We start from the raw sequence: 57,671 nt of genomic DNA, 5'->3' as shown, positions 1-57,671 counted from the left end.
TTCGGCAGTCATGTCACCGCGAACACCCCGGAGGATCTGAAGAAAATCCTCGGCGGTGCGGCGTATCTGTTCACCGGCTTGTCACGCTTCAATGAGCTGCATACTGCGTACGGTGAATTGCAGGGGCCGGACTTTCACTGGCGCGGCGATCTGCTGGCACTGGGCATCGGCAATGGTCGGCAGGCCGGAGGCGGGCGGGAATTGTGCCCGCAGGCACTGGTTGATGACGGTTTGCTGGATATCAGCATCCTGCCGGCACCGCAGGAGGTGGTCAGTACTTTGAAAAACCTGCTGACCGAAGGCTTTGGCATCGACAGCATGTTTGTTCGGGCGCGCCTGCCCTGGGTCGAGATCAAGGTTTCGGAAGGGCTGTACATCAACCTTGATGGTGAACCACTGGAAGGGGACAGCCTGCGTTTCTCGGTTCGCCCGGCGGCGTTACTCGTGCATCTGCCTGAGAATTCGCCGTTGTTACGCGACAGTGAAGTGCCTAGTCATCGAGGCTGATGATTTGTTCACGCACGGCAAACAACACCAGGCCGGCCACATCGTAGATCTGCAAGCGCTTCATGATCTGCGAGCGGTGGGTTTCGACGGTCTTGACGCTCAACCCCAGGCCGTTGGCGATCTCTCGGGTGGATTTTCCGCGAACGATCAACCGCAGGATTTCCAGTTGACGTGCCGTCAGGTTGTGCGAGTCGGCAGGTTCGGGTGGGTGCTTCTGGTTTCGGGTCAGTGCCTGAGTGATCACAGTGTGGGCAATGGCCGGGCTCAGATAGCGCTCGTTGTTGCGCAAGGCTTCCAGCGCGTGCTCGAGTTCGGTCGCCGTGGTGTCCTTGAGCAGGTAGCCATGGGCTCCGGACTCCAGCGCCTGCATGATCAGGGCTGGGTCGGTGTGCATCGAGAGGATCAGGACCTTGCTCTGCGGGCGCACCCGCTTGAGTTGCTGCAAGGCTTCGAGGCCGCCGGTCTGGCGCATCGAAATATCCAGCAGGATAATGTCCGGGGACAGATGCCCAACCATTTCGAGCAGCTGCGAGCCGTCACTGGCCTCACCGATGACGGCATAGCCGGGCAGATCCATTACCAGGGCGCGCACGCCAGCCCTGATCAGCGAGTGGTCATCCACCAGTAGTAAATTACAAGTCAATGCATAACCTTATTCGAACTGGCCCGTTCGAGCGCACGGGGCGCCCAGGGAAAAAGAGCTTCGATTTGAGTGCCTTTGCCCGGCTCGCTGGTAACGGTCAGTGTGCCGCCCAGTTGATCGATCCGTTCCGACATCCCGGCCATACCGCGCTGCCCTTCACGACCAGGGTCTGTTGCGGGCGCGAAACCCTGACCATCATCGCTGATCTGCAACTTCAGGCCTTGGGGCAGGCGCTGCAGGCATACGAGCAGGTTCTTGGCCTGGGCATGTCGCAGGATGTTGGTGACCGCTTCCTGGGTAATACGGAAAGCCGCCACGGCCATTTCCTCCGGTATGCCGGTCAGGCGCTGCTGGCATTCCAGGCTCCAGTGCACCGGGGTGTTGGCCAGGGTCTTGAGCAGGTGTGCCCGCAGACTGGCTTCCAGCCCAAGGCTGGTCAACTGCCGGGGATTGAGAATGGCGGATACGTCACGAACTTTGGCCAGGGTTTCTTCCAGCGTGTCGCAGAGGACCGCGCATTGTCCCTGGAGCTCTTCGGGCATCCGGCGTTTGAGCCAGTCGCTTTGCAGTTTGGCGGCGGTCAGCAATTGACCGATGTCGTCATGCAGTTCGCGGCTCAGCCGGTGACGCTCGTTTTCCTGGACCTGCAACAGCCGGTCCGCCAGTTCCTGAGGCTGGAATTTGATCGATTTGCGCGAGAGGCAGTACTGCACGGCAACACTGGTCAGCGCCGCAACGTTGAGCACCAGCAATGACAGGGGCAACGGAATGGACAAGCCATGGACCAGCAAGCTGCCGAGGGTCGAGCAGGCGCATAGCAACAGCGTGAATGTGCGTGCATTTGCTCGGGAGGGTGGCCACGTGGCGATTGACTTGAGGCTGGCGTGCATAGCAGATGGAGCCAATGGATGTTCGCTGCGGGCTGACCGGTCATGCTGGCTGACAGGCCCCTGTTTTTTTATGTGGAGCGCCGACGAGTTCAGCTGCGAACTGCAGCGACCTGTATTCGGCTGCGATCACACTGCCATTAATTGGCGTCAACTAACAGGCGGCATAGTAGCACTTAAGATACCGTTGGTCGCGTCCGTATGTATGTCCGAAAAGTCAGGAATCCAGTCGTTTTGACGATGCTTCCATAATGGAACAAGTGGGTTGTTACCGTCGAAAAATGCCGGTTGTTTAAATGTGTCGCTTATAGCTACGAAATATTCATTTGCGACATGTGCGCACTCAAGTTACAGCGCGGTATTGATAACCAAAACACGCCATGCGGCATGGTTTGGCAAGTTCAGGCCTGTCGCTCTGAATAGGATACGAGGGTGAAGGGCCTGGAGTTGACAGGTGGTTGAAACCGGCTTTGCCCGACCTGAAAGGCAAAGGCTTCGATCAGGGTGACCTGCTCGCTGTCGTCGAGACTGAGCTGTCCGGTGGTCTGGTCGATGAGCTCGAGTTGCCAGGCAACCAGGGTCAGGCAGTCTTTCAGGGCACTCAGCGCCTCGTCGTGCAGACTCATGGTGTTCTGTGCGTGGTTCAGCAGGCCATGAATATGCAGAGAAAATTCAGACACGGCCGCCAACGCCAGGGCATCAGCCTTGTTGGCCAGCTTGAGCAGCGTGCTGAGCAAACAGTCGATGGCGTCCTTGTCATTGCTGATCAACTGCAGATGACTCAGGCATTCCTCGGTTTTAGCCAGGAGTGTTTCAGCCTCGACAAGAAACCCCGTGAGCCGCTGGGCCCACTCTTTACGATCGTTCGGCATACTTATCTCCACAACGTCATGTCAAATGAGGGGATATCGTGTGTGTCGACGAGGGCGGTCGGAACTCCGGCATTACCGAGTCGTCGGATGAACGAATTGCGGCTGGCCCGGAAGCAGGCTGGGGAACACGAGAGGGTGGTTGGCCACTGACTTGCGATCGCACACAAAAGCCTGACTCCGTTCATGCAATGAGAATGGCGTCACATTAATGGCTATCGGATATTGCGAATATCAGGTTGCGCCTGATTATTGATAGGGGAATCCCTTACGCAGGGGAACCTTTCGCACAAACAATGGTCGCGGGGTTGCAGAAGTGCAGCAGATGTAATCACCGCGCCAGTAAAGCATGATGTTAATGTGACATCAATGGCCGGGCATGGCATTTTAGAGAGGGTCAAGCTTCGGCAAAAACAGCCGATAACCTTCCTTGAGTGAATTCATCCGAACAAGACCTGGAGTCATTGATGGCCGGCATTCTCGACACGGTAGACCAACGCACGCAACTGGTGGGTGAGAATCGCCTGGAAATTCTCATGTTCCGGCTCGCCGGACGGCAATTGTTCGCGATCAACGTCTTTAAAGTACAGGAAGTCCTGCAGCTGCCAAAGTTGACGCTGATGCCGCAGCGGCATCCTTTTGTGTGCGGCGTGGTCAACCTGCGTGGCCAGACCCTGCCGGTGATCGACCTTTCCCAGGCCATTGGCATGCGCCCGTTGGTGCCGGGACCTGGCAGCACGATTATCGTCACCGAATACAACCGTTCGGTTCAGGCCTTCCTGGTCGGTGGCGTGGACCGGATCGTCAACATGAACTGGGAAGCCATCCTGCCGCCCCCGAGCAGCGCCGGTCGCCAGCACTACCTGACGGCCATCAGCAAGGTTGATGATCAACTGGTGGAAATCATCGACGTCGAAAAGGTTCTGGCCGAAATCGTCCCGTACAACGCCAAAGTCTCCCGCGACAAGCTCGAAGATCCGGTGCTGGAACGTGCCCGTGGCCGTGAGGTGCTGCTGGTGGATGACTCGAACGTGGCCCTGGCGCAATTGCGCGATACCCTGGGACAGCTGGGCGTGAAGATGCATATTGCCAGCGACGGGTTGAAGGCCTTGAACATGCTCAAGGCCTGGGCTGATACCGGCGTGGACATGACCGAAAAACTGCTGATGGTCTTCACCGATGCGGAAATGCCGGAAATGGATGGCTATCGCCTGACCACCGAGATCCGTAACGACCCACGCCTGCGTGGCTTGTACGTGGTGCTGCACACCTCGCTGTCCGGCAGCTTCAACGACTCGATGGTGAAAAAGGTCGGCTGCGACAATTTCCTCTCCAAATTCCAGCCGGACAAACTCGTCGACGTGGTGCGTCAGCGTTTGATGCTCGACGAAGTACCGGCCTGATCAGGCCATGGTCAACCTGTAGGATGTAGGAGCGAGCTCGCTCGCGATGGTCTTGAACGATAACGCGTAAACCGGAGCCCAGCGGCGTCCTTGGGTTTTTCGCGAGCGAGCGAGCTCCTGCAGGGTTTTTGCACTTTGATTCGCTGACCAAGCTCGTATAGGGTGGCATTTTTGCCCACAGGGAGCTGGTCATGTTGCGTCTGAGCGCGCTTTATCGTTATCCGTTGAAATCCGGCAAGGGCGAGGACTTGCAGCAAGTCGGCCTCGACAAGCTGGGGCTGGACGGCGATCGCCGCTGGATGCTGGTGGATGAGGCCAGCGGTCGTTTCCTGACCCAGCGTGCGGTGGCGCAGATGAGCCAGTTGTCGGCGTTGTGGAATGCCAAGGGTGGCCTGACCCTGAATGCTCCCGGCCATTCGCCGATCGACATTGCCTTGCCCGGTAGCGATGCACAACTGCGTGGCGTGACCATCTGGCGCGATACCTTGCGCGTCCCCGATGCAGGCGATGAAGCAGGGGCCTGGGTCAGCCAGTTCATCGGCAAACCGACACGCCTGGTGCAAGTGCCACTGGATCGGGCGCGGATGACGGAAGCTGGCTACGGCAAGGATGACGACCAGGTGGCGTTCGCCGATGGCTATCCGCTGTTACTGATTGGTCAGGCCTCTCTCGAGGACTTGTCGCAACGGGTCGGGCGCCCGTTGGAGATGCTGCGTTTCCGGCCGAACCTGGTGATCGAAGGCAGTGCAGCGTTCGCCGAGGACGGCTGGAAGCGTATCCGTATCGGCGAGGTCGAGTTCCGCGTGGTCAAGTCCTGTTCACGCTGCATCCTGACCACCATTGACCCGCAAACCGGGGAGCGCAGCGATGATCGCGAACCCTTGGCCACCTTGCAGAAGTATCGCTCGCAGGCAGACGGTGCAATGTTCGGCCAGAATCTGGTCAACGACGGCAACGGACGACTCGAAGTCGGCATGCCGGTGGAGATCCTCGAGTAATTTTGCGCAGAATAAAAAATGCCCGTGTCGAAAAACACGGGCATTTTTTATTGCAGTGAAGCCTGCGGGTTTTAGCCGCGGTATTCGCACAGGTAGGCGGTGTCGACGGCGACTTTCAGCTGGAACTTGCTGTTGGCCGGCACGTTGAACTGGCTGCCGGCGGCGAAGGTTTCCCAGTCGCTGCTGTCGGGCAGTTTGACGGTCAATGCGCCGCTGACCACGTGCATGATTTCACGCTGGCTGGTGCCGAATTCGTACTCGCCCGGAGCCATGACGCCGATGGTCGCTGGACCTTCTGCGGTGCCAAAGGCGATCGACTTGACGGTGCCGTCGAAGTACTCGTTGACTTTAAACATGGGCGATTCCTCGAAAAGGGCTAAAAAGGGCCGGCCAGTATGCACAAGGCCCTTGGCGTCGTCACCTGTCTAAAGCGGCAGAACCAGCGGCAGCAGGCGTGCGGTATTGCGCGCATCTTCCAGCGCCCGGTGTTGTTGGCCGTTGAACTGCAAGCCGGCCAGTTGCAACGCGCCGTTTAATCCCAACGGACGTTCCAGGCGCCTGGCCTTGGCAAAACGCTGTTTGAGGTTCATGTGCGGCACGTTGGCCAGCATGCTGGCGAGTCCCAGTTGCTGCCAATCCTGAAGCAGTTGTTTGCGATCGTAATCGCCCCAACTGGCCCAGCCCTCAAGTCGCGTGTGGTGTTGGCCGAGCCAGCGTTCGAACGCCGGCCAGACTTCGCCCAGCGGTTGCGCGGCATCGATGTTGGCTTGGGTGATGTGCGTCAGCTCGCGGCAAAACGGCGTCAGCAACGGCCGCCGCACAGGGCGGACGAAGCGCTGGAACTGGTCAAGTTCACGCCCCTTGCGGTCCACCAGAGTGGCGCCGATTTCAATGATTTCCATATCTGTTACGGGCCATCCACCCTCATCGGTGGTGGCCTCCAGATCAATGACCAGCCAATGAGGCATTGCAGGGTTCCTGGTATCCGCGTCCTGATAGCTTTGAGCGTAGCCAACCCCGGCGGTTCCGCCTAGCGCCTTATTCGACCTCCAATAGAATCTGCCGGTTTTTCACCTGATCCCCGACTTTGACTTGCAAGCGCTTGAGAACACCGTCGATGCCCGATTTCAATGGGTGCTCCATTTTCATCGCCTCCAGTACCACCAGCAGTTGGCCCTTGGTCACCTGGCTGCCTTCGTTGACCAGGACGTCGACAATCGCCCCGTCCATCGGTGCCTTGAGGGTGCCGGAGCTGACACTGGCCTGGCCGGTAACCTGCGCCTGGGTGCGATCCACGAACTGCAGACTGCCCGGTCGGGTAAACAGCCAGAGACGCCCGGCCTCCAGGCGATAAGCGTGGCGTTGGCGAACGCCTTCGATTTCCAGGATGGCCCAGCGTCCGTCGCTGTGGATGATCTTCAGTTCGAGGCTGCGCTCGGCGACCTGAATGCGCAACGGCTCGCCCGGGATCGCCTGCAACGCTACCGGCCAGTCCTGATCCTCAAGGCCGATGCGATAGTGCAGCGGCACGCTGGCGTTGTTGCGCCAACCGCCAAGCGAGGCCAGGTGAGCCTGCGCCGCAGCCTGATAGAACAGGGCGGCGGCGATGGCCAAGTGGTGCGCGCCAGGGGTTTCGGGATGCAGGCAGGCGTGATCGGTGAAGTGCTGCGCGATGAACCCGGTACTGAAATCACCGCTGGCGAACTGCGGATGTTCCAGCAGGCTGGCAAGCAGGCGTTGATTGCTTTTCAGCCCCAGCAGCACGCTGTCCTGGACCGCCCGCAGCAATTTGCGACGGGCTTCTTCGCGGGTGGCACCGTGGGCGATGAGCTTGCCGAGCATCGGGTCGTAGAAAGGGCTGATGACCTGGCCTTCGATCAGGCCGTGGTCGATCCGCACGCCGTCCTGCAATGCCGGTTCCCAGGCCACGACGCGCCCGGTTTGCGGCAGGAAACCCTGGGCCGGGTCTTCGGCATACAGGCGCACTTCCATGGCGTGGCCCGTGAGTTGCACCTGTTCCTGGCGCAAGGGTAGCGGTTGCCCTTCGGCGATGCTCAACTGCCAGGCCACCAGATCCAGCCCGGTGATCAGTTCGGTCACCGGGTGCTCCACCTGCAGTCGGGTGTTCATCTCCAGGAAGTAGAACTGCCCGCGCGCATCCAGCAGAAACTCCACGGTGCCCGCGCCGACGTACTTTACCGCTCGCCCGGCCTTGAGCGCCGCTTCGCCCATGGCCTGGCGCAGCTCGGCGGTCATCACCGGGCAGGGCGCTTCCTCGATGACTTTCTGATGCCGGCGCTGCACTGAACAATCGCGCTCGCCGAGGTAAATCAGGTTGCCATGCCGGTCACCGAACAGCTGGACCTCGACGTGACGGGGTTCGACCAGTGCCTGTTCGAGGATCAGTTCACCGCTGCCAAAACCGTTCAGGGCTTCGGAGCGCGCGGTGCGAATCTGTTCCAGCAAGTTGCTGGCGTCGTACACCAGGCGCATACCGCGTCCCCCGCCGCCGGCGCTGGCCTTGATCATCAACGGATAGCCGATGCGCTCGGCTTCACGGCCCAGGGTGGCATCGTCCTGCCCGGCGCCTTGATAGCCGTTGATGCACGGTACACCGGCTTCGATCATGGCGATTTTCGACAGGCGCTTGCTGCCCATCAGTTCAATGGCCTCGGGGCTGGGGCCGATGAAGGTGATGCCAGCGTCCCTGCACGCGAGGGCAAACCCGGCGTTTTCCGAGAGGAAACCGTAGCCCGGATGGATCGCATCCGCGCCCGTGCGCCGGGCTGCGTCGAGGATGGCCTGGATGTTCAGGTAAGACTGTTGCACCGGGGCCGGACCGATGTTGACCGCCTCGTCGGCTATCCGCACGTGCAGTGCATCGGCGTCAGCGTCGCTGAACACGGCGACCGTGCGATAGCCCTGCGCCTGGGCCGTGCGCTGGATGCGGCAGGCGATTTCACCGCGGTTGGCGATGAGGATTTTTTTGAGTCCGGGCATAGGGGCGTCTCTCAGGTTGTGCGGTGAAAGTGCTGGCCTCTTCGCGAGCAGGCTCGCTCCCACAGGGGGAATGCATTGCAAATGTGGGAGCGAGCCTGCTCGCGAAGCTTTTAAATGGCCCACCCCGGTTTGCGTTTTTGCACGAAGGCCATCGTTCCCTCGATGCCTTCGGCTCCGGTCACCGCTTCGCTGAACCATTCGGCAGCCTGATCCAGCAGGGCATCTGAGGGCTGACCCGCACTTGCCAGCAAGAGTTTCTTGGTCGCCGCATTCGCCCCCGGCGCGCAACACAACACATGGGCCAACACCTCATCGAGACGTTCGGCCAGGGCCTGCGGATCATGTTCGACAAAATGCACCAGGCCCATGCGCCGTGCCTGGTGGCCATCAAAACGCGCCGCCGTCAGGGCCAGGCGCCGGGTCTGGGTCAAGCCGATGCGTTGCACCACGAACGGTACGATCTGGGCCGGCAACAGGCCGAGGCTGGTTTCCGGCAGACCGAATTGCGCTTGGTGATCGGCCAGGGCGATATCGCTGACACAGGCCAGGCCGAGACCGCCGCCGAGCACCGCGCCCTGCAGCACGGTAATCACCACTTGCGGAGCGTGTTGCACTTCTTGCAATAGCGCGCCGAACACCCGGTTCAGATCCCGGTGCGCAGTTGGGCCTTGAGCGCGGGCGTTGGCCATGTCCTTGATGTCACCGCCGGCACAGAAGTGCCCGCCGACACCGCCGATCACCAGGGCGCGAACCCCTGGTTTATCGCGTACCGCGGCCAGCACCGAGCGCAGCTCGGCGACCATTTGCAAGCTCATCGCATTGCGGCTTTCGGGGCGGTTGAGGGTGATGTGCAACACGCCGTTGTGCAGCTCCAGCAGCAAAGTCTGGCAAACCGGCAGGCTGTTCATTTCTTTTTCCCCGGCAGAATGCCCATGAGTTTGCAGATGATTCCCAGCATGATTTCGTCGGCGCCGCCGCCGATCGACACCAGCCGTACATCGCGGTAAGCCCGGGCTACCGGGTTGTCCCACATGAAGCCCATGCCGCCCCAGTATTGCAGGCAACTGTCACTGACTTCGCGGCCCAGCCGCCCGGCCTTGAGCTTGGCCATGGAGGCCAGGCGCGTGACGTCCTGGCCTTTGATGTATTGCTCGGTGGCCTGATAGACCAGCGCCCGCAGGCATTCGATTTCGGTTTGCAGTTCCGCCAGGCGGAAGTGGATCACCTGATTGTCGATCAGCGCATTGCCGAAGGTTTTGCGCTCCTTGCAGTATTCGATGGTGCTGTCGACGCAATACTCCAGGCCCTTGATCATGTTGGCCGCGCCGAACAGGCGTTCCTCCTGGAACTGCAGCATCTGCATCATGAACCCCGCGCCTTCATGGCCGATGCGGTTGCGCTGCGGTACGCGCACGTTGTCGAAAAACACCTGGGCGGTTTCCGAGCTGCGCATGCCGAGCTTGTCCAGGTGCGAACTCAAGCTGATGCCCGGTGTGTTCATCGGCACCATGATCAGCGACTTGTTGATGTGCGGTTTGTCGTCCGAGGTGTTGGCCAGCAGGCAGATGAAGTCGGCGCTCGGCGAGTTGGTGATCCACATTTTGCTGCCGTTGATCACGTAATCGTCGCCGTCTTTGCGCGCCGTGGTTTTCAGCCCGGCGACGTCAGAGCCGGCGCCGACTTCGGAGACGCCGATGCAGCCGACCTGCTCACCGCTGATGGCCGGGCGCAGGAATTCCTCGCGCAGTTCATCGGAACCGAACCGGGCCAGCGCAGGCGTGCACATGTCGGTCTGCACGCCGATGGACATCGGAATGCCGCCGCAATGGATGGTGCCGAACTCTTCGGCGGCGACGATCGAGTAGCTGTAGTCGAGCCCCATGCCGCCGAATTTTTCCGGTTTCGAAATACCCAGCAATCCGAGGTCGCCGGCCTTGCGGAAGATCTCGTGGATGGGGAAGCGCCCGGCCTTTTCCCATTCCTCGACATGCGGGTTGATCTCGTGTTCGACGAACTGGCGAACGGTGCGGCGCAGTGCTTCGTGTTCCTGGGTGAAGATCATTTTTATTGTTCTCCTGATAGTCGGCTTAGAACCGCGCCACACCGAAACTGTTGGCTTGCAATGGCCGCACCTCGGCCTCGTGACAGATATCCAGCAAGTAACCCAGCAAGGTCCGGGTATCGCGCGGGTCGATCAAACCATCGTCCCAGAGGTTGGCGCTGCCATAGAGCGCCGTGGACTGGCTGTCGAGTTTCTGCGCGGTGACCTGTTCGAGCATGTCGAGCATCTTCGGATCGGGCACCAGGCCGTCCTTGGCCTGTTTGGCCTCGGTGACGATGCGCAGCACCTTGCCCGCTTGCGCGCCGCCCATCACGGCGGTACGGCTGTTGGGCCAGGCGAAGATGAAACGCGGGTCGAGACCGCGACCGCACATCGCATAGTTGCCCGCGCCGTATGAGCCGCCAACCACGATGGTCAGCTTCGGCACCCGGGCGTTGGCCACCGCCTGAATCATCTTCGCGCCGTGCTTGATCACGCCTTGCTGTTCCGATTCGGTGCCGACCATGAACCCGGTGGTGTTGTGGAAAAACAGTAGCGGCGTCTGGCTCTGGTCGCACAGCTGGATGAACTGGGCGGCCTTGCTCGCGCCTTTTGGCGTGATCGGGCCGTTGTTGCCGATGAAGCCACAGGCGCGGCCCTGAATTTTCAGATGACCGCACAGAGTCTGCTGATCGAATTCGCCCTTGAATTCAAGAAAGCTCGAAGCGTCGGCGAGGCGGGCGATGATTTCGCGCGCGTCGTAGGGTTTTTTCGGATCATCCGGGATCAGGCCCAGCAGTTCGTCGATGGGGTAGAGCGGCTCCTCCCAGCGACGTTCGGGTAGTGGAGGCAACTGCTCGTTCCACGGCAGCAGGCTGATAATCTCGCGTACCTGTCGCACGCCATCGGCGTCGTTTTCAGCCAGGTATTCGGCGGTGCCGGCGGTTTGTGCGTGCATCTCGGCACCGCCCAATTCTTCATCGGTGGCGACTTCGCCGGTGGCGGCTTTGAGCAGTGGCGGGCCGGCGAGAAACAGCTTGGCCTTGCCGCGCACCACCACCACGTAATCCGACAGCCCCGGCTGATAGGCGCCACCCGCCGTGGCCGAGCCGTGGACCACGGTGACCTGCGGCAACCCCATGGCCGACATCCGCGCCTGATTGGCAAAGCTGCGCGCGCCTTCGACGAAAATTTCCGCCGCGTAATTGAGGTTGGCGCCGCCGCTTTCGGCGAGGGTGATCACTGGCAGTTTGTTTTCCATGGCGATCTGTTGCAGGCGCAGGGATTTCTTCAAGCCACTGGGGGAGATGGTCCCGCCCCTGATCGCGCTGTTGTTCGCCACCACCAGCACGCGCACGCCGGACACGTAGCCGATACCGGCGATCAAGCCGCCACCGGCGGAGCTGCCATCCTTATCGTCGTGCAGCTTGTAGCCGGCCAGGCTCGCCAGTTCGAGAAACGGTGCGCCGGGGTCCAGCAGCAGGTTGAGGCGTTCCCGGGGCAGCAACTGGCCGCGTTTTTCGAACTTCGGCCTGGCTTCGGCAGCCTTGTTCAGCAGGTTCTGTTCGAGCACGCGAACTTGCTCGATGGCGCTCAGCATCGCCGCACGGTTCTGGGCGAACGACTCGCTGTGGGGGTCGAGTTGCGACTGAATCACCGGCATGGGTTATTCCTTGTCCTTCAATACGTCTGGTATGTAGGCGCGGTGGAAACCGTTGTACGACTCGCTGTTGGTCGCCTTGTGGATCGGCCAGGCGCGGCCGCCGAGGCTGGCGGCGCCGTCGATGCGCAAGGTGCTGCCGCTGACAAACGCCGCTGCCGGGCTGAGCAGGAAAACTATCGCCGCGCTGACTTCCGATTCGGTGCCGATGCGCTTGAGCGGCACGTGTTCGCGCAGGGTCGGGATCACGGCCTTGAAGGCGCCTTCGTAGGTGTCCATGCCGCTGGAGGCAATCCAGCCCGGCGCCACGGCATTGACCCGCACCCCGGCATGCCCCCATTCGTACGCGGCGGTCTTGGTCAGGTTGTCCATGCCCGAACGCGCCGCGCCGGAGTGGCCCATACCGGGCATGCCGCCCCACATGTCGGCGAGCATGTTGACGATGGCCCCGCCGTGCTTGCTCATGGACTGGTTGAACACTTCCCGGGCCATCAGGAAGCCGCCCACCAGATTGGTACGCATCACGGTTTCGAAACCCTTCTGATTGATCGAGGCCAGGGGCGAGGGGTACTGCCCGCCAGCATTGTTGACCAGGCCGTGGATCGGACCGTGCTTGCGGATAAGCTCGCTGACCAGATGCGTCACCGCTTCTTCCTCGCGGATATCACAGGTGCTCCAGTCGGCCTTGCCGCCGTCGTCGGCGATCTCCGCCGCAACGGTTTTCAGCTTGTCGGCATTGCGCCCGACCAGCAGCACATGGGCGCCGAGGGCCGCCAGTTCGTGGGCAGTACAGCGGCCGATGCCACTGCCGCCACCGGTGACGATGATGTTTTGGCCAGCAAACAAATCGGCTTTGAAAATCGAATCGTAGGCCATGGCGGCAATCCTCTAATTGAACTGGTCGGCGATGCGCTGCGGCACCGGGATCTGGATTTCCAGCAGTTGCTGGGCGAAGGCTTTGCCTTGCGGATCGATTCGCAGGCTGGCGACACCGCCGCCGCCGAGGGCGTTTTCCAGCAGGAAATTCAGGCTGTGGCTGGCAGGCAAGTACCAGCGCTCAACCCGTCCGTGGATTGGATCGAGGACGTGGCCCATCCAGTCGACGATCACTTCCGGGGTCAGGGCTTCGGCGATCCATGGCAGGAATTCGGGCTCGCGGGCCATGACGCCGATATTGCTGTGGTTGCCCTTGTCGCCAGAGCGGGCGACCGCCAGTTTGACCAGGGCTACACTGGCGTCGGCCAGGCCATCCGGTTTCGGTGGCGCGAGCAGGGCTGGCAGGTCCAGCGGGTCGAGCACATCGAGGGCGGGCAGGGCACACGGGTGGCGCTGGCCCATGAAATCAATGTCCAGCGTGCAGGCGGTTTTGTCGATCAGGAACGAGAACAGCCGGATCAGCGGATACACCGTCGGCCGGCCACCGACAATGCCGGTCAGCCCCGGCGCCATGCTGGTGGCGGCCTGGGCGATTTCCCGGGAGAACACGACCAATGCCTGCTTGTCCGGATGGCGCACCGCGAGTTTGATCACCACTTCGCGGCTGTCCTGACGCTGGCCGTGGGGGCCGTAGGTGGCCTCGCTGCCCAGCAACTCGATACTCACGTCGCTGTACGGTGCCCAGCCGCGCTGGCGGAACATTTCCGAGGTCTTGTTGATGATCGCATCGCCGACACGCCGCGCCTTGTCGACGGCATCGATGCCGGCGATCAGGCAACTGGCGGTGCAGCGAAAACCATCGGGGTACGTGGCGCTGACTTTGTATTGAGCGGTCGGCGGCAAGCCTTTGGCGCCGTGCACCTGCACCGCGTTCTTGCCTTGTTGCAGCAGTTTGACCTGAGTGAAATCGCACACCACGTCGGGCAGCAGATACGCGCGCGGGTCACCGATTTCGTACAGCATCTGTTCGCCCACCGTCAGCGGCGTGACCAGCCCGCCGGTACCTTCGGGTTTGCTGACGATGAACTGGCTGTCGGCGCTGACTTCGACGATGGGAAAACCGATGTGTTCGTAGTCGGGCACGTCGCGCCAATCGGTGAAGTTGCCGCCCGTGCACTGGGCGCCGCATTCGATGATGTGCCCGGCCAGTGCCGCCTGGGCGAGCTTGTCGTAGTCGTGCCACGACCAGCCGAACTCATGCACCAGCGCGGCGCTGACCACCGCACTGTCGACCACGCGCCCGGTGATCACGATGTCCGCCCCCAGGCGCAGGGCTTCGACGATGCCGGGTGCGCCGAGGTAGGCATTGGTCGAGACGCACATCGATGGCAGGGGCGCGCCGCTGAACATTTCATGAATGTCCAGGTTGCCCGGCTTTTTGAATTGCGGCTGCAGGTCATCACCCAGCAGCACGGCGATCTTCAGCGCCACCCCGGCCTTGTCGCAGGCCGCTTGCAGGGCGGCGGCGCAGGCTTGGGGGTTGACCCCGCCGGCATTACTGATGACCCGGATGTTTTGCTGCGCGAGTTGCCCCAGCAAGGGCGCGAGCACTTCGATGAAGTCGCCCGCATAGCCGGCCTGGGGGTCTTTCATCCGCGCGCCGGCCATGATCGACAGGGTGATTTCGGCCAGGTAATCGAAGACCAGATAGTCCAGATGCCCGTGTTCCACCAGTTGCGCGGCAGCGGTCGAGGTATCGCCCCAGAAGGCGCTGGCACAACCGATGCGAATTGTTTCAGGCGCAGTCCATTCCATAGCCACCTCCAACCGAAGTGCGTCGACATTACCAAGCAAGCGCTTGGTTTGTAAATGACTTGATTATCTTCTGCCCAAGCGCTTGCTTGGTTGCATCCATGCGCTTAAATTGCCCGCGCAACCCCGTTGTTTTCGGGGGGATCGGCGTTATTGATTGAACGACTGTAGGAGAGAACGGGTGGACGAGCAAAAAGCCCTGAGGGTGATGCGCCAATTGGTGGACGACGGCCAATTGACCGACCCGGACAGCGCCCGTGGCAAATTGCTGCAAGTGGCGGCCCACCTGTTCCGCAATAAAGGCTATGAGCGCACGACCGTGCGCGACCTGGCCGGCGCCGTGGGCATTCAGTCCGGGAGCATTTTCCATCACTTCAAGAGCAAGGACGAAATCCTGCGCGCCGTGATGGAAGAAACCATTCGCTACAACACCGCGTTGATGCGTGCGGCCATCGCCGAGGCCGGCGATGTGCGCGAGCGGGTGCTAGCGCTGATCCGCTGTGAATTGCAGTCGATCATGGGTGGCAGCGGCGAGGCCATGGCGGTGCTGGTCTACGAATGGCGCTCGCTGTCCGAAGAGGGCCAGGCCAGGGTCCTGGCGCTGCGCGATATCTATGAAGACATCTGGCTGCAAGTACTGGGCGAAGCCAAGGCCGCCGGGTTTATCCGCGGCGATGTGTTCATCACTCGGCGGTTCCTGACCGGCGCATTGTCCTGGACCACCACCTGGTTTCGCGCCGGGGGCAGCATGACCCTCGATCAGTTGGCCGATGAGGCGTTGATTCTGGTGCTGGAAGACCGGTAATAAAGTTGTGTTGGCCAACTTTAAACTGGCTAACTGGACGAAACCGCCTAGCTTGAATGCATTGGTACCGTTTTATTAGGGGAGTGGGGACGTTTTGATGGGTTCGCCAATTCGATCTGCCTCGCGGCTTTTGCTGACGATGCTTGCGGCGTCAACGATGATGCCGTCCCAGGCTGCGCAACTGGTGCGCATCGGTGCCGCGCACTTTCCGCCGTACACCGTGCGCCCGGAATCCGGGGCCGATACCGGGTTGCTGCCGCAACTGGTCGAGGCGATGAACGCATCGCAAAGCGACTACCAGTTTGTCCTGGTACCCACGTCCGTTCCCCGGCGTTTTGGTGACTTCGAGCAGGGCCGGATCGACATGGCCATCTTTGAAAATCCCGCCTGGGGTTGGGAAAAGTTCCCCCACACGGCCGTCGACATGGGGCTGGAGGACGCCGAAATTTTTGTCGCGCAACGCCTGCCCGATCGACAGCAAAGCTATTTTGCCGACCTGAGCGGCAAGCGCCTGGCGCTGTTCAGCGGCTATCACTACGAGTTCGCCAATTTCAATGCCGACCCCCTGTACCTCGCGAAAAACTACAACGCCACGCTGACCTATTCCCATGACAGCAATCTGCTGATGGTATTGCGCGGCCGGGCCGACATCGCCCTGGTCACGCGTTCGTACCTGAGCGACTACTTCCTGCGCAATGAAAAAGTCGCCGGCGAGTTGCTGGCGTCCCAACGCATCGATCAGGTCTATCACCATTACGCCATCCTGCGCCCGACGGCTCCCATCAGCGGCGAGGCATTCGCCAAGGTGCTGCAAGGCTTGCGGGACAACGGCCAGATGTTGAAGATTTTCGATCCGTACAAGATTGCGCTTGTGCCGGTCCCGCACAACGAACCGGCATCACAAGTCGCCAAATGATGGTCTTTGGCTAAATTTCCCGCCCTGGCTCACGTCACTTCGTTGAACTGTCGACGATTATCGTGAGCCCGACCCATGCCCAATCTCAATGACCTGACTGCCCTGTGTCTGCCGACAGGCAGTCGTCTTGCCGCCGATGAAACCGATTGCCGCCTGAGCCTCAGCCTGGAAGGGCAACCGTTGCTTGCCCTGCGGCTGAATCGTGGCCTCGAGTTGCTCGTGCAACTGGAGCAGCGTTTCAGTCGCCCTGAAGGACAGGCATTGTGGGCGGCCTGTTACTGGCTGTTCGCTCGCAACCCCGACTGTCAGCGCCTGATCTGGCAACTGCAAGAGGTGCCGGACGAAGCCGTGTTCAGCGGTCTGCTGATTCCGACTCCCGTCAACGGCCAGTATCACTGCGAGCGCACCTTGTTCTGGCAGTTGCCGCAGCCTTGGCTGGGGCGTTCCCTGACCGGCAGCTACCCGCAGCAAATGCTCATCACCGACGGCAAGCGTCATCCACGGCGGCCGGTCAAACCCCGCGGTGAAGTGTATCAACGCTTCGATGCGCGGCTGGGTGCCCGGGTTTCCCTGCGCACGCTGGACATCGAGCAAGACCTGGCACGCTTCAACCGCTGGCAGAACAGCCCGCGTGTCGCGAGTTTCTGGCAGGAGGAGGGCAGCCTCGAACAGCACCGCCAATACCTGAGCAAACTCGAAGCCGACCCGCACACGCTGACGCTGATCGGTTGTTTCGACGATCAGCCCTTCGCTTATTTCGAAGCCTACTGGGCCAGGGAAGATCGCATCGCGCCGTTCTACGAGGCCGGCGATTACGACCGTGGCATCCACATGCTGGTGGGCGAAGAAAATCACCGCGGTCCGCACAAGGTGGCGAGTTGGTTATCGGCACTGGTGCATTATCTGTTTCTCGATGACCCGCGCACGCAGCGCGTGGTTGCCGAGCCTCGTGCCGATAACGCGAAGATGATCGGATACATGCAAGAGCAGCGCTTTCACTGCGAGAAAGAGTTCGACTTTCCGCACAAGCGCGCGGCCCTGATGGTGTTGGGGCGGGAGCGGTTTTTTGATCGGTGCGCACTGGCCTGAGGCTTGAGGCTAAATATCTTCGGCGCTCTTGAGTGCCCCATCGCGAGCAGGCTCGCTCCTACATTTTCCTGTGTGCGCTGAACCTGTGGGAGCGAGCTTGCTCGCGATGGGCGCGATGCAGATTTCAGAACTTAGTGGCGAGCAGCCATATCGCCACGCTTGCCCGACACCTTGCGGCAGTGCACCAGCGCATCACGGATCATGAAGTTCACCAGGGTCGGCGAGACGCCGAGTTCCTTGGCGATGTCTTTTTGCGGTACGCCGTGCAGGCGGTACATCTCGAAGGCGTAGCGGGTGCGGCTCGGCAACTCGGTCAACGCATCGGCGATGTGCTCCAGTGTCGAGAAATTGATGTGCGACGTTTCCGGTGACGCACCCTGGATCACTACATTCAGCCCTTCCTCTTCAGGGCCGGAATACTTCTGCTCCAGCGCCTGTTTGCGGTAGTGGTCGATCGCCAGGTTGCGCACGATCTGGAACAGGTAGCTGAGCTGAGCCTTGATCGAACTGGTGATGGGCGGGGCCGATTGCAGCCGGAAGAATGCATCCTGCACAACATCTTCGGCACGTGAGCGGCAACCGGTAATTCGGGCTGCGATCTTCACCAGAATCAATCGATTGTCGACGAATGCCTGAAGTAGCGGTGTATCGCACCTGCTTGTGGATACTGGTTCCATCATGGAAATCACCTTGCTGCCAAAAGGTTAGTGGGACGGCGAATGAGCCGGGGGGGGGGCCGTCCTACACATCGAGCGACAAATTAGGCTTAATGATAATGATTGTCAAATGAGAAAAAGAACTAATGCGCTACAAAGGTAAAGAGTGAGAACTGCGACACGCTGACTCACTTCAGTCTGCTTTGCGTTCCAGCCTGGCGACTAATTATTTCCAGACTTCATCCGTTCTCATTGGTGAATTGCACAGCGCAACCCTCATCACCCTGTAGGAGCGAGCTCGCTCGCGATGGTCGTCAACGATGACGATGGGCGCCTGACACCCCGCGGCGTTCTCCGGATTTTCGCGAGCAGGCTCGCTCCTACCAAGCCGAATTCAGGCAGGAAACCTCATGACCGACGCGTTCGAACTCCCCAGCACAATGGTCCAAGCCCTTCAGCGCCGAGCGGCGCTGACGCCGGATCGGGTGGCCCTGCGCTTTCTCGCCGAGACCCCGGATCAGGCGGTGGTGCTCAGCTATCGCGAACTGGACCTGCGGGCGCGGACGATTGCCGGTGCGTTGCAAGCCCAAACGGATGTCGGAGACCGCGCGGTGTTGCTGTTCCCCAGCGGCCCGGATTACGTCGCGGCGTTCTTCGGTTGCCTGTATGCCGGGGTAATCGCAGTGCCGGCCTACCCGCCGGAGTCGACACGCCGTCATCACCAGGAGCGCCTGTTGTCGATCATCAGCGATGCCCAGCCGCGCTTGCTGTTGACCAGCGCCGGGCTGCGCGATGGGTTGCAACAGATCGAAGGCGCGCCGCCACTGCTGTGTGTCGATACCCTCGACGGTGCACTGGCCGAGCGCTGGGTCGCGGTGGACTTGCAGGACGATCACATCGCCTTCCTGCAATACACCTCTGGCTCCACCGCGCTGCCCAAAGGCGTGCAAGTCAGCCACGGTAATCTGGTGGCCAACGAATTGCTGATTCGCCACGGTTTCGGCATTGACCTGAACCCCGACGACGTCATCGTCAGCTGGCTGCCGCTGTATCACGACATGGGCCTGATCGGCGGCTTGCTGCAGCCGATTTTCAGCGGCGTGCCTTGCGTGTTGATGTCCCCGGCGTATTTTCTCGGTCGGCCGTTGCGCTGGCTGGAGGCGATCAGCGAATACGGCGGCACCATCAGCGGCGGGCCGGATTTTGCCTATCGCTTGTGCAGTGAGCGGGTCAGCGAGTCGGCCCTGGAACGGCTCGACCTGAGTGGCTGGCGCGTGGCGTATTCCGGCTCCGAACCGATTCGCCTCGACACCCTGGAGCGCTTCGCCGGGAAGTTCGCGACCTGCGACTTCACCGCGGACAGTTTCATGGCCTCCTACGGTCTGGCCGAAGCCACCTTGTTCGTGGCCGGCACAGCGCGCGGCCAAGGCATCGGCAACCTGCGGGTTGACGATCAGGCCCTGGCGCAGAACCGCATCGAAGCGGGCGAGGGCAGCCCGATCATGAGTTGCGGTATCAGCCAGCCGGCGCACGCGGTGTTGATCTTCGATCCTGTCTCGCTCAGCGAGCAGGCCGACAACGTCGTCGGCGAAGTCTGGGCCAGCGGGCCGAGCATCGCCTCAGGCTACTGGCGCAACCCCGAGGCGTCCGCCAAGACCTTCGTCCAGCACGCCGGGCAGACCTGGCTGCGCACCGGTGACCTGGGTTTTCTGCGCAACGGCGAACTGTTTATCACCGGGCGCCTGAAGGACATGCTGATCGTGCGCGGGCACAACCTGTACCCGCAGGACATCGAACAGACTGTCGAGCGCGAAGTGGAAGTGGTGCGCAAAGGACGCGTCGCCGCCTTCGCCGTCACGGTTGACGGTCAGGAAGGCATCGGCATCGCCGCTGAAATCAGCCGCAGCGTGCAGAAAATCCTGCCGCCCGAATCCTTGATCAAAGCCATTCGCCAGACCGTCGCCGAGGCGTATCAGGAGGCACCGAGCGTGGTGGTGCTGCTCCATCCGGGCGCGCTGCCCAAAACGTCCAGCGGTAAATTGCAGCGCTCGGCGTGTCGCAATCGCCTGGCGGACGGCAGCCTCGACAGCTACGCGGTGTTCCCGTCGGCCAGCAACGAAAGCACGGGCAATAGCGAGTCGGGATCGACGCTGCAAAGCTTGATCGCACGTATCTGGTGTGAGCAGTTGCAAGTGACACAGGTGGGCGCCGACGATCATTTCTTCCTGCTCGGCGGCAACTCCATTGCAGCGACGCAAGTGGTGGCGCGTCTGCGGGAAGAGTTGGGCCTGGAGTTGAGCCTGCGTCTGCTGTTCGAAGCGCCGACCCTCGGCGCATTCGCCGATGTCGTGACCCGTCTGCAACAGGACGGTGGCCTGGCCCAGGGCGCGATCACGGCACTGTCGCGCCAGCAACCGATGCCGCAATCCCTGGCGCAAAACCGCCTGTGGATCACCTGGCAACTCGACCCACACAGCAGCGCCTACAACATTCCTGGCGGCTTGCGCCTGCGCGGCGAGCTGGATGAGGGCGCCTTGCGCGCCAGTTTCCAGCAGTTGATCGAGCGCCACGAATCCCTGCGCACGCGATTCTTCGAGCGTGATGGCGTGGCGCTGCAACAGGTCGATCCGGCCGGTGAGTTCAACCTGCAACTGATCGACATCAGCGACCTGCCGGCCGCCGAGCGTGAGGCCCGGGCGCAGCAGATCCGCGAGGACGAAGCGCGGACCCGGTTCGATCTGGAGAAAGGCCCGTTGATGTGGGTGACGCTGGTGCGCCTCGACGACGAAGACCATCAGTTGTTGGTGACCCTGCACCACATCATCGCTGACGGCTGGTCGCTGAATGTGTTGATCGACGAGTTCTCGCGCCTGTATGCGACCGCCTCCCAGGGCCTGCAAGCGGTGCTGGCGCCATTGCCGACGCAGTACGCCGACTACGGCAGTTGGCAACGGCAATGGCTGGCGCAAGGGGAAGGCGAGCGGCAACTGGCTTATTGGAAAGACCGCTTGGGTGATGAACATCCAACCCTGAGCCTGGCCACCGACCATCCTCGCTCAGCACAACAACTGCACAGCGCCGCTCGCCACACCGTGCGTCTGGGCGCTCCCCTGAGCGATGCGATTCGTCAGACCGCCCAGGCCCATGAATCGACCGTCTTCATGTTGTTGCTGGCGGCGTTCCAGACCTTGTTGCACCGCTACAGCGGCCAACGAGATATCCGCATCGGCGTGCCCAATGCCAACCGTCCACGCCTGGAAACCCAGGGTCTGATCGGCTTCTTCATCAATACCCAGGTGCTGCGTGTCGAAGTGGATTCAAGTCTGCCATTCGTTGAGTTGCTGGCGCAGACCCGTCAGGCGGCGTTGGGTGCGCAAGCGCATCAGGACCTGCCGTTCGAGCAACTGCTCGAAGCCTTCCCGCAGGCCCGTGAACAGGGCCTGTTCCAGGTCATGTTCAACCATCAGCAACGCGACCTTGGCGCCTTGAAGCGCCTGCCGGGGCTGTTGGCCGAAGAGTTGCCGTGGCATAGCCGCGAAGCCAAGTTCGATGTGCAGCTGCACAGCGAAGAAGACCGCAACGGTCGCCTGACCTTGTCCTTCGACTATGCCAGCGAATTGTTCGATGCCGCGACCATCGGGCGCCTGGCCGACCATTTCAGCAACCTGTTGCGGGCTGTCTGCGAGCAAGCGGACATCGCCATCGGTGACCTGCCGCTGTTGACGGCCGCCGAGCAGCATCAGCAATCGGACTGGGCCAGCGCACCCTGCGCAGCGGCCAGTCAATGGCTGCCCGAATCGCTCAACCAACAAGTCCGGCTGACACCTGGGCGCCCGGCGTTGATCTGGGAGGGCGGCCAGATGGACTTCGCCGAACTCCACACCCAGGCCAACCGTCTGGCCCATTACCTGCGCGACAAAGGCGTCGGCCCGGACGTCTGCGTGGCCATCGCCTGCGAGCGTTCGCCGCAACTGTTGATCGGCCTGCTGGCGATCATCAAGGCCGGTGGCGCCTACGTGCCGCTGGACCCGGATTACCCCGCCGAACGCCTGGCCTACATGCTCAGCGACAGCGGTGTTCAATTGCTGCTGACGCATACCCGACTGCTCGAGCGCTTGCCGGCCAGCGAGGGTGTCAGTGTGATCGCCATGGACACCCTGCACCTGGACAGTTGGCCAAGCCATGCGCCGGGGCTGCATCTGCACGGCGACAATCTTGCCTATGTGATTTATACCTCCGGTTCCACCGGCCAGCCCAAAGGCGTCGGTAACACCCACGCGGCGCTGGCCGAGCGCCTGCAATGGATGCAGGACACTTATCGCCTGAACGAAACCGACGTGCTGATGCAAAAGGCGCCGATCAGTTTCGACGTGTCGGTGTGGGAGTGCTTCTGGCCGCTGATCACAGGCGCACGTCTGTTGATCGCCGGTCCCGGCGAACACCGCGATCCGCATCGCATCGCGCAGCTGGTGCAAGCGTACGGCGTGACCACGTTGCACTTCGTGCCGCCGCTGCTTTCGCTGTTCATCGACGAACCGCTCAGTGCTGAATGCACCAGCCTGCGCCGGCTGTTCTCCGGAGGCGAGGCCTTGCCCGCGGAGCTGCGCAACCGGGTACTGGCGCAGCTGCCGGCGGTGCAACTTCACAACCGCTACGGACCGACCGAAACCGCGATCAACGTCACCCACTGGCAATGCTCCAGCGCCGATGGCGAACGCTCGCCGATTGGCCGGCCGCTGGGCAATGTGATCTGCCGCGTGCTCGACAGCGATCTGCATCCCGTTCCGGTCGGTGTGCCGGGTGAGTTGTGCATAAGCGGCGTTGGCTTGGCCCGTGGTTACCTCGGTCGCCCGGCGTTGACCGCCGAACGATTTGTGGTCGATCCGTTGGGCGAGCCGGGCGCACGCCTGTATCGCACCGGCGACCGGGCACGCTGGACGGCGGATGGCGTGATCGAATACCTCGGTCGTCTCGATCAACAGGTCAAGTTGCGCGGGTTCCGGGTCGAGCCGGAGGAAATCCAGGCACGGCTGCTGGCCCAGGACGGCGTTGCGCAAGCCGTGGTGCTGGTGCGCGACACCGTGGCCGGGGCGCAGTTGATCGGTTACTACACCGCTGCGGACAATGCCGGGGACGAGGTCGAACAAACTGCGCGCCTGAAAAGCGCATTGGCCGCCGAACTGCCGGAATACATGGTGCCGGCGCAACTGATGCGCCTGGACAAAATGCCCCTCGGCCCGAGCGGCAAGCTCGACCGCCGCGCGTTGCCGGAACCGCAGTGGCAGGTTCGCGAGCACGTCGAGCCTGTGACAGAACTGGAACAACACATCGCCGGCATCTGGCGCGAAGTGCTGGGTTTGACGCAAGTCGGTTTGCGCGATGATTTTTTTGCCCTCGGCGGTCACTCGCTGCTGGCCACGCAAATCATCTCCCGCACCCGCCAGGCCTGCGACGTCGAGTTGCCGCTGCGGGCGCTGTTCGAGCACAGCGAACTCGGTGCGTTTGCCGAACAGGTTCGCCTGATCCAGGCCAGTGGCAGCACCAATAAACAGCCGCCGATTGAAAAAGTCGACCGCGGGCAGGCGGTGCCGCTGTCCTATTCCCAGCAGCGCATGTGGTTCCTCTGGCAGATGGAGCCCGACAGCCCGGCCTACAACGTCGGCGGCATGGCGCGGCTGCGTGGCGTGCTCGACGTGGCGCGCTTCGAGGCCGCGCTGCAAGCCCTGATCCTGCGTCACGAAACCCTGCGCACCACGTTCCCGAGCATCGACGGCGTCGCCCGCCAGCAAGTACACGCGCAAACCGGCGTGCGCATGGCGTGGAAGGATTTCACTGCGCTGGATGCCGAGGTCCGCGAGTGGCAGGTCCAGCAACTGGCCGACGACGAAGCGCACCAGCCGTTCGATCTGGAGACCGGACCTTTGCTGCGCGCCTGCCTGGTCAAGACCGCCGAACAGGAACACTACTTCGTTCTGACCCTGCACCACATCGTCACCGAAGGCTGGGCGATGGACATTTTTGCCCGGGAACTCAGCGCGCTGTACGAAGCGTTCGTCGATGACCGTGAATCACCGCTGGCGCCGTTGCCGGTGCAGTACCTGGATTACAGCGTGTGGCAGCGTCAGTGGCTGGAGTCCGGCGAGCGTCAGCGCCAGCTCGATTACTGGACCAAACAACTGGGCCGCGAACACCCGCTGCTGGAGTTGCCGGCCGACCGTCCGCGCCCGCCGATGCAAAGCCATCAGGGTGAGTTGTATCGCTTTGAGCTGAGCGACGACCTCGCGGCACGGGTTCGCGCCTTCAATGCGCGACACGGCCTGACCCTGTTCATGACCATGACTGCCGCCCTGGCCACGCTGCTGTACCGCTACAGCGGCCAGACCGATCTGCGCATCGGCGCGCCGGTGGCCAACCGCATTCGCCCGGAAAGCGAAGGGCTGATTGGCGCGTTCCTCAACACACAGGTGCTGCGCTGCCAGCTCGACGGGCAAATGTCCGTGGGCGAGTTGTTCGAGCAGGTGCGCCACACGGTGATCGAAGGCCAGTCCCATCAGGACCTGCCGTTCGATCATCTGGTGGAAGCCTTGCAACCACCCCGTAGCGCAGCCTACAACCCATTGTTCCAGGTGATGTGCAACGTGCAGCGCTGGGAGTTCCAGCAAAGCCGCACCCTGGCCGGCATGACGGTCGAGTACCTGGCCAACGATGCCCGCGCGACCAAGTTCGACCTCAACCTGGAAGTCACCGACCTGGACCATCGCCTGGGTTGCTGCCTGACCTACAGCACCGATCTGTTCGACGAGCCGCGCATTGCGCGCATGGCCGGGCATTGGCGCAACCTGCTGGAAGCGCTGATTGCCGATCCGCAGCAGCGCTTGAGCGAACTGCCGCTGCTGGCGTGTGGCGAACAACAACATCTGCTCGACAGCCTCGGCGTCGAGCCGGGCGAGCATCGGCTGGACCAGTGCATCCATCACCTGTTCGCCGAGCAAGCCTTGATGCGCCAGGACGCTCCGGCCCTGACCTTCGCCGGGCAAACCCTGAGCTATGCCGAACTCGACGGCCGGGCCAATCGCCTGGCCTGGATGCTGCGCGAGCGTGGCGTCGGACCGCAGGTTCGTGTGGGGCTGGCACTGGAGCGCTCGCTGGAGATGGTCGTCGGCCTGCTGGCGATCCTCAAGGCTGGCGGCGCCTATGTGCCGCTGGATCCGGAATACCCGCTGGACCGCTTGCATTACATGATTAAAGACAGCGGCATCGGTTTGCTGCTCAGCGACGCGGCGATGTTCAAGGCCCTGGGCGAGTTGCCGGCGACCGTCGGCCGCTGGTGTCTTGAAGAAGACGCCGCTGCACTGGCCAACTACCCGGCCACCGAATTGCCGTTGATCAGCCTGCCGCAGCATCAGGCCTACCTGATTTACACCTCGGGCTCGACCGGCAAACCGAAAGGCGTGGTGGTATCCCACGGCGAAATCGCCATGCACTGCCGCGCGGTGATCGAGCGTTTCACCATGCGCCCTGACGATTGCGAACTGCACTTCTATTCGATCAACTTCGACGCCGCCACCGAGCGTCTGCTGGTGCCGCTGCTCAGCGGTGCGCAAGTGGTGCTGCGGGCTCAAGGGCAGTGGGACGCGGAAGAAATCTGTGGCCTGATCCGTCGTCATCAGATCAATGTCCTCGGATTCACGCCGAGCTATGGCAGCCAGTTGGCGCAATGGCTGGCAACGCAAAATGAAACCCTGGCGGTGCGCATGATCATCACCGGCGGCGAAGCGCTGACCGGTGAACACCTGGCGCGCATTCGCGCAGCCTTCAAGCCGAGCCTGTTCTTCAACGCCTACGGCCCGACCGAAACCGTGGTCATGCCGCTGGCCAGTCTCGCCCCTGAAGTGCTGGAAGAGGGCGCCGGCAGCGTGCCGATCGGCAGCATCATCGGCGACCGCGTGGCCTACATTCTCGACACCGACCTGGCGTTGGTGCCGCAAGGCGCGACGGGCGAGTTGTACGTCGGTGGCGCGGGTCTGGCCCAGGGTTATCACCAGCGTCCGGGCATGACCGCGGAACGCTTTGTGGCCGATCCGTTTGCCGCCAACGGCGGACGTATCTACCGCACCGGCGACCTGGTGCGCCAGCGCGCCGACGGCCTGGTGGAATACCTCGGACGCATCGACCATCAAGTGAAAATTCGTGGTTTCCGCATCGAACTGGGCGAGATCGAAACCCGTATGCTGGAGCACGAATCGATTCGTGAAGCCGTTGTGCTGGCGCTCGATGCACCGAGTGGCAAGCAACTGGTCGGCTATCTGGTGACTGACGTCGCCGAACAGAACGAAGCACAGCAATCGGTCTTGCGCGAGGCCCTCAAGACGCATCTGAAATCGCAACTGCCAGACTACATGGTGCCCACGCACCTGATCCTGCTGGGCCGCATGCCGCTGACCGCCAACGGCAAACTCGACCGCCGCGCGCTGCCGGCGCCGGACCCGGAGCTGAATCGCCATCACTACGTAGCGCCGAGCAGCGAGCTTGAAGTCAGCCTCGCGCAGATCTGGTGCGAAGTGCTGAACGTTGGACAGGTCGGCCTCAACGACAACTTCTTCGAGTTGGGCGGTGACTCGATCCTGTCGATCCAGGTGGTCAGCCGGGCACGGCAGCAGGGCATTCACTTCAGCCCTCGCGACCTGTTCCAGCACCAGACCGTGCAGACCCTCGCCGCCGTGGCCAGCCGCAGCGAGCAGGTCAGCGCCGAACAAGGCCTGATCATGGGCGAGTCGGGACTGACGCCGATCCAGCACTGGTTCTTCGACACCGACATCCCGCAGCGCCAGCACTGGAACCAGGCGTTGTTGCTGCAACCGACCGCACCTCTGGAGCCCCATCGACTGGAGCAAGCGCTGCTGGCGTTGATCGAACAGCACGACGCCTTGCGCCTGCGGTTCAGCAAGGTCGCCGGTCAGTGGCAGGTCATGCACCAGGGGATTTCCGAGGCTCCGGTGTTGTGGCAGGTGCGCGTTTCGTCCATGGACAAATGCGCGGCCTTGTTCGCCGATGCCCAGCGCAGCCTCGACCTTGAAGATGGGCCATTGCTGCGCATGTTGCTGGTCGATGGTCCCGAGGGCCAGCAACGGCTGTTCATCGCGATTCACCACTTGGTCGTCGATGGTGTTTCATGGCGTGTACTGCTGGACGACCTGCAAACCGTGTACCGCCAACTCAACGCGCAGCAGTCGGTGAAACTGCCGGCGAAAACCAGCGCCTTCAAGGACTGGGCCGCACGGCTGCAAGCCTACGCCGGCAGTGAGTCCCTGCGCGAAGAACTGGGCTGGTGGCAGGCGCACCTGGCCGGGCCCACTGCCGATTTGCCCTGTGATCACCCCGCAGGCGGGCGGCAGAATCGTCATGCGCAAACCGTCAGCGTGCGCCTCGACAGCGAGCGTACCCGGCAGTTGCTGCAACAGGCACCGAGTGCCTATCGCACCCAGGTCAACGACTTGCTGCTGACCGCATTGGCCCGCGTGCTGTGCCGCTGGAGCGGTCAGCCATCGGCGCTGATTCAACTGGAAGGCCACGGCCGCGAAGCGCTGTTCGACGAGATCGACCTGACCCGCACCGTCGGCTGGTTCACCAGTGCCTACCCACTGCGCCTGACGCCGCTGAACATCGACGAAGCCGCCGGGCAGGGCGTGTCGATCAAGGCGATCAAGGAGCAGTTGCGTGCCGTGCCGCACAAAGGCCTGGGCTATGGCGTGCTGCGTTACCTGGCCGATGACCTGAGTCGCCACAGCATGGCGCAGTTGCCGGTGGCGCCGATCACCTTCAACTACCTCGGCCAGTTCGACCAGAGCTTCGGGGCAGACGCGCTGTTCCATCCACTGGATGAAGCCATTGGCGCGGCCCACGATGCCAATGCCCCGTTGCCCAACGAGCTGAGCGTCGACGGTCAGGTGTATGGCGGTGAACTGGTACTGCGCTGGACTTTCAGCGCCGAACGCTTCGATGGGCAAACCATCGACGAGTTGGCCGATGCCTACCTCGGTGAGTTGAACAGCCTGATCGAGCATTGCCTGCGCGACGACGCGGGTGGCCTGACGCCATCGGACTTCCCGCTGGCGAATCTCAGCCAGACTCAACTGGATGCGCTGCCGGTCCCGGCCGCCCTCATCGAAGACGTCTACCCACTGACCCCGATGCAGGAAGGCATGCTGCTGCACACCTTGCTGGAGCCGGGCACCGGCCTGTACTACATGCAGGACCGCTACCGCATCAACAGCGAACTCGACCCGCAGCGTTTCGCCCAGGCCTGGCAAGCGGTGATCGCCCGCCACGAAGCATTGCGCGCGTCGTTCTGCTGGAACGTCGGCGAAGACATGCTGCAAGTGATCCACAAACCGGGCAGCACGCCGATCGAATACCTCGACTGGAGCAATCTCGCCGAAGTCGAGCAAGAGCCGAAGCTGCAAACCTTGCTCAAGACTGAACGCGAGGCGGGGTTCGATCTGCTCAACCAGGCGCCGTTCCACTTGCGTTTGATCCGTGTCGGCGCGGCGCGCTACTGGTTCATGATGAGCAACCACCACATCCTCATCGATGCCTGGTGCCGTTCGCTGCTGATGAATGATTTCTTCGAGATCTACAGCGCCCTCGGCGAAGGCCGGGAAGCGCAGCTGCAGGTACCACCACGTTATCGCGACTACATCGGTTGGCTGCAGCATCAGAGCCTGGCCGAAGCACGGCAGTGGTGGAAAACCAACCTGCAGGGGTTCGAACGGACCACGCCGATCCCGAGCGACCGGCCATTGCTGCGCGAACATGCCGGCGACAGCGGCGGCATGATCGTCGGCGACCGCTATGCAAGGCTCGATGCCCGTGACGGTGCGCAATTGCGCGAACTGGCCCAGGCCCATCAGTTGACCATCAACACCTTTGCCCAGGCGGCGTGGGCGCTGGTGCTGCGGCGCTTGAGCGGTGATCGCGACGTGCTGTTCGGCGTCACCGTGGCCGGGCGTCCGGTGGACATGCCGCAGATGCAGCGTACCGTCGGCCTGTTCATCAACAGCATCGCGCTGCGGGTGAAAATGCCTGAGGACGGCCAGCGATGCAGCGTGCGCCAGTGGCTCACCGGTCTGCTCGACAACAATATGCAACTGCGTGAATACGAATACCTGCCACTGGTGAACATCCAGGAGCAAAGCGAACTGCCCAAAGGCCAGCCGCTGTTCGACAGCCTGTTCGTGTTCGAAAACGCCCCGGTGGAAGTTTCGGTGCTCGACCGTGCGCAGAGCCTCAACGCGACCTCGGATTCGGGCCGAACCCATACCAACTTCCCGCTCACGGCCGTGTGCTATCCGGGGGATGACCTGGGCTTGCACCTGTCCTACGACCAACGCTACTTCGATGAGGCCACGGTCGAGCGCATGCTCGCTGAGTTCAAGCGTTTGCTGCTGGCATTGGTGGAAGGTTTCCATGGCGACATGGCCGACCTGCCGTTGCTGGGGGCCGAGGAGCAGGATTTCCTCATCCATGGCTGCAACCAGAGCGAACACGATTACCCGCTGGAGCAGAGCTACGTTTCATTGTTCGAAACGCAGGTCGCCCGGCACCCACTGCGAATTGCCGCCAGTTGCCTGGACCGGCAATACAGTTATCTGGAGCTGAACCAGCGCAGCAACCGCCTCGGTCATGCGTTGATCGCCGCCGGTGTCGGGCGCGATCAACCGGTGGCCTTGCTGGCCGAACGTAGCCTCGACTTGCTGGGCATGATCATCGGCAGCTTCAAGGCAGGGGCGGGTTACCTGCCGCTGGATCCGGGTTTGCCGGGTCAGCGTCTGAGCCGGATCATCGATCTGAGCCGCACGCCATTGCTGGTGTGCACGCAAGCCTGTCGTGAGCAGGCGCAGGCCTTGCTCGAGGAGTTCGGCTGCTCCAGCCGGCCACGGCTGCTGGTCTGGGAGGAAGTCCAGGCCCTTGCGCTGTCGGCGGACAATCCTGGTGTCTACAGTGGTCCGGACAACCTCGCCTATGTGATCTACACCTCTGGTTCCACCGGTTTGCCAAAAGGCGTGATGGTCGAACAGCGCGGCATGCTCAACAACCAGTTGAGCAAGGTGCCGTACCTGAACCTGAGCTACGCCGACGTGATCGCGCAAACCGCTTCGCAAAGCTTCGACATTTCCGTGTGGCAGTTCCTCGCCGCGCCGTTGTTCGGCGCACGGGTGGACATCGTGCCGAACACCATTGCCCATGATCCCCAGGGCTTGCTGGCCCATGTGCAAAGCCAGGGCATCACCGTGCTGGAAAGCGTGCCTTCGCTGATCCAGGGCATGCTCGCCCAGGAACGCATGAGCCTCGATGGCCTGCGCTGGATGTTGCCGACGGGGGAGGCGATGCCGCCGGAACTGGCGCATCAATGGTTGCTGCGCTATCCGCAGATCGGTCTGGTCAATGCCTATGGCCCGGCGGAGTGCTCGGATGACGTGGCGTTCTTCCGCGTCGATATGGCTTCGACTCGTGGCAGTTACCTGCCGATCGGTACGCCGACTGACAACAACAAATTGTACCTGCTCGACGGAGCGCTGGAACTGGTGCCGCTGGGCGCGGTGGGTGAACTGTGCGTGGCGGGGACCGGGGTTGGTCGCGGCTATGTCAGCGATCCGCTGCGCACGGCACCGGTGTTTGTGCCGAACCCGTTCGGCGCACCAGGTGATCGCCTGTATCGCACCGGCGACCTGGCCCGCCGTCGCAGTGACGGCGTACTGGAGTACGTCGGGCGGGTCGACCATCAGGTGAAGATCCGCGGTTACCGCATCGAGCTCGGTGAAATCGAAGCTCGCCTGCACGAACAACCGCAAGTCCGCGATGCGGCGGTGGGTGTGCAGGAAGGGGCGAACGGCAAGCACCTGGTGGGCTATCTGGTCGCGGCGGATGTTGCGCTCGATCCGGCTGAACGCCTGGAGCGCATCAAGCAACGCCTGCGTGTCGAGTTGCCGGAATACATGGTGCCGCTGCACTGGTTATGGCTGGACAAGCTGCCGCTCAACGCCAACGGTAAACTGGACCGCAAGGCCCTGCCGACGCTGGAGATCGGTCAATTGCAAAGCCAGGATTACCAGGCGCCGCGCAATGAGCTGGAGCAGACCCTGGCAGACATTTGGGCCGAGGTATTGAAGGTCGAGACGGTGGGCGTTCGCGACAACTTCTTCGAGTTGGGCGGGCATTCGCTGCTGGCCACGCAAATCGCGTCACGGGTGCAGAAAACCCTGCAACGGGATGTGCCGCTGCGGGCGATGTTCGAATGCAGCACGGTGGAAGAGTTGGCCCGGTACATCGACGGGTTGACGGCCAGCGAGCTCACCGAGGAGAAAGTGGATCGCTTGAATGACCTGATGGCGGAGCTGGAGGGGCTGTAAGCGTCTCTCTGACAGTACGTCGAAGCACACTGAATCGACGTACTGTCAGACCACTAATCGGTTTACATGGGATTGAGTTTCCCCCTGTGTTTGACGGTTAGGTTATCAATGGAGCCGTGTTCCAAACTTTCCACCTCGACGCGACAAACGGGTCGACATTGTACGTCGTGAAAATGCACCCATGTCCTGCTTGTTACCCAGCGCTCCTCGAGCAACAGATCACCCTCGCCAATGAATCTGAAGGTGGCGCCCTCGCCGGTTGTCGCGTACGCGAACCTGATTCGGCTGCACTTCCATTTGAGTACTAAACGTGCCTGACGCAATGCTGATATTGGCTTTCCACAGCACAGAGCCAACGCATTCCCCTCAAGCATTCCCGGAGTGATTTCAGCGTCTGTTCGTACGACATGTAGCCCAATGCCTTTGATAGAGTCTTTAGGCAATTCGAACGTCAAAAGACGTGTTTCGATAATACTGCCAGGCCCGAGATACTCCTTTACTGGATAGTTTTCAAAGTCGTCGCTCTCTTCAATTTCAATCACCCGCAGATTTGCGGTGGCGTGAAGTAACTCAAGTGCGTTTTCCGGCAGCAGAGAAATCTTCGGATCCACCGGTGGTGTACCTGGTGCACCATCGAGCGTCACAGCTACCTTCAAGATGACGCAAGACCATTCCTCACAACCGGCCAGCCAATGGCGCGAAAGCTCCAACTTAAAATCACTTCCGTTCTCAGCCTCCTCTGCCGTCACAACGTGGTCTTCCAGCACCCACTCGAAACGGTAGTTGCTGACTTGGTATTCATTGCCCACGGCCAACACCCATAGTCGCTGTCCCGCCGTGATGTTCGGCCACTTCGGCAGGGCGAGCCGGGCATTGCCGGGGAACGTTCGCATGTCCAGCCAGCCCTCTGTCAAGTCACAAAATACGCTAGGGGTGACTTGATTAACCTCGGGAAGCGGCGGTTCGGATGAATGTTTGACCACGGTAAAAGCTCCTATCTGGAAAGAAGCAACCGCCAAGTCCATCAGCGGTTGGCTGCGGTTATTTATCTTCCCTAAACAAGGCTGTGGCTACTGTCAGACTTGACAGTTTCATTGGCCGAAAGAAGCTTGTCTGACCAATGGTTCTGCGTTGTGGGCACATGAAGGCGTTGATCTGACCAGGCACATCGATGGCCTGGCAGCCATCGACATCACCGAGGAGAAAGCGGCCGTACAAACGCATACATTCTCGCGATTGACTGCGATCCGTCAGCCGCTCAGTCTTCGGGCTCCCTTTTTGCTCGCGGAGACAGTCGATGCCCTTCGTAACGATAGACGGACAAGCCCTCCACTACATCGATCAAGGTACCGGTCCGGCGGTGCTGCTGGCCGGTAGTTACCTGTGGGACCAGGCCATGTGGGCGCCGCAGATTGCCGCGCTCTCGCAACAGTATCGTGTGATAGCCCTGGACCTGTGGGGGCATGGCCAATCCGGGCCGTTGCCTGTAGGTACGACGTCGCTGGATGACCTGGCGCGTCAGGCCCTGGTCCTGCTCGATCATCTGGACATCGAGCGGGTCACGCTGGTCGGCCTGTCGGTCGGCGGCATGTGGGGCGCGCGCCTGGCGTTGTCGGCAGCGCAGCGGATCAACGGACTGGTGCTGATGGACACCTACGCCGGCGCCGAACCGGAGCCGACTCGCCAGTATTACTTTTCACTGTTGAAGCAGATCGAAGAGGCGGGTGTCATCACGCCAGCGCTGCTGGATATCGTGGTGCCGATTTTCTTCCGGCCGGGCATTGATCCGCAGTCGGCGCTCTACCGGGATTTTCGTGCTTCCCTCGCGGCTCTACCCGCGGACCGCCTGCGTGAAAGCATCGCGCCGATGGGGCGGATTACATTTGGGCGCGATGACCAGTTATCGCGTCTGGGCGAACTGGACGCAGCGACCACGCTGGTGATGTGCGGCGATCAGGACAAGCCTCGGCCACCGGGTGAAGCCCGTGAAATGGCTGAGCTGATTGGCTGCCCGTGGGTGCTGGTGCCGGAGGCGGGGCATATTTCCAATCTGGAGAACCCAGGGTTTGTGACTGAAACCTTGTTGGCATTTTTGGCCGACAGAAATTAGTCGAATCTACCGACGCCATCGCGAGCAAGCTCGCTCCCGCAGGTGATCACCTTTCCCTGTGGGAGCGAGCTTGCTCGCGATGGGGGCGCTGAACTCACTTCGGCCCGAGAATCTTCGCCAGCTTGTCCGGCGACGGCGCGCCTTGCTGCTGTTGCAGATTGCCCTTGTCATCCATGTAGAAAATCGCCGGCGTCGCCTGCAACTCCAGCTCTTCCATCAATTGCATGTTGGCCGCGAACTTTGCCTGAATCGCCGGCGGCACTTCCTTCAAGGCCTTGAGCGAACTCTCCTTGCCAGCGGCTTCGTGATCCTGCAGGGCTTTTTCCGGGTCTTTGGCGGCGAGCAGCGCGGCGGATTTTCCGGGGCTGTCTTCGCGGATGATGCCCACCATGATGTGGCGCAACTGCACTTTGCCGGCCTTGACCCACGGCCGGGCCTGTTCCCAGAACATGTTGCAGTACGGGCAGTTCGGGTCACTGAACAGGTACACCACGCGCGGCGCATCCTTCTTGCCGTCGCCAATCCAGTTGCTGGTTTCGAACTTGGCCCAGACTTCCTTGGCCATCGGTGCATACACCAGTTTCTGCAAAGGTGCGCTGCTCAGGTCATTGCCCTCGGCGTCATACAGGTTGCCCAGCAACACGTGTTTGCCATCCGGGGTCAGGTACAGCGCCATGCCGCGGTTCTGGTACTGCGCGGCATAACCACGCAAGCCGTCGGGGGCGTCGAACTGGCCGACGATTTTCGCGCCTTTGGCCTCGATTTTCTTGATGGCATCGGGCAACTCTTCGGCCTGCACCGATGGCAGGTGCAACAGGGCAGCACCAAGGCTCAGGGTCAGCAGGTGGCGGAGGCGGGGCATGGCAGTTTCCTTGAAGAGGTGGCGGGTACGGTGTCGAAGTTTTCCAGCGCGCGGGCCAGGCTGGCTTCCGACAACTCGCCCAGATGGCTACCCAGCAGGCGACCCTCGGGGTTGTAGAACAGCGTAGTCGGCAATGCCATGGAACCGACGGCCTGGCTCAGACGCCCACTGCCGTCGAACAGCACGTTGGACAGGCTCAGGCCCTGGGTTTCCAGAAAGATCGCGACGCTTTGCATGCTTTCTGCCTGATTGACGAACAGGAACGTCAGGTCCGGCCGTTGTTGCTGGGCGTTTTCCAGCACCGGCATTTCCCGGCGGCACGGCGGGCACCAGGTGGCCCAGAGATTGATCACCAACGGGCCTCCCTTGTAGTCGGCCAGTTGCACGGTTTCGCCGGCGGCGTTGCGCAGGGTGATTTCCGGCAGACGTGTGCCTTGTTCATAAATCGACAGGGAGAACGTCGCCAACAGCCAGAACGCCAGACCACTGGCCACGCCAAAGCCCAATGGACGGCGCAGACCCGGGCGACGCCAGCCGCGATACAGCGTGGCGAGCAAAACGACCACTACCCCCGGCCAGGCGAGGAAACCGCCATCGCGCAGGTCGATGACCTGCCACGGATCGTTGCGATAGTGCACCCAATAGGCCGCCACGAAACTGATTCGGGCTGCCAGCATGCCCATCAGAAACAGGCTGAACAGCACCGACTCAGGGTTTTCACCACCACGCTTGGCGACCCGCCAGCCGACAAAAGTAGCCAGCGCCAGCGCACTGATCAACAGCAGGTGATTGAGCGCGATGGCAAAGGTGCCGAGGGTGAAAGTCAGCATTAACGGGCGTCTCGGGTGGTGGTCCAGCGTTGCAGGAATGTATCGGCATCGACCTCGCCGGTGATGCGCTGGCTGCGCCGCTCTTCACCGTCCACGCCAATCCACAGCAGGCTCGGTGGTCCTGGCACTTTGTAACGGCCGAGCAGTTCGCGGCTGGCGGCATTGTCGGCGGTGACGTCCAGTCGCAGCAAGCGCACATTGCTCAGGGCTTCGAGGACACGGGTTTTGCCGAAGACCTGTTTTTCCATGACCTTGCACGACACGCACCAGTCGGCGTAGTAGTCCAGCAGCACCCACTGGCCCTGAGCCTGTGCGGCGTCGAGTTCCCGCTGCAGTGCCTGCGGATCCTTGATGGTGATGAAGGCATCGTGGCCAACCGGCGCGGCGGCCACAGCCTGGTTCGAGGCGCGGTAGACCTGCAATGGCTTGAACGGATCATCGCCGCCACCGGCTGCACCGATCACCAACAGGCCACCCCATAAACCGAGCAGTAACGAACTGGCGCCAAACAGGTGCGCGATACGGCCAAAACCTTCCGACTGTTTCCAGGCACTGTAGGCCGCGATCAACAGCAGCGCACCGCACAAGCCGACCCACAGGGATTCGTCCAGTACCGGACGCAGCATCAACAATGCGGTGGCGAGGAACAGGAAGCCGAAAATGCCTTTGACCAGATTCATCCAGGCGCCAGGCTTGGGCATGAAGCGATTGCCGACAGTCACCAACACCAGCAGAGGCACACCGATGCCGATGCCCATGGCAAACAGAATCAATCCGCCATGCAGCGCGTTACTGCTTTGCGCGATGTAGAGCAGGGCGCCGGCCAGTGGTGCGGTCATGCAGGGGCCAACCAGCAGACCGGACAGCGCCCCCAGCACCCCGGCGCCGATCAGACTGCCGCCGCGTTGATTGCGCGAGACGTTTTCCAGGCGATCACGCACGGCCACCGGCAGTTGCAGTTCGAAGAAACCGAACATCGGCAGCGCCAGCAGCACGAAAATCGCCGCGAAACTGCCCAGCAGCCAGGGGTTCTGCAACCAGGCTTGCAGGTTCGCCCCGAGGGAGGCGGCCAGGACACCCATCGCCGCATACACCAGCGCCATGCTGACCACATAACTGCTGGCCAGGGCGAATCCGCGTCTGGGCGTGGCGCCACTGCCGACGATCAACCCGGCCAGAATCGGCAGCATTGGCAATGAACAAGGCGTGAAGGCCAGCAACAGGCCCAGGCCGAAGAACAGCACAAGGCTCCAGCCCAGCGCTCGTTGTTGCAGGCTGCTGGCCAGCGCCTGGTCCGGCGCTTCAGTGGCCGCATTCAGTGCATTGGTATTGCCCAGGTCCACGACTCTGGTTTGTGGCGGATAACACAAGCCGGCATCGGCGCAGCCCTGGTAACTGACCTTGACCTGACCGCTGGCACCCGCCGGAATTTTCAGTTCCAGGCCCTGACGGTAGACTTGCTGTTCACCGAAAAACTCGTCGCTGTGGGCTTCACCTTCCGGTAGCGGGGGGTGTTGCCCGACAGGTAATCCATCGAACTTCAAGCGTTTCTGATACAGGTAATAGCCGTCGGTGATCTGCCAATAGAGCTGGGTTTCACCGGATTCCAGGCGTTCAGTGGTAAACGCGAAGGCTTTATCAACCGGGAGGAATTCAGGTTTGGTGTCGAACGGATTGGTTCCCGCCTGGGCCAGGCCCACGATCAAGAGAGTAAAAAGTAAAAACAGACGACGCATGGATAAGCCTTTGTCCTGTGCTAATGAGGTGCACAGTGGCGGGTGGCGATTAACCGATGATTAACCGCCCCGGCCTTGTGGCGGTGGCGCTTGCGGCATAATGTCGACTTAATCGGTCAACGGCTTAATAGGCTTTATTTCTACGAGGCTCCCCATGCACGTACTGGTTTGCGAAGACGATGAATTGATCGCCAGCGGTATCGTCGCCGGCCTGACCGCCCAGGGCCTGACCGTGGAACACGTCGCCACGGCGTCCGCCGCCCGGGCGATGCTCAAGGTGGCGGAGTTCGACGTGATGGTGCTCGACCTTGGGTTGCCGGACGAGGATGGCCTCAAGCTGCTGCAGCAGTTGCGCCATCAAGGCCTGGAGTTGCCGGTTTTGATTCTCACTGCCCGGGACTCGGTCACTGATCGCGTCGATGGCCTGCAAGCCGGTGCCGACGACTATCTGCTCAAACCGTTCGACTTGCGCGAACTCGCTGCACGCTTGCACACGCTGTTGCGGCGGGTGGCGGGGCGCAGCGTCAACCTGATCGAGCATGGTGCCCTGACCTACGACCCGAGCAGCCGCGAAACCACGCTCGCGGGGCAGCCGGTGGACCTGTCGCGCCGTGAGCAGTCATTGCTGCAAGCCTTGCTGCATAACCGTGGCCGTGTGTTGTCCACCGAGCAACTCAAGGACAGCGTCTACGGTTTCAACGACGAACTGGAAAGCAACGCCCTTAACGTCCATATCCATCACCTGCGGCGCAAGCTCGGCAACGGCATTGTCGAGACCGTGCGCGGCCTGGGCTATCGCCTGGGGCCGGCTGATGGCGGAGAAAAATCGAAGTGATGAGTCTGCGTTTGCGCCTGAGTCTGACGCTCGGCGCCGCATTTGCCTTGATCTGGGCCCTGGCCGCGGCCTGGATGCTCAGCGATCTGCGCAATCAAATGATGTTTTCCCTCGACCAGCGCCTGGTGGCCTCGGCACGCATGGTCGCTGGCCTGATGGAGCAACTGCCGCCCGTGCCGAGCAAGGGCGAGGGCACCCACTTCAGTGCCGAACAGCTGAACATTCCGGGTGGCATGGCGTGCCAGGTCAGCTCGTTGCGCGGCGAAATCCTTGCCCGCAGTCACACCGATCCGCAGCAGACCCTGGAGGCCGAGAAACTCGGGTTTCACGATCAGATGATCGACGGCGCGCCGTGGCGCAGTTTCACATTGGCCCGGGGCGATCTGCGCATCACCACCGCCGACCGGCAGATCGAGCGTGAGGCGTTGAACATGTCGATCCTGCTGGCCGCTTCGGTGCCGGTGGGCGTGGCGCTGCTCGGTTGCCTGTGTTTGCTCTGGCTGGGCATCGGCCAGGGGCTGGCGCCGCTCAACCGCATGCGCGATGCCTTGATGCGCCGTAGCGCCGACTCCCTCGAGCCCTTGCAGATCCAGCCACTGCCCAGCGAGCTGCAACCCTTGCTGGAAACCCAGAACCAGTTGCTCCAGCGCATCGGCAAGACCATTGAGCGCGAACGTCGCCTGACCGGAGACGCGGCCCACGAACTGCGCAGCCCGCTGACCGCGATCAAGACCCACCTGCAAGTGGCGCGGATGACGCAAGGCAGCGCCCGGGACCAGTCCCTGGCCCGGGCCGAAGAGGGCGCCGACCGCATGCACCGGACCCTCGAACAATTACTGTTGTTGGCGCGCGTCGAGGGCAGCCTGTCATTCGACGACGGTGTGCAGTGCAACGCCGAACAAGTGGCGAAACTGGCGATCCAGGACGCGGCAAGCGGCGATCGCCAGCGCATCAGGTTTCAGGCGCCGGGCAAGGTTTCCGCCGCGCCGGTACAAATGCCCGCCGTGCTGTCGATTGCCGCGCTGCGCAACTTGCTCGACAACGCACTGCGCCATACCCCCGCCGACAAAGCGGTGGAGTTGAGCCTGGAAACCACCGGCAATCGTGTGCAGTTTGTGGTGCGCGACCATGGGCCGGGGATTGCCGAAGAAGATCTGCAACACCTGACCCAGCGCTTCTGGCGCAACGGTCAGAGCACCGGTTGTGGTCTGGGGCTGGCGATTGTGCAGGCCATCGTTCAGCGTTGCGGTTGCACGCTGCATTTCGATAGCCGGCCGGACGGCCTGCGGGTTGAGCTGACGATGCCGCTGCAACCGGTCTGAACAACACCACACCCCCCCTGTAGGAGCGAGCTCTGCTCGCGATGGTCGATAACGATAACGCGTGCTTTGTGAATGCACGCGGTGTTCTTGAGTCCATCGCGAGCAGAGTTCGCTCCTGCAAAGGTTTCCGTGTTACCGCCTAAATCCCTCAAGCGCTGATGCGTTTCCAGAACAGGAAAACCTTATTGAGGGGTCGAGAGATGTCAGTCGCTACCAACCTTATCGAAGAGCAGCCGGCGACGTCCGCCGAGATGCTTTATCAATTCAACGAATCGCCATTGCTCGCCCGTCAGAGCCGGCAGGAATCCAACGCCCGCAGCTATCCGCGACGCATTCCCCTGGCACTCAAGCGCGCCAAGGGCATCTACGTCGAAGATGTCGAAGGCCGCACCTTCATCGATTGCCTGGCCGGAGCCGGAACCCTGGCCCTGGGGCACAACCACCCGGTGGTGATCGAAGCCATCCAGCAAGTGCTGGCCGATGAGCTGCCGCTGCACACCCTGGACCTGACCACGCCGGTCAAGGACCGGTTCGTCCAGGATCTGTTCGGGCTGCTGCCGCCTGCCCTGGCCGCTGAAGCGAAGATCCAGTTTTGCGGCCCGACCGGCACCGACGCCGTGGAAGCGGCACTGAAACTGGTGCGTACCGCCACTGGTCGCAGCACCGTGATCTCGTTCCAGGGTGGCTATCACGGCATGAGTCAGGGCGCGTTGAGCCTGATGGGCAGTCTGGGGCCGAAAAAGCCCTTGGGCGCCTTGCTTGGCAGCGGCGTGCAGTTCATGCCGTACCCCTACGATTACCGCTGCCCGTTCGGGCTCGGCGGCGCGCAAGGGGTCAAAGCCAACCTGAGTTACCTGGAAAACCTGCTCAATGATCCCGAGGCTGGTGTGCAATTGCCGGCAGCGGTGATCGTGGAAGTGGTGCAGGGCGAGGGCGGGGTGATTCCGGCGGATCTGGACTGGTTGCGCGGTGTGCGGCGGATCACTGAACAGGTGGGGGTCGCGCTGATCGTCGATGAAATCCAGAGTGGCTTCGCCCGCACCGGCAAGATGTTCGCCTTCGAGCATGCCGGGATCATTCCGGATGTCGTGGTGATGTCCAAGGCCATCGGTGGCAGCCTGCCGCTGGCGGTGGTGGTCTATCGCGACTGGCTCGACACCTGGCTGCCGGGCGCCCATGCCGGGACGTTCCGTGGCAACCAGATGGCCATGGCCGCCGGTTGCGCGGTGATGCGTTATCTGGTCGAACACAAGGTCTGCGAGCATGCCGCCGCGATGGGCGAGCGTCTGGCCGAGCACCTGCGCATCCTGCAGCAGGACTTCCCGCAACTGGGGGACATTCGCGGACGTGGCTTGATGCTCGGCGTCGAACTGGTGGACCCGACGGGCGCGCTGGATGCCCAAGGCCATCCGCCGGCTTTCGCCCGTCTGGCACCGCTGGTGCAGCGCGAATGCCTCAAGCGTGGCTTGATCCTGGAACTCGGTGGCCGCCACGGCGCGGTGGTGCGCTTCCTGCCGCCACTGGTGATTACCGCTGCGCAAATCGATCGCGTGGCCGAGATTTTCGGGCGAGCCCTGGCCGCCGCCACGGCCAATCCTTAAATTTTCCGCCCTGCGGATCGTTCCTTCTACATAACGGTTGTGTGCACAACGCAACCCGCCCGAAAACGATGGAGAGACAGCATGACGTCAGTATTCGACCGCGAGGACATCCTCTTTCAGGTCGTGGTCAACCACGAAGAGCAATACTCGATCTGGCCCGACTACAAAGCCGTGCCACAAGGCTGGCGCACCGTGGGTAAAAGCGGGCTGAAAAAGGAATGCCTGGCCTACATCGAAGAAACCTGGACCGACATGCGTCCATTGAGCCTGCGGCAGAAGATGGACGAGCAGGCGGCTGTGGCGCACTGATCCGTCATGCAAAAAGAAGCCCGCTGGACTGGTGACAGTCAGCGGGCTTTTTCATGTCGTGCATTTGTGTTGTCTGTCCGGCCGCCTTCGCGAGCAGGCTCGCTCCCACATTGGATTCATGGCGCGCCACAAATCCCCTGTGGGAGCGAGCCTGCTCGCGAAGAACGATAACGCGGTCCAACCGAGGTTACACGCCACTAAGCCCCTTGATGACCAAATCCACATTCCCCTCCAGTTCAGCCACCGGATCCTCGGCATCGGTACTCAACACCACCAACCGGCTACCCGACCCGGCAATCACCGCTTTCAGCGCATCCGACGGCTGCCGGTGATGCAGCACCACCGTCACGTCATTGTCCTTGAGCGTTGCGCCCAACTGCTTCAGCGCCTCCGGTGTCCACTCGGCATCGGCGCGTGCGTCCTGGCCGATCAATTCCAGATTGAGACCGCCGATCAGGTAGCCGAAGTGATCGCTGAGACTCATCACACTGAGGTTGTCCACATTGGCCAATCGCGCTTCGCTGTCGGCGCTGAGCTTGAGCAAGCGCTGCTTGAGCGTTGCCAGGTTGGCATCGATCTTCGGCTTGGCCTTGGGGGCCAGGCGCACCAGGTCCGCCGCCATCACATCGGCCATGCGCCCCATGTTATTGCTGGAGAACCACGGCTGACTGTTCAGCCCGTCGACCTTGTTGTCGGGCTGTACGGCTATGCCGGGCAGGGCGCCGTCCACGGGGCGAGCGGCGTCGACTTCGACGATGCGGATATTGCTGCGCCGGGCGATCGGGTACAGCGGGTCATCCGGCCACAGTGAGCGCAGGCCGATCACCGCATCGGCGTCGCTTGCCAGTTTGGCCAGCGCCGGGGCGCCACGGCCGGTGAAGTACGCGGTCTGGCGGCTGCCGGGCAGGTTGTCCGGGGTCGCGCGTTCGAGGCTGACATCGGTGCCCTTGAGCAAGACTTCACCCAGGCCATAAGTAATCGGCAAGGAGGCCAGCACACGCAGCGGTTTGCCGTTGTCGGCGGCCATGGTCGTTGTCGCCAGCCCGCACAGGGCGACGGCGAGGGTCAGTTGGCGCAGTGAAAAAATCATTTATCCAAGGTTCCCTTTCAGGCTGGGGACGACGCCGCGCGCGATGGCGGCCAGGGCGAAGGCGATACCGGCCACGAGGATGATCGCGGCGCCGGACGGGATCGGCAGGTCGAAGACAATCGGTGCAAGAATCCCGCACAGTGTGCTGACCGTGGCGATCAGCACCGAACACCAGAAAAAGCCCTTCAGCGATTGGCTGAGCAGGCGTGCCGCGGCGGCCGGAATCACCAGCAGGGCGCCCACCAGAATCGCGCCGATGACCTTCACGGCTGCGACGGTGATCAGCGTCACCAGAATCACGAACAGATAATCCAGGGCCTTCACCGCCACCCCGCGCACCGCCGCCAACTGCGGGTTGAAACTGGCGAGCATGATGCGGTTGTACAAAGGCAAGGCCAGGGCCATGACCAGCGAACCGACGATGGCCAGCACCAGCAGGTCATTGCCATTGACCGTCAGCACCGAGCCGAACAGCACGTTTTCCAGAATGTGTACGTTGATCTTGCCCGCCAGAATCAGCAGCAGGCTTGCGCCCAAGGCGAGCGACACCGAGAGAAACACGCCGATCAAGGTATCTGGCGCCAGACCGGTGCGGTTGCGCAGGTAATTGAGCAGGATGCCGAACAGCAGGCAGTAGCCGAACAGGCTGCCGTAGGGGCCGGTGTAGGGTTCGCCGAGCAGGATGCCGATGGCCACGCCGGTCAGGGCGGCGTGACCGACCGCCTCGGAGAAAAACGCGAAGCGCTTGACCACCACCAACGTGCCCAGGCCTCCCAGTACCGGGCCGATCAGCAGGCCGGCGAGCAGGGCGTTGACCACGAATCCATAGGCCAGCGCCTCGGGCAGATAACCCGACGACGCCCAGCCCTGGACCATCAGGCGAAAAGCTTCGTAACTCATCAGGCAAGGCTCCGTGGGTGGGTCGAGAACAGGTTCAACAGACGCTCCGGTGTCAGCGCCTGTTGCGGCGTGGCGTCGAACAGCACCCGGCGATTGAGCCCGGTAACGTGGTCGGCCAGGCGTCCGACCGCTTCCAGGTCGTGCTCGATCCACAGTACGGTGATGCCCGCCGCTCGCCAGTCGCCGAGCAAGCGTTCGAACACCCGGATACCGGCCTCATCGAGGGCCGACATCGGTTCGTCGAGCACCAGCAATTGCGGAGGCGGAATCAGCCCCTGGGCCAGCAACACCCGTTGCCGTTCGCCGCCGGACAGCGCGCCCATGCGGCGCTTGCGTTTGTCCTGCATGCCGACCCGCTCCAGCGCCTCGCCAATCGCCGTCGCGTAGTGTTTGCTCAAGCCGAGAAAGGCCGGGCGACGCTGGCACATGGCGGCCATGAAATCGTCGACGGTCATTGGCAAGCCCCGGTCGAACTCCAGTGCCTGTGGCACATAGCCGATGGTCCCCGGCTCGGCTGGCCAATGCAGGCTCAAGCGGCCCTGGTGAGGCATTTGCCCGAGCAGGGTCTTGATCAGCGAACTCTTGCCGCCGCCATTGGGGCCGACCAGTGCGTGCACGCTGCCGGGGCGGACCTGAAAGGTAACGTTGTCGAGGATCGTCGTGCGCCCGAGGGTCAGGCTGACGTCGGCAAAATCCAGCGTCGGCCCCAAAACCTGTAGGAGCGAGCCTGCTCGCGATTGCGGTGTGTCATTCAATGATGATGTCGCCTGACTCGACACTTTCGCGAGCAGGCTCGCTCCCACAGGGGATTCTGCATCTGCCAGGATGGTTTCTTTCGATGTCATTGGCCGGACTCCTGAATCGCCCGCACCACGGTGTCGAGGTTGCCGGTCATTTCCTTTTCGTACTTGTCGGCGGTGTATTCGCCGTAGGAAATATGCGACAGCGGATACAGCTTCACGCCGGATTCGCGCTGGATGGTGTCGACGTAAGTGGAAGGAAAGTCCATCTCCGAGAAGATCACCTTCACGTCCAGTTCACGCAGTTGATCGATGGTTTTTTTCAGCTGGCTCGGGCTTGGCTCGATACCGTGGGCCGGCTCGACCACGGCCGTCACTTCGAGGCCGAATTCGCGCAGCAGATAGTCGTAGGCCGCGTGTACCGTGGCCACCCGCAGTTCCGCGTTCGGTGCCTGGGTCAGTTTGGCCAGGGCGTCGGCGCGCATCTTGCGCAGGCGCTTGCCGTAGGCGCGGGCGTTCTCGGTGTAGGTTTTGGCATTGGCGGGATCGAGCTTGCCTAGCTCCCGGGCAATGTTGTTGACCTGGGCAATCGAGGCGCTGATCGACAGGAAGGTGTGTGGGTTCACCACCTTGCCGGCACCGCGTGCGGCCACGCCGGTGGCGGCCAGTAGCGGTACGTTTTCGTTGGCTTCGATTACCGGTACGTTCGGGGTTTCGCTGGCGGCGATCATGCGGTCGGCGAAGTCGTCATGGCCGACACCGTTGAGCACAATCACGTCCAGCCCGCTGATGCGCTTGATGTCTTCGGCGCGGGGCTCGTAGGCATGCGGGTTGAAACCGGCCGGAATCAGCGGCACCACCTCGGCCTTGTCGCCGACGATGTTCGTCACGTAGCTGTAGTAGGGATGCAGGGTGATGCCGATGCGCAGGCGCTTGGCTTCGTCGGCGCTGGCCAGGGATGGCAGCAGGCAGGCGAGCAAGCCGACCAGCAACAGGCGCAAAAAAGAACATTGAGATGAGTTGGGCATGGGAAAGCGGTCTTCTCTCGGAAAAAGTCGAGGGTTCAGTGCCGGTGCTGGCGGGTCACACCGGCATCGAATTGCGCGATGACCTGCTGCCAGCCGGCGCTTTCGAGCGCAGCATCGCTGAGGTCGGCCGGTGCCGTGAGCGTGCTGGCGCGGTTGAGCCAGATGTCCGGTGCAGCGTCGGCGGTTGCGCTCAGGCGCAGCAGAAACGAACCGGCGACCGTCGGCTTCTGGCTCTGGCCGAAATAGGCCTTGGCGTCGAGCATTTGCCAGGCATGGCCACCCCGGCTGACGGAGCTGGCGTCCCGGGCAAACGGGGCAAACCCTTCCTCGGCCAGCAACTCGGGTGTCGGCAGCGCTTGCTGTTCCTGGCGCAGCAAATGGATCTCGTCCAGCGTCACCCGCAAATCGGCGTAGATACCTTGCTCGGATGCACTGAGGTCACGGCGTGCATCCAGTTGATGGCTGCTGACGCTGCTCACCTCATGGGATTCACCGCGCCAGAGCACCACCGAGCCGGCCACCGCCAGGATCATCAGGCACAGCAGCAGAACATAGAGGGTTTCGTGACCGGCCCCGGCCGGGCGCACGACTTGGGTCGTTGGAGTGCTCATGGTGCCTCGATGTCCGCTTGGTCGATTTCCACGACGTGACCGGGGCCGGCATCGAACAGTACATAGAACTCGGCGCCGGGCTTCTTGAAGGTCAGGGTCGAATCAGGCCCGAGCTTGCCCGGCACCAGGATGGTTTCGTCGTAGCCGATCACATCGAGGGTCACGCCAGGAGCGCCGCTGCCGTCGGAAAAACCGCCGGTGCACTTGATCTGCTCCGCGTCGATGGCCTTGCATTCGCACATCGGATTGTGGGCCAGGGCAGCGGCGCTGAAGCCGGCGCAGAGCACCAGCAACACGGCGTTGAGCGGGCGAAGAGGGGTGATCATGGTTTGCCTCCTTGTTTGTTCAGCCAGGCGATGGTGGCGGGGGAGGCCTGGCTCAAAGGAATGGATGCCTGATGCATGGCGCCGTCCCAGCCTTCCATGGTGATCCACAGTTCGGCGTCGGCCGTGGTCTTTTCCGGGACGGGCAGCGAGGCGCCCATGCGGTACGGGGTGCCGAAGAAAATCACCCCGGCGGCGCGCAGGCTGCGGGGCTTGCCGATACGCAGGTAAGTGGCCTTGACCTGGCCGATACAGGCCTCGCACAACGCGGCGTTGAAACCTTTCATGTAACCGGCCGGGCCGTCGAGCATGGGCGCGGCGTTGCGCAATTCCGCCAGGCGCAGGCTCCAGGGACCGACCCGGACTTCGCCGACCTCCCGTTCGCCAAGGCCACTGTCGCCGCGCATCAATGCCTCGTCGGCGAAGTACTTGGGCATGAAACCCAAGGGAATCAGCAGTAACAGGACGTTCAGATGAAAGCGCCATTTGTGCCAGAACACGTGCAGGCGCGAGGGTTGCGAGACCGCAGTGACTTTGCTCACAGGTGGGCCTCCGACGGTTCGTTGTTCGTGACCGGTTGCGCCGCGGTGCCACGCTGTTTTTTGTTGCTGCGCTTGAAGGCATTGGCCGTGGCCAGTGCCGTGCGTTTGGTCCAGATCAGCAGACCGCTGAGCACCATCATGCTCAGCAACAGGCCGAAGAACGCCCAGATCAGCTTGATCCACAGGCCGCCGAAATCGCCGGTGTGCAACGGACGCATGGACTCGGTGACGAACTCCAGGGTCGAACGGTCCGAGATCAGGCGCGAGGCGGCGATTTCGCCGTTGTACGGGTTGATCGTGGCGGTCTGGAACATCAACGGATACCAACCGCGTCCGCCGACATCCAGGTGGCTGTAGGCATTGCCCGGCAAGCTGACAAAGCTGGCCTCCAGCCCGGAGATTTTCTGCGTGGCGATTTCAATTGCGTGGTCGAGGTCGATACGCGGCGGGGGCGAGCCATCGGCTGACAGCGGCACCGCTTCGCGGGACATCGCCGGGATGATCTTTTCCGTGGAAATGGAAATCTGGTTATCGAACAGCAATGCCTGGATCAGGAACCAGGTGCCGGTGATGGAAATCACCGCGATGAACCAGATCGACCAGATGCCGCTCAAGCGGTGAAAGTCGCCCCAGAAAATCCGCGCGCCGTGGCGAATACGCAGGGTTGGCCGAAAAAAGCCTTTCCAGAAGCGTTTGTAGACCACCAGCCCCGTGACCAGCGACGCCAGTAGCGGCAAGCCGAGAAACGACACCAGGTACCAGCCCCAGCTGTAACCGTTGGTGAACGGCACGAGCCACCAGCCGTGCAGCGCCCGGGTGAAGGCGCGGAAGTTGAACTCCGGCGCGACACCCTGGATCACGCCGCTGTACGGATTGACATAAATCACCACCGAGCGCCCGTCGGGGTAGCTGACTTCGACATCCAGGGCAAAATGCGACTCGTCGGGGCGGCTGATGCTCTGCACCACGGTCTGCGGTTCGGCCTTGTTGATGGCCTCGATGACCTGCTGATAACTGAGTAGCGGGGCGTCGTCCGAGGGCTGGCTGGCGCGCATTGGCGGGTTGGTCAGCCAGACGATCTCCTGACTGATGACGGCCAGGGTTCCGGTTACACAGACGATCAGCACGAAAAACCAGATCGGCAATGCCAGCCAGCTATGGACCAGGAACCAGATTTTTGAACGGGACTTCTTTGACATGTTGGAGGTCTTGCCTGGATGAGAGGCAGCTCGGCTGCGGGCTTCGCAGGGGTGAGCGCCCAGAAGGTCCGGTCGTGGCTTTTGCCTACGCGAAAGGACTGCATCTAAGTAGGACGGATGAGCAGGGGAAATCCCGAAAGGGGAAATGAAAGAAAATGTTTCTCATTGTCGACAGGTCGCGGGCGGGCTTGCTTGCGCAAGTGATTGGCATGTCGGCGGTGCTGCTGAAGACGGGACCCTTCTGGGAGCGAGCCTGCTCGCGAAGAGGCCCGCTCCATCACCAGGGATTTCAACTTTGGGCAAACATCTCCTTGGCCCGTTGCTCGATCTGTTCCTGGGTCAGGTCTTCCTTGTGCGTGGCCAGGAACCACAGGTGCCCGTAGGGATCTTTCAAGGTCCCTGAACGGTCGCCGTAAAACTGATCCTTGACCTCCGATACAACGGTTGCGCCGGCATCGATCGCCTGTTTGTAGGACTTGTCGACATCCGTCACGTACAAATGCAGACCCACGGACGGCGAATTGTCCGGGTTGCTCAGCGGTCCTTGATCGCATGGCGTGCCCAGCATGATCGGGCAATCGCCGATGCGCAGTTCCGCGTGGCCGACACCGCCATCGGGCATGTCCAGGCGCATGATTTCAATGGCGCCGAAGGCTTTTTTGTAGAAGGCGATGGCTTCGGCGGCTTTGTTGATGCCCAGATAGGGGGTGACGCTGTGATACCCCTCTGGAATGGGTTTGACGCTCATGATGGAACTCCCTGTTGTTGTTTTGTGAATGGAAAGTACCTGTGCCGTTGTACGACCGAATAAATATAGGCCAGCCTCTTTCGCCTCACCGAGTGCCCGACGAGCAGCAGCGCCATTCAAGTGCCATCAAGTTGGCTCCAACCAGTGCGCTCCCGGCCCGCGCTCTCCCAGCACATCGCCTGCGTTGCGCAATGGACAAGCCTCCATCGACAGGCAACCACACCCGATACAGCCGTTGAGGCGATCGCGCAGCAGGGTCAGTTGGTTGATGCGCTCATCCAGTTCCCGGCTCCATTGCGCCGACAGCATTTTCCAGTCCGCCGCCGTTGGCGCCCGGTTGTCGGGCAGCGACTTGAGGGCTTCGCCGATCTCCGCCAAAGGAATTCCCAGGCGCTGGGCAACCTTGATCAAGGCCACCCGTCGCAGCACTTCCCTGGGATAGCGGCGCTGGTTGCCCTGATTGCGGTTGCTCTTGATCAGCCCCTTGGACTCATAGAAGTGCAGCGCCGTGACCGCCACACCGCTGCGCGCCGCGACTTGGCCGACGGTAAGTTCCTTGTGCAGGTTTTCCGGGGTGATCATTTAAAAATTGCCTATTGACCTCTAGTTAGCTTGAGGTTTTACCCTGCACACCTTCGGATCGCAAGATTCGCCTTACATGTGAGTGGGGGACATTTCATGCAAGCCTCAGAGAAGAATCGCAGCTTTACCCAACTGATCGAATTCCAGATCGAGCCGCATCAACAACCCGCGCTGGTATTGGCATTGTCGGCACAGACCGAACATCTGGCCCGGCAGCACCGCGGCTTTCTCAGTGCCAGCATCCAGGCCAGCGATGATGGCCGGCGGGTACTCAATTATCTGCAATGGCAAACCCGCGAAGCCGGGGAGGCTGCGTTCCGGTCCTTTGAAAACGGCGAAGAGGATTTCTGGCAGTTGATCCGCGCCCATCAGGCGAAGGCCGTGACCTTCGGCTCGTTCCAGGTCCTGCACAGCCTGGAGCGCAGCCACGACAATGCATTGCACTGCAGCCTGGTGGGCTGGCGCTGACAAGGGCAATGATCGCCATTTCTTGATAGCCACTATTGAAAGCGTTGATTTCTGCTGCCCGGGAGGCGCGGGTAGCCTGTGTTCATTGCCTCGAACCCAGTCGCCAGGACGCCAGAAATGAAACCGATGATCGCCACTTTGCTGATGCTCGCCGTCTCCGTACTCGCCGGATGTGCCAGCCATGTTTCCCCTGAGCTTCGGCCTTACACGGCTGAAGAAAGCAAGGAACTGGCGCTGGAAGCGCTGAACCGCCGCGGACTGTCCTTCGACGAATACCACGCGAAAAAAGCCGAGCTGCTCGGTCAGCCGCAAAAGTCGTTCGGTTTCGACAACCAGGGTGAAATGAACGTCGGGCGATCTGTACAGCTTCACGGTCGTCCGAGCTGAGGCGAAACTGTACTGCTCCAAGTTTCGCGTAACTGTCCATGGGTTTCGCCGAAGGTGTGCGATAGGGTCAACACCTGACCGACCCTGACGGACTACCACCCATGACGCTCTCACTCGACCTGCTACTGGGCTTCGCCCTGTTTGCCCTCGTCACCTCGATCACGCCCGGCCCGAACAACACCATGTTGCTGGCCTCCGGGGTGAACTTCGGCTTCAACCGCACGATTCCGCACATGCTCGGCATCACTTGTGGCTTCTTCGTACTGGTGGTGGCGGTCGGCTTTGGCCTTGGCGCGGTGTTCCAGACCTACCCTTTGCTCTACACCGTGCTGCGTTATGTAGGGGCGGCGTATTTGCTGTATCTGGCGTGGAAAATCGCCCATTCCGGGCCAATGTCGGAGAGCCAGCAGGGCGAGGCGAAACCGATCAGCTATCTGGGTGCCGCCGCGTTCCAGTGGGTCAATCCCAAAGCCTGGATCATGGCCATCGGCGCTATCAGCACTTACACGCCGATGCAGGGGTACTTCACGAATGTGATCGTGATCGCGGCCGTCTTTGCGATCATCAACCTGCCGAGCGTGGGTGTCTGGGCCGCTTGCGGCACGCTGTTGCGCAATGTTCTGAAGGATCGCCGCTGGCTGCGCCTGTTCAATTGGGGCATGGCCGCGCTGCTTGTGGGTTCGCTGTATCCGCTGATACTCGAAAGCTTTAGCTGACGCATTGCTTCAACCGGTTGCCCGATGCCTGTTAAGCTGACTTTTCAGGAGCGTTCCTACGCACTTTTAAATGAAGTAATTCTTCTTTAACGGCATCCGATCAGGTATTGGTAACGTTCTGAAAACCGCGCGCAGCTCACAAGGCTGCGCTTTGCCGTTTGCAGTCACGAGCTTCCTGATCCCGGAACACGCTCTGCGAGTCTTTTATGAATAAACGTCCGTTGTATTTCGATTACGCCGCCACCACGCCGGTGGATGAGCGGGTCATCAAGGTGATGGTCGAGTGCCTGGGCTTTACCGGCAATTTCGGCAACCCTGCCTCCAGTTCCCACGTCTTCGGCCAGCAGGCCCGGCAATCGGTCGAACAGGCGCGACGCCAGGTCGCCGAACTGGTCGGTGCGACGCCCGGGCAGATCGTCTGGACCTCAGGCGCCACCGAATCCAACAACCTCGCGCTCAAAGGCGTGGCCCAGGCCCGCCGCATTGGCGGGGGCCATATCATCACCAGTCAGATCGAGCACAAGGCCATTCTCGATACCGCCAGGCAACTGGAGGATGCCGGTGTAGCCGTGACTTATCTGGCGCCGGACGCCGAGGGCCTGATCACCGCGCAAGCGGTCAGCGAAGCCATGCGAGAAGACACCTTCCTGGTGTCGCTGATGCTGGTCAACAACGAACTGGGCACCCTCAACGACATTTCCGCCATCGGTCAGGTCGTGCGTGATCGCGGGGCGTTGTTCCATGTCGACGCCGCACAGGGCGCGGGCAAAGTGGCGATCGACCTCGCACTGTGGCCGGTGGACCTGATGTCGTTTTCCGCGCACAAGCTCTACGGCCCCAAGGGCATCGGCGCGTTGTACGTCGGTCCGCGGGCACAACAGCGTTTGCAGGCGCAGATCCATGGCGGCGGGCATGAGGGCGGTTTGCGCTCCGGCACACTGGCGACCCATCAGATCGCGGCCATGGGCGCGGCCTTTGCACTGGCGGCGGCTGCGTTCGATGAAGAGAAAGCCACCATCGTGCGTTTGCGTGAACGCTTGCTCGAGCAATTGCAGAGCGTTCCCGGCGTGCGTCTCAACGGCAGCCCGACCCGGCGCATTCCCCATACCCTGAGCCTGACCTTCGACGAAGGCGAGTTCAACCCGGCGGCGTTGCTGGCCTCGATCGCTTTTTCCGCGACCTCGGCCTGCAATTCCGCGAGCAATACCCCATCCCATGTACTGCTGGCCCTGGGGCACGATGCCCGCTCGGCCGGTCGCACCATCCGCTTGAGCCTCGGGCGTTTCACCACCGAGCAGGACATCGACCAGGCGGTTCAACTGATCAAGGCAGCCTGCGCCAGTGCTCCGGCATTCTGGCAATAGGGCGACGAAGCGCCGACATTGATCGGCACTCAACAATAATGATGAAGTGGTTAGCAGGAGACACGATGAATACGCAGCTTTCGATCAATGGATCGGTGCCCCAGCGCCTGGCGCAAACCCGCGAACTGATGAGCCGGGAGGGCATTCACGCCTTGCTGGTGCCGTCGGCCGACCCGCACCTGTCCGAATACCTGCCGGGTTACTGGCAGGGGCGCCAGTGGTTGTCGGGTTTCCATGGTTCGGTCGGCACCCTGATCGTGACCCCGGATTTTGCCGGCGTCTGGGCCGACAGCCGTTATTGGGAGCAGGCGACCAAGGAGCTCAACGGCAGCGGCATTGATCTGGTCAAGCTGCAACCGGGTCAACCCGGACCACTGGAATGGCTGGCCGAGCAAACCCCCGAGGGTGGCGTTGTCGCGGTCGATGGCGCGGTCATGGCCGTGGCTTCGGCACGGACCCTGGGCGGTAAACTGGAAGAGCGTGGCGCTCGCCTGCGCACCGACATCGACCTGCTGAGCGGCGTCTGGAGCGACCGCCCAGGCCTGCCGAACGAACCGATCTACCAGCACTTGCCACCACAGGCGACCGTCAGCCGTGGCGAAAAACTCGCCAAACTGCGTGAAACCCTGCAGGCGCGGGGTGCCGACTGGCATTTCATCGCCACCCTGGATGATATCGCCTGGCTGTTCAACCTGCGTGGCGGCGACGTTTCGTTCAACCCGGTGTTTGTTTCTTTTGCCTTGATCAATCAGCAACAGGCCACGCTGTTTGTCGCCTTGAGCAAAGTCAGCGCCGAACTGCGCGCCATCCTCGAACGGGACGGGGTGACCTTGCGCGATTACAGCGAAGTCGCTACTGCACTGCGTGCCGTACCGAGCGGCGCGAGCCTGCAAGTCGATCCGGCGCGGGTCACGGCGGGCTTGCTGGACAACCTCGACAGTGGGGTGAAACTGATCGAAGGCCTGAACCCGACCACCCTGGCCAAATCGCAAAAAAGCCTGGCCGATGCCGAACACATCCGTCAGGCCATGGAACAGGACGGCGCAGCACTGTGCGAATTCTTTGCCTGGCTGGATTCGGCGCTGGGGCGCGAGCGCATCACCGAACTGACCATCGACGAAAAACTCACCGCGGCCCGTGAACGCCGTCCGGATTATGTGTCTCTGAGTTTCAACACCATTGCCGCGTTCAACGCCAATGGCGCGATGCCGCACTACCATGCCACCGAAGAAGAACACGCGGTGATCGAAGGGGACGGCCTGCTGCTGATCGACTCCGGCGGCCAGTATCTGGGCGGCACCACCGACATCACGCGCATGGTTGCTGTGGGCACACCGACCGATGAGCAAAAACGCGATTGCACCCGCGTGCTCAAGGGTGTGATTGCCTTGTCCCGCGCGCAGTTCCCGAAAGGCATTCTATCGCCGCTGCTCGATGCCATCGCCCGTGCGCCCATCTGGGCGGAAAGTGTCGACTACGGTCACGGCACCGGTCATGGCGTCGGTTACTTCCTGAACGTCCACGAAGGTCCGCAAGTCATTGCTTATCAGGCCGCGCCTGCCCCGCAAACCGCGATGCAACCCGGCATGATCACGTCCATTGAACCGGGCACCTATCGTCCGGGTCGTTGGGGTGTGCGCATTGAAAATCTGGCGATGAACCGTGAGGCGGGCAAAAGCGAATTCGGCGAGTTCCTCAAGTTCGAAACACTGACCCTGTGCCCGATCGACACGCGTTGCCTGGAAACTTCGCTGTTGTCCGAGGACGAGAAGCAGTGGTTCAACGCTTACCACGCCGAAGTGCGCGAGCGCTTGAGTCCGTTGGTCGAAGGTGCCGCGCTGGAGTGGCTCAATACCCGCACGGCGGCTATCTGATCGGGAGCTGCTATTGGTTCCGGCGTAGCTACTTGTTTATGTGCAGCTCAGGCGCTTTATCCAGCGCCTGAGCCATAGAGCGGCAAAGGGGCGGTTGGTGGTCGAGATTCAGCTCAAGGCTTCGAGCACGAAGTCCAGCCGATCCTGGCCGAAGTACAGCTGATTGTCGACAAACATGCTTGGGGCTCCGAATACGCCTCGCTGTACGGCTTTTTCGGTGTTGTCCTTGAGCAGGGCTTTTACTTCTTCATCGGCGGTCAGGGCCAGCACCTCTTGCGGATCGAAAGCGTTTTCGCTGAGCACTGCCGCGACGGTTGCCGGTTCATCCAGGCTGCGACCCTCGACCCATATGGCCTTGAACAGGCAATCGATGAACGCTGCAAAGCGTTCAGGGTGGCGCAACTGCATGCCTGTTACGGCGCGCATCAGCATCAAGGTGTTGATCGGGAAGTGGGGATTGAATTTCAGAGGCACGCCGTAGCGTTTGGCGTAGCGGTCCAGATCCTTAAACATGTAGCGGCCTTTGGCCGGGACAGTCGCCGGAGAGGCGTTACCGGTGGCTTTGAACACTCCGCCCAACAAGAGCGGAATGTAGATCAACCGGGTGTCGGTTTGCGCGCAGATCTTCGGTAGCTGGGTGTAGGCCAGATAGGTGGCGGGGCTGCCGAGGTCGAAGTAGAACTCCACGGTTTTGCTCATGTTCAAGGCGCTCGTCTTATTGTTGTGTGTGGGGGGAATTACCAGCGTTCGCTCCAGGGACGCAGGTCCAGTTCGAAAGTCCAGGCGTCGCGGGGCTGGCTGTGCAGGTACCAGTAATTCTCGGCAATGTGTTCGGGGTTAAGGATGCCGTCCTGATCCTTGGTCGCGTATTTCTCGGGGAAGCTGTCGCGGATGAAATCGGTATCGATGGCGCCGTCGACGACGACATGGGCAACGTGAATATTCATGGGGCCGAGCTCTCGGGCCATGCTTTGCGCCAGCGCACGAATGCCGTGCTTGGCACCGGCAAATGCGGCGAACCCGGCTGCGCCACGCAGGCCTGCAGTGGCGCCGGTGAACAGGATCGTGCCCCGCTGGCGCTTGGCCATGCGTTTGGCCACTTCACGCGCATTGAGAAAACCGGAAAAACAGGCCATTTCCCAGATCTTGAAATACTTGCGGGCGGTTTCTTCGAGAATGCTGCACGGCACGTTCGCGCCGATGTTGAACACGAATGCCTCGATAGGGCCGATCTCGCTTTCTATCTGCTCGACCAGTGCGACCACGTCGTCTTCCTTGCGGGCGTCGCAGGCGAAACCGTGGGCCTCGCCACCATCGGCCTTTATGGCATCCACCAATGGCTGGAGCTTGTCCGCACTGCGGCGGGTAACGCAGGTGACAAAACCTTCCCGGGCAAAACGCTTGGCAATGGCGCCACCCGTGGCATCACCTGCACCGACGATAAGAACGACCTTCTTGTTATTCATGGGTAGATCCCTTTTGGTAAACGATCGTTAACTAAACGAACGTTATGCTATGATTCGACAGACGTCAAGGCGAGCAAGCTAGGGAGAAAGGCAATGCGTTATTCGGCCAGTCACAAGCTGGAAACCAGGCAAAGGCTGCTGGAAAGCAGTGCGGTATCGGCCAAGAAGTCCGGATTTTCAACGGTGGGCGTGGACGGCCTGATGAAAGCGATTGGCTTGAGTGGCGGCGCCTTCTATAGCCATTTCTCGTCGAAAGACGAGTTGTTCGCCAGCATTGTCGAGCGTGAGTTGGGGCAAAGCCTGGCGCGACTGGGGGAGGGACAGGACCGTGACAAGCTGGAACGCTGCTTGAAGCAGTACCTGAGTATGTCTCACGTCGAGAATCCGGAAACCGGTTGTGCATTGCCGGCATTGGGGGCGGAAATTGCCCGTTCCGACCTGACTGTCCGTCAACAGGCAGAGCACTGGATTTGTCGGCTTCAGGAAAGTTGGGCGGGTATTCTGCAAAGCGACAGCCTGGCGTGGGCGATTCTGTCGCAATGTATTGGCGCGCTGGTCGTAGCGCGCATGCTGGCTAGCCCGGATATCCAGCGCACAGTGCTGAACTCCAGCTACGAGGAAATTGGCCGTCAGATCGCAAGCCCGAGAACCTGACCCGACGGCTCTGCCTATTTGCAGATGACAATCATGCTGCGGCTGGTATAGCCCGCAGGATTGAGGCCAAACGGGTAATCGCCGGGCTCTTCCACTGCATCTCCCGACTTGGCAATGACCTTGTATCCCTTGGGGGCGCAGGAATTGGCGGCGCTGGCGTAGCACTTGTCCCAGGACGAAGACAGTCCGGAACAGTTGATGTGCAGCCCTTTCTTACCGTGCTTGATCTGTGTTTCCGAAGTCGCCGCGCAGCCCGCAATTGCAAGTACGGCGATCAGCATCAAAAATCGTTTCATTACTGTCCTTATAGCGTCCCCGGATCTTGTGCCCGGGTTTGGCTGCTTTCACTTTCGCTTGACGCGTACCGATATCCCTATCTGAAATGGTCCATGTCATGACACTGGGGTGCGGGGCTAAACATGGCCTAATTGAGCGGCAAATACCAGAGCCGTGTCATATCTGCTTTCAATCCGCCGCTACGGCTGGTCGGGTGCTAGTGCTCATGGTCATGGTGGCACCGACGGATGCCAGAATGATGCACATGATTGCCATCCATTGTGACAGCGAGAGGTATTCATGAAGGAACAGCAAGCCAGATAGCGCGCCGAAGGCTGGCTCGATACTCATCAGTGTGCCGAAGGTTCTGGCCGGCATGCGGGTCAGCGCGACCATCTCCAGGGTGTAGGGGAGGGCTGTGGACAGGATGGCGACGCCAAGGGCTATAGGGATCAATGACGGGCTCAGCAGAGCTGAGCCTGCATGGACAATACCGATGGGGGCTACGAAGAGCGCAGCGATCATTACCCCCAGCGCGGCGGTTTGCACGCCATTGTCGGCCCCGGCTTTTTGACCGAACAAAATGTACAGTGCCCAGCAGACCCCTGCGCCCAAGGCATAACCGGCGCCTACAAGATCGATGCCGGTGGTCGTTTCTCCCGTCGGTATCAGTAACAGTAAGCCTGCGGCAGCCAGGGCAATCCACAAGAAGTCGATCGCGCGACGCGAGGCGTAGATCGCCACCGCCAGTGGGCCGGTGAATTCAAGCGCCACCGCGATGCCCAGCGGGACGGTTTGCAACGACATATAGAAGAGGAAGTTCATGCCGCCCAGCGCCATCCCGTAGATGATGACGGTGCGCAGGGACTTTGCAGTGAGTTTTGCCCGCCATGGACGCAGTATCAGCATCATGATCACACTGGCAAAAATCAGTCGTAATGTTGTCGTCCCCTGAGGGCCGACAACGGAGAACATGCTTTTGGCCAGGGAGGCTCCGGACTGGATCGATGCCATGGCTATGAGCAGCAGCCCAACCGAGAACAGGGTAGAGGCTAGGCTGCGAGGCTGGTCATTCATTACGTGGCATCGTCCGAAATATAGGAATCAGGGCGTTTCTATTTGTGTTGGGCAATATACTGCGCATTCCTTGCAGGCGCGTCTATATATAAGCAGTGTTTTTGCACATGTCGATAGAAAACCTAAATCAATGCTTGACGGCAGATTCCAGGTGTCTATAATTCGCCCCACTTCCGGCGTAGTCGAAACGGAAAACTCCTTGGTAAACAAAGAGTTACGCAGTTTTCGGCAGCAGGTTGCTTCAGTTCATCGAAGCCGAAAGGGAGTTGAAAAAGAGGTGTTGACAGCAGCGTGTAACGCTGTAGAATTCGCCTCCCGCTGATGAGAGATCTGAAGCGCAAGTGGTTGAAGTTACAAAGGAAACTTTGAAAGCTTCTGAAAATAATCACTTGACAGCAAATGAGGCTGCTGTAGAATGCGCGCCTCGGTTGAGACGAAAGATCTTAACCA

At 61.5% G+C, this 57,671-nt stretch carries 48 protein-coding genes (1 of these 48 running past the window's edge); 18 read left to right on the top strand and 30 right to left on the bottom strand.

Translation table 11 applies throughout. The features are described from left to right. A protein-coding gene (gene yegS / locus KGB20_RS15380; RefSeq protein WP_218494472.1) for a lipid kinase YegS crosses the window boundary here: on the top strand, window positions 1–507 show its 3' portion. 411 nt of this gene lie to the left of the window's left edge; only the last 507 of its 918 coding nucleotides appear in the window; the start codon falls outside the window, past its left edge; its stop codon occupies window positions 505–507. On the opposite strand, the gene KGB20_RS15375 is transcribed toward yegS, so the two are convergent. The 3 genes from KGB20_RS15375 to KGB20_RS15365 all read right to left on the bottom strand — a co-directional run bounded on the left by KGB20_RS15375 (window position 491) and on the right by KGB20_RS15365 (window position 2,909). Next, window positions 491–1,150 (bottom strand): response regulator transcription factor, encoded by a 660-nt coding sequence (locus KGB20_RS15375; RefSeq protein WP_223532758.1) that lies wholly within the window; start codon window positions 1,148–1,150, stop codon window positions 491–493. The genes yegS and KGB20_RS15375 overlap by 17 nt on opposite strands. After that, window positions 1,147–2,040, bottom strand: coding sequence for a sensor histidine kinase (locus KGB20_RS15370; protein ID WP_223532768.1), 894 nt, complete (start codon window positions 2,038–2,040; stop codon window positions 1,147–1,149). Before KGB20_RS15370 ends, KGB20_RS15375 begins: the two co-directional genes overlap by 4 nt. A 398-nt stretch (window positions 2,041–2,438) precedes the next feature. After that, window positions 2,439–2,909 carry a hypothetical protein gene (locus tag KGB20_RS15365; protein ID WP_154860227.1) on the bottom strand — a complete coding sequence of 157 codons (471 nt, stop codon included), beginning with the start codon at window positions 2,907–2,909 and terminating at the stop codon, window positions 2,439–2,441. 464 nt (window positions 2,910–3,373) lie between these two features. On the opposite strand from KGB20_RS15365, the gene KGB20_RS15360 reads away from it, so the two are divergent. After that, window positions 3,374–4,309 (top strand): chemotaxis protein CheV, encoded by a 936-nt coding sequence (locus KGB20_RS15360; RefSeq protein ID WP_007973464.1) that lies wholly within the window; start codon window positions 3,374–3,376, stop codon window positions 4,307–4,309. Between the two features lie 191 nt (window positions 4,310–4,500). Further along, the gene (locus tag KGB20_RS15355; protein ID WP_223532756.1) at window positions 4,501–5,307 is read left to right on the top strand and encodes an MOSC domain-containing protein; all 807 of its coding nucleotides are present in this window, start codon (window positions 4,501–4,503) and stop codon (window positions 5,305–5,307) included. Between the two features lie 71 nt (window positions 5,308–5,378). Here KGB20_RS15355 and KGB20_RS15350 read toward each other — a convergent pair whose 3' ends face one another. The 8 genes from KGB20_RS15350 to KGB20_RS15315 form a co-directional block, all read right to left on the bottom strand. Beyond that, entirely contained in the window at window positions 5,379–5,663 is a 285-nt protein-coding gene (locus KGB20_RS15350) for a pyrimidine/purine nucleoside phosphorylase (RefSeq protein ID WP_007940055.1), read from the bottom strand. A gap of 69 nt (window positions 5,664–5,732) precedes the next feature. Continuing rightward, window positions 5,733–6,275, bottom strand: a complete 543-nt coding sequence (locus tag KGB20_RS15345) for an exonuclease domain-containing protein (RefSeq protein WP_057713849.1) — start codon at window positions 6,273–6,275, stop codon at window positions 5,733–5,735. A gap of 70 nt (window positions 6,276–6,345) precedes the next feature. Continuing rightward, window positions 6,346–8,307, bottom strand: a complete 1,962-nt coding sequence (locus KGB20_RS15340; RefSeq protein ID WP_223532754.1) for an acetyl/propionyl/methylcrotonyl-CoA carboxylase subunit alpha — start codon at window positions 8,305–8,307, stop codon at window positions 6,346–6,348. Window positions 8,308–8,417: 110 nt separating this feature from the next. Then, the gene (locus KGB20_RS15335) at window positions 8,418–9,215 is read right to left on the bottom strand and encodes an enoyl-CoA hydratase/isomerase family protein (RefSeq protein WP_150812311.1); all 798 of its coding nucleotides are present in this window, start codon (window positions 9,213–9,215) and stop codon (window positions 8,418–8,420) included. Continuing rightward, window positions 9,212–10,369: a citronellyl-CoA dehydrogenase gene (gene atuD / locus KGB20_RS15330; RefSeq protein WP_008049124.1), complete on the bottom strand. Its 1,158-nt coding sequence runs from the start codon at window positions 10,367–10,369 to the stop codon at window positions 9,212–9,214. The genes KGB20_RS15335 and atuD overlap by 4 nt, the downstream gene beginning before the upstream one ends. Window positions 10,370–10,394: 25 nt before the next feature. Next, a complete protein-coding gene (atuC, locus tag KGB20_RS15325; RefSeq protein WP_223532752.1) occupies window positions 10,395–12,011 on the bottom strand; it encodes a geranyl-CoA carboxylase subunit beta in 1,617 nt (538 codons plus the stop codon). Window positions 12,012–12,014: 3 nt separating this feature from the next. Next, window positions 12,015–12,884, bottom strand: coding sequence for an SDR family oxidoreductase (locus tag KGB20_RS15320; protein ID WP_057713854.1), 870 nt, complete (start codon window positions 12,882–12,884; stop codon window positions 12,015–12,017). A gap of 12 nt (window positions 12,885–12,896) precedes the next feature. Then, window positions 12,897–14,699: an acyclic terpene utilization AtuA family protein gene (locus KGB20_RS15315; protein WP_223532750.1), complete on the bottom strand. Its 1,803-nt coding sequence runs from the start codon at window positions 14,697–14,699 to the stop codon at window positions 12,897–12,899. Window positions 14,700–14,877: 178 nt separating this feature from the next. On the opposite strand from KGB20_RS15315, the gene KGB20_RS15310 reads away from it, so the two are divergent. The 3 genes from KGB20_RS15310 to KGB20_RS15300 all read left to right on the top strand — a co-directional run bounded on the left by KGB20_RS15310 (window position 14,878) and on the right by KGB20_RS15300 (window position 17,506). Next, window positions 14,878–15,501, top strand: a complete 624-nt coding sequence (locus KGB20_RS15310) for a TetR/AcrR family transcriptional regulator (RefSeq protein WP_223532748.1) — start codon at window positions 14,878–14,880, stop codon at window positions 15,499–15,501. Between the two features lie 97 nt (window positions 15,502–15,598). Further along, window positions 15,599–16,417, top strand: coding sequence for a substrate-binding periplasmic protein (locus tag KGB20_RS15305; protein ID WP_223532747.1), 819 nt, complete (start codon window positions 15,599–15,601; stop codon window positions 16,415–16,417). A gap of 75 nt (window positions 16,418–16,492) precedes the next feature. After that, window positions 16,493–17,506: a GNAT family N-acetyltransferase gene (locus KGB20_RS15300; RefSeq protein ID WP_223532745.1), complete on the top strand. Its 1,014-nt coding sequence runs from the start codon at window positions 16,493–16,495 to the stop codon at window positions 17,504–17,506. A 131-nt stretch (window positions 17,507–17,637) separates the two neighbouring features. Here KGB20_RS15300 and KGB20_RS15295 read toward each other — a convergent pair whose 3' ends face one another. Then, window positions 17,638–18,186 carry an RNA polymerase factor sigma-70 gene (locus KGB20_RS15295; protein ID WP_223532743.1) on the bottom strand — a complete coding sequence of 183 codons (549 nt, stop codon included), beginning with the start codon at window positions 18,184–18,186 and terminating at the stop codon, window positions 17,638–17,640. 386 nt (window positions 18,187–18,572) lie between these two features. Here KGB20_RS15295 and KGB20_RS15285 point away from each other — a divergent pair, with 386 nt between their 5' ends. Beyond that, window positions 18,573–31,571, top strand: a complete 12,999-nt coding sequence (locus KGB20_RS15285; protein WP_223532741.1) for a non-ribosomal peptide synthetase — start codon at window positions 18,573–18,575, stop codon at window positions 31,569–31,571. Between the two features lie 62 nt (window positions 31,572–31,633). On the opposite strand, the gene KGB20_RS15280 is transcribed toward KGB20_RS15285, so the two are convergent. Continuing rightward, complete coding sequence (locus KGB20_RS15280; protein WP_223532739.1) at window positions 31,634–32,554, bottom strand: hypothetical protein; 921 nt, start codon at window positions 32,552–32,554, stop codon at window positions 31,634–31,636. A gap of 314 nt (window positions 32,555–32,868) precedes the next feature. Between KGB20_RS15280 and KGB20_RS15275 the strand changes: the two genes are divergently transcribed. After that, window positions 32,869–33,681 carry an alpha/beta fold hydrolase gene (locus tag KGB20_RS15275; RefSeq protein WP_057713861.1) on the top strand — a complete coding sequence of 271 codons (813 nt, stop codon included), beginning with the start codon at window positions 32,869–32,871 and terminating at the stop codon, window positions 33,679–33,681. Between the two features lie 94 nt (window positions 33,682–33,775). Here KGB20_RS15275 and dsbG read toward each other — a convergent pair whose 3' ends face one another. Genes dsbG through dsbD form a run of 3 tightly spaced genes read right to left on the bottom strand, consistent with a single transcriptional unit; the run spans window position 33,776 to window position 37,109 of the window. Beyond that, the gene (dsbG, locus tag KGB20_RS15270; RefSeq protein WP_057713862.1) at window positions 33,776–34,543 is read right to left on the bottom strand and encodes a thiol:disulfide interchange protein DsbG; all 768 of its coding nucleotides are present in this window, start codon (window positions 34,541–34,543) and stop codon (window positions 33,776–33,778) included. Beyond that, complete coding sequence (locus tag KGB20_RS15265; RefSeq protein ID WP_223532737.1) at window positions 34,519–35,373, bottom strand: TlpA disulfide reductase family protein; 855 nt, start codon at window positions 35,371–35,373, stop codon at window positions 34,519–34,521. Before KGB20_RS15265 ends, dsbG begins: the two co-directional genes overlap by 25 nt. Beyond that, the gene (gene dsbD, locus KGB20_RS15260) at window positions 35,373–37,109 is read right to left on the bottom strand and encodes a protein-disulfide reductase DsbD (RefSeq protein ID WP_223532735.1); all 1,737 of its coding nucleotides are present in this window, start codon (window positions 37,107–37,109) and stop codon (window positions 35,373–35,375) included. The genes KGB20_RS15265 and dsbD overlap by 1 nt, the downstream gene beginning before the upstream one ends. Window positions 37,110–37,263: 154 nt before the next feature. Here dsbD and KGB20_RS15255 point away from each other — a divergent pair, with 154 nt between their 5' ends. From KGB20_RS15255 to KGB20_RS15240, 4 genes are all read left to right on the top strand, one after another. Next, a complete protein-coding gene (locus KGB20_RS15255) occupies window positions 37,264–37,944 on the top strand; it encodes a response regulator (RefSeq protein WP_057713866.1) in 681 nt (226 codons plus the stop codon). Further along, window positions 37,941–39,266 (top strand): ATP-binding protein, encoded by a 1,326-nt coding sequence (locus KGB20_RS15250; protein ID WP_057713867.1) that lies wholly within the window; start codon window positions 37,941–37,943, stop codon window positions 39,264–39,266. Before KGB20_RS15255 ends, KGB20_RS15250 begins: the two co-directional genes overlap by 4 nt. A 200-nt stretch (window positions 39,267–39,466) precedes the next feature. Then, the gene (locus tag KGB20_RS15245) at window positions 39,467–40,867 is read left to right on the top strand and encodes an aspartate aminotransferase family protein (RefSeq protein ID WP_223532733.1); all 1,401 of its coding nucleotides are present in this window, start codon (window positions 39,467–39,469) and stop codon (window positions 40,865–40,867) included. Between the two features lie 81 nt (window positions 40,868–40,948). Continuing rightward, complete coding sequence (locus KGB20_RS15240) at window positions 40,949–41,176, top strand: MbtH family protein (protein WP_057713869.1); 228 nt, start codon at window positions 40,949–40,951, stop codon at window positions 41,174–41,176. 187 nt (window positions 41,177–41,363) lie between these two features. Here KGB20_RS15240 and KGB20_RS15235 read toward each other — a convergent pair whose 3' ends face one another. The 10 genes from KGB20_RS15235 to soxR form a co-directional block, all read right to left on the bottom strand. Next, entirely contained in the window at window positions 41,364–42,266 is a 903-nt protein-coding gene (locus KGB20_RS15235) for a metal ABC transporter substrate-binding protein (RefSeq protein ID WP_223532731.1), read from the bottom strand. Further along, the gene (locus KGB20_RS15230) at window positions 42,267–43,166 is read right to left on the bottom strand and encodes a metal ABC transporter permease (RefSeq protein WP_007993954.1); all 900 of its coding nucleotides are present in this window, start codon (window positions 43,164–43,166) and stop codon (window positions 42,267–42,269) included. Next, the gene (locus KGB20_RS15225; RefSeq protein ID WP_223532729.1) at window positions 43,166–44,011 is read right to left on the bottom strand and encodes a metal ABC transporter ATP-binding protein; all 846 of its coding nucleotides are present in this window, start codon (window positions 44,009–44,011) and stop codon (window positions 43,166–43,168) included. The genes KGB20_RS15230 and KGB20_RS15225 overlap by 1 nt, the downstream gene beginning before the upstream one ends. Continuing rightward, entirely contained in the window at window positions 44,008–44,934 is a 927-nt protein-coding gene (locus KGB20_RS15220; RefSeq protein WP_223532728.1) for a metal ABC transporter substrate-binding protein, read from the bottom strand. The genes KGB20_RS15225 and KGB20_RS15220 overlap by 4 nt, the downstream gene beginning before the upstream one ends. 35 nt (window positions 44,935–44,969) lie before the next feature. Next, complete coding sequence (locus KGB20_RS15215) at window positions 44,970–45,545, bottom strand: DUF6162 family protein (protein ID WP_223532726.1); 576 nt, start codon at window positions 45,543–45,545, stop codon at window positions 44,970–44,972. Further along, window positions 45,542–45,871 carry a hypothetical protein gene (locus KGB20_RS15210; protein WP_057713874.1) on the bottom strand — a complete coding sequence of 110 codons (330 nt, stop codon included), beginning with the start codon at window positions 45,869–45,871 and terminating at the stop codon, window positions 45,542–45,544. The genes KGB20_RS15215 and KGB20_RS15210 overlap by 4 nt, the downstream gene beginning before the upstream one ends. Next, the gene (locus tag KGB20_RS15205; RefSeq protein ID WP_090457000.1) at window positions 45,868–46,410 is read right to left on the bottom strand and encodes a thiamine pyrophosphate-binding protein; all 543 of its coding nucleotides are present in this window, start codon (window positions 46,408–46,410) and stop codon (window positions 45,868–45,870) included. Before KGB20_RS15205 ends, KGB20_RS15210 begins: the two co-directional genes overlap by 4 nt. Beyond that, a complete protein-coding gene (locus KGB20_RS15200; protein ID WP_223532724.1) occupies window positions 46,407–47,609 on the bottom strand; it encodes a PepSY-associated TM helix domain-containing protein in 1,203 nt (400 codons plus the stop codon). The genes KGB20_RS15205 and KGB20_RS15200 overlap by 4 nt, the downstream gene beginning before the upstream one ends. A 289-nt stretch (window positions 47,610–47,898) precedes the next feature. Further along, window positions 47,899–48,357: a VOC family protein gene (locus tag KGB20_RS15195; RefSeq protein ID WP_223532722.1), complete on the bottom strand. Its 459-nt coding sequence runs from the start codon at window positions 48,355–48,357 to the stop codon at window positions 47,899–47,901. A 126-nt stretch (window positions 48,358–48,483) separates the two neighbouring features. Continuing rightward, the gene (gene soxR, locus KGB20_RS15190) at window positions 48,484–48,939 is read right to left on the bottom strand and encodes a redox-sensitive transcriptional activator SoxR (RefSeq protein WP_090456997.1); all 456 of its coding nucleotides are present in this window, start codon (window positions 48,937–48,939) and stop codon (window positions 48,484–48,486) included. A gap of 96 nt (window positions 48,940–49,035) precedes the next feature. On the opposite strand from soxR, the gene KGB20_RS15185 reads away from it, so the two are divergent. The 5 genes from KGB20_RS15185 to KGB20_RS15165 all read left to right on the top strand — a co-directional run bounded on the left by KGB20_RS15185 (window position 49,036) and on the right by KGB20_RS15165 (window position 53,748). After that, a complete protein-coding gene (locus KGB20_RS15185; RefSeq protein ID WP_223532720.1) occupies window positions 49,036–49,407 on the top strand; it encodes an antibiotic biosynthesis monooxygenase in 372 nt (123 codons plus the stop codon). A 117-nt stretch (window positions 49,408–49,524) separates the two neighbouring features. Then, entirely contained in the window at window positions 49,525–49,794 is a 270-nt protein-coding gene (locus KGB20_RS15180) for a hypothetical protein (protein WP_057713880.1), read from the top strand. Between the two features lie 101 nt (window positions 49,795–49,895). Continuing rightward, window positions 49,896–50,510, top strand: a complete 615-nt coding sequence (locus KGB20_RS15175) for a LysE family translocator (protein WP_057713881.1) — start codon at window positions 49,896–49,898, stop codon at window positions 50,508–50,510. 206 nt (window positions 50,511–50,716) lie between these two features. Beyond that, a complete protein-coding gene (locus tag KGB20_RS15170) occupies window positions 50,717–51,874 on the top strand; it encodes a cysteine desulfurase family protein (RefSeq protein WP_223532718.1) in 1,158 nt (385 codons plus the stop codon). A gap of 65 nt (window positions 51,875–51,939) precedes the next feature. Further along, entirely contained in the window at window positions 51,940–53,748 is a 1,809-nt protein-coding gene (locus tag KGB20_RS15165) for an aminopeptidase P family protein (RefSeq protein WP_223532716.1), read from the top strand. A 108-nt stretch (window positions 53,749–53,856) separates the two neighbouring features. Here KGB20_RS15165 and KGB20_RS15160 read toward each other — a convergent pair whose 3' ends face one another. Beyond that, window positions 53,857–54,447, bottom strand: a complete 591-nt coding sequence (locus KGB20_RS15160) for a 2-hydroxychromene-2-carboxylate isomerase (protein WP_223532714.1) — start codon at window positions 54,445–54,447, stop codon at window positions 53,857–53,859. Between the two features lie 38 nt (window positions 54,448–54,485). Further along, complete coding sequence (locus KGB20_RS15155; RefSeq protein ID WP_057713885.1) at window positions 54,486–55,214, bottom strand: SDR family oxidoreductase; 729 nt, start codon at window positions 55,212–55,214, stop codon at window positions 54,486–54,488. Between the two features lie 93 nt (window positions 55,215–55,307). Here KGB20_RS15155 and KGB20_RS15150 point away from each other — a divergent pair, with 93 nt between their 5' ends. Then, window positions 55,308–55,868: a TetR/AcrR family transcriptional regulator gene (locus tag KGB20_RS15150; RefSeq protein ID WP_218494496.1), complete on the top strand. Its 561-nt coding sequence runs from the start codon at window positions 55,308–55,310 to the stop codon at window positions 55,866–55,868. A gap of 14 nt (window positions 55,869–55,882) precedes the next feature. Here the strand turns inward: KGB20_RS15150 and KGB20_RS15145 are convergent, their stop codons facing one another. Then, window positions 55,883–56,164 carry a hypothetical protein gene (locus KGB20_RS15145; RefSeq protein ID WP_057713887.1) on the bottom strand — a complete coding sequence of 94 codons (282 nt, stop codon included), beginning with the start codon at window positions 56,162–56,164 and terminating at the stop codon, window positions 55,883–55,885. Between the two features lie 169 nt (window positions 56,165–56,333). Further along, window positions 56,334–57,221: a threonine/homoserine exporter RhtA gene (gene rhtA, locus KGB20_RS15140; protein ID WP_223532712.1), complete on the bottom strand. Its 888-nt coding sequence runs from the start codon at window positions 57,219–57,221 to the stop codon at window positions 56,334–56,336. Window positions 57,222–57,671 lie beyond the last annotated feature (450 nt).

Source organism: Pseudomonas sp. BF-R-30 (genome assembly GCF_019956175.1).
GTDB lineage: Bacteria > Pseudomonadota > Gammaproteobacteria > Pseudomonadales > Pseudomonadaceae > Aquipseudomonas > Aquipseudomonas jessenii.
Note: the sequence above shows the minus strand (reverse complement) of the source record. Positions and strands in the feature narration are given on the sequence as shown.

Bases quoted from the DNA above. Each gene is read 5' to 3' on its own strand.
- KGB20_RS15370 (WP_223532768.1), bottom strand. From the start codon at position 2,040: ATGCACGCCAGCCTCAAGTCAATCGCCACGTGGCCACCCTCCCGAGCA.
- KGB20_RS15365 (WP_154860227.1), bottom strand. From the start codon at position 2,909: ATGCCGAACGATCGTAAAGAGTGGGCCCAGCGGCTCACGGGGTTTCTT.
- KGB20_RS15360 (WP_007973464.1), top strand. From the start codon at position 3,374: ATGGCCGGCATTCTCGACACGGTAGACCAACGCACGCAACTGGTGGGT.
- KGB20_RS15355 (WP_223532756.1), top strand. From the start codon at position 4,501: ATGTTGCGTCTGAGCGCGCTTTATCGTTATCCGTTGAAATCCGGCAAG.
- KGB20_RS15350 (WP_007940055.1), bottom strand. From the start codon at position 5,663: ATGTTTAAAGTCAACGAGTACTTCGACGGCACCGTCAAGTCGATCGCC.
- KGB20_RS15345 (WP_057713849.1), bottom strand. From the start codon at position 6,275: ATGCCTCATTGGCTGGTCATTGATCTGGAGGCCACCACCGATGAGGGT.
- KGB20_RS15340 (WP_223532754.1), bottom strand. From the start codon at position 8,307: ATGCCCGGACTCAAAAAAATCCTCATCGCCAACCGCGGTGAAATCGCC.
- KGB20_RS15335 (WP_150812311.1), bottom strand. From the start codon at position 9,215: ATGAACAGCCTGCCGGTTTGCCAGACTTTGCTGCTGGAGCTGCACAAC.
- atuD (WP_008049124.1), bottom strand. From the start codon at position 10,369: ATGATCTTCACCCAGGAACACGAAGCACTGCGCCGCACCGTTCGCCAG.
- atuC (WP_223532752.1), bottom strand. From the start codon at position 12,011: ATGCCGGTGATTCAGTCGCAACTCGACCCCCACAGCGAGTCGTTCGCC.
- KGB20_RS15320 (WP_057713854.1), bottom strand. From the start codon at position 12,884: ATGGCCTACGATTCGATTTTCAAAGCCGATTTGTTTGCTGGCCAAAAC.
- KGB20_RS15315 (WP_223532750.1), bottom strand. From the start codon at position 14,699: ATGGAATGGACTGCGCCTGAAACAATTCGCATCGGTTGTGCCAGCGCC.
- KGB20_RS15305 (WP_223532747.1), top strand. From the start codon at position 15,599: ATGGGTTCGCCAATTCGATCTGCCTCGCGGCTTTTGCTGACGATGCTT.
- KGB20_RS15300 (WP_223532745.1), top strand. From the start codon at position 16,493: ATGCCCAATCTCAATGACCTGACTGCCCTGTGTCTGCCGACAGGCAGT.
- KGB20_RS15295 (WP_223532743.1), bottom strand. From the start codon at position 18,186: ATGATGGAACCAGTATCCACAAGCAGGTGCGATACACCGCTACTTCAG.
- KGB20_RS15285 (WP_223532741.1), top strand. From the start codon at position 18,573: ATGACCGACGCGTTCGAACTCCCCAGCACAATGGTCCAAGCCCTTCAG.
- KGB20_RS15275 (WP_057713861.1), top strand. From the start codon at position 32,869: ATGCCCTTCGTAACGATAGACGGACAAGCCCTCCACTACATCGATCAA.
- dsbG (WP_057713862.1), bottom strand. From the start codon at position 34,543: ATGCCCCGCCTCCGCCACCTGCTGACCCTGAGCCTTGGTGCTGCCCTG.
- KGB20_RS15265 (WP_223532737.1), bottom strand. From the start codon at position 35,373: ATGCTGACTTTCACCCTCGGCACCTTTGCCATCGCGCTCAATCACCTG.
- dsbD (WP_223532735.1), bottom strand. From the start codon at position 37,109: ATGCGTCGTCTGTTTTTACTTTTTACTCTCTTGATCGTGGGCCTGGCC.
- KGB20_RS15255 (WP_057713866.1), top strand. From the start codon at position 37,264: ATGCACGTACTGGTTTGCGAAGACGATGAATTGATCGCCAGCGGTATC.
- KGB20_RS15245 (WP_223532733.1), top strand. From the start codon at position 39,467: ATGTCAGTCGCTACCAACCTTATCGAAGAGCAGCCGGCGACGTCCGCC.
- KGB20_RS15240 (WP_057713869.1), top strand. From the start codon at position 40,949: ATGACGTCAGTATTCGACCGCGAGGACATCCTCTTTCAGGTCGTGGTC.
- KGB20_RS15235 (WP_223532731.1), bottom strand. From the start codon at position 42,266: ATGATTTTTTCACTGCGCCAACTGACCCTCGCCGTCGCCCTGTGCGGG.
- KGB20_RS15230 (WP_007993954.1), bottom strand. From the start codon at position 43,166: ATGAGTTACGAAGCTTTTCGCCTGATGGTCCAGGGCTGGGCGTCGTCG.
- KGB20_RS15225 (WP_223532729.1), bottom strand. From the start codon at position 44,011: ATGACATCGAAAGAAACCATCCTGGCAGATGCAGAATCCCCTGTGGGA.
- KGB20_RS15220 (WP_223532728.1), bottom strand. From the start codon at position 44,934: ATGCCCAACTCATCTCAATGTTCTTTTTTGCGCCTGTTGCTGGTCGGC.
- KGB20_RS15215 (WP_223532726.1), bottom strand. From the start codon at position 45,545: ATGAGCACTCCAACGACCCAAGTCGTGCGCCCGGCCGGGGCCGGTCAC.
- KGB20_RS15210 (WP_057713874.1), bottom strand. From the start codon at position 45,871: ATGATCACCCCTCTTCGCCCGCTCAACGCCGTGTTGCTGGTGCTCTGC.
- KGB20_RS15200 (WP_223532724.1), bottom strand. From the start codon at position 47,609: ATGTCAAAGAAGTCCCGTTCAAAAATCTGGTTCCTGGTCCATAGCTGG.
- KGB20_RS15195 (WP_223532722.1), bottom strand. From the start codon at position 48,357: ATGAGCGTCAAACCCATTCCAGAGGGGTATCACAGCGTCACCCCCTAT.
- soxR (WP_090456997.1), bottom strand. From the start codon at position 48,939: ATGATCACCCCGGAAAACCTGCACAAGGAACTTACCGTCGGCCAAGTC.
- KGB20_RS15185 (WP_223532720.1), top strand. From the start codon at position 49,036: ATGCAAGCCTCAGAGAAGAATCGCAGCTTTACCCAACTGATCGAATTC.
- KGB20_RS15180 (WP_057713880.1), top strand. From the start codon at position 49,525: ATGAAACCGATGATCGCCACTTTGCTGATGCTCGCCGTCTCCGTACTC.
- KGB20_RS15175 (WP_057713881.1), top strand. From the start codon at position 49,896: ATGACGCTCTCACTCGACCTGCTACTGGGCTTCGCCCTGTTTGCCCTC.
- KGB20_RS15170 (WP_223532718.1), top strand. From the start codon at position 50,717: ATGAATAAACGTCCGTTGTATTTCGATTACGCCGCCACCACGCCGGTG.
- KGB20_RS15165 (WP_223532716.1), top strand. From the start codon at position 51,940: ATGAATACGCAGCTTTCGATCAATGGATCGGTGCCCCAGCGCCTGGCG.
- KGB20_RS15160 (WP_223532714.1), bottom strand. From the start codon at position 54,447: ATGAGCAAAACCGTGGAGTTCTACTTCGACCTCGGCAGCCCCGCCACC.
- KGB20_RS15155 (WP_057713885.1), bottom strand. From the start codon at position 55,214: ATGAATAACAAGAAGGTCGTTCTTATCGTCGGTGCAGGTGATGCCACG.
- KGB20_RS15150 (WP_218494496.1), top strand. From the start codon at position 55,308: ATGCGTTATTCGGCCAGTCACAAGCTGGAAACCAGGCAAAGGCTGCTG.
- KGB20_RS15145 (WP_057713887.1), bottom strand. From the start codon at position 56,164: ATGAAACGATTTTTGATGCTGATCGCCGTACTTGCAATTGCGGGCTGC.
- rhtA (WP_223532712.1), bottom strand. From the start codon at position 57,221: ATGAATGACCAGCCTCGCAGCCTAGCCTCTACCCTGTTCTCGGTTGGG.